At 72.6% G+C, this 55320-nt stretch carries 56 protein-coding genes (1 of these 56 only partly in view); 30 read left to right on the forward strand and 26 right to left on the reverse strand.

The genetic code is table 11. The annotated features are described in order from the left end of the window. Window positions 1-250: 250 nt before the first annotated feature. Window positions 251-985, forward strand: a complete 735-nt coding sequence (locus ACWEFJ_RS07930; protein WP_449713268.1) for a GntR family transcriptional regulator — start codon at window positions 251-253, stop codon at window positions 983-985. Between the two features lie 229 nt (window positions 986-1214). Here the strand turns inward: ACWEFJ_RS07930 and ACWEFJ_RS07935 are convergent, their stop codons facing one another. The 8 genes from ACWEFJ_RS07935 to ACWEFJ_RS07970 form a co-directional block, all read right to left on the reverse strand. Then, a complete protein-coding gene (locus ACWEFJ_RS07935) occupies window positions 1215-2153 on the reverse strand; it encodes a pectate lyase family protein (protein ID WP_378090706.1) in 939 nt (312 codons plus the stop codon). Between the two features lie 82 nt (window positions 2154-2235). Beyond that, complete coding sequence (locus tag ACWEFJ_RS07940) at window positions 2236-3387, reverse strand: enolase C-terminal domain-like protein (protein WP_378090705.1); 1152 nt, start codon at window positions 3385-3387, stop codon at window positions 2236-2238. After that, a complete protein-coding gene (locus ACWEFJ_RS07945; RefSeq protein ID WP_449713269.1) occupies window positions 3384-4670 on the reverse strand; it encodes an ABC transporter substrate-binding protein in 1287 nt (428 codons plus the stop codon). The genes ACWEFJ_RS07940 and ACWEFJ_RS07945 overlap by 4 nt, the downstream gene beginning before the upstream one ends. 7 nt (window positions 4671-4677) lie before the next feature. Beyond that, window positions 4678-5589: a carbohydrate ABC transporter permease gene (locus ACWEFJ_RS07950; RefSeq protein ID WP_378090703.1), complete on the reverse strand. Its 912-nt coding sequence runs from the start codon at window positions 5587-5589 to the stop codon at window positions 4678-4680. Beyond that, window positions 5586-6461 carry a carbohydrate ABC transporter permease gene (locus ACWEFJ_RS07955; RefSeq protein WP_449713270.1) on the reverse strand — a complete coding sequence of 292 codons (876 nt, stop codon included), beginning with the start codon at window positions 6459-6461 and terminating at the stop codon, window positions 5586-5588. The genes ACWEFJ_RS07950 and ACWEFJ_RS07955 overlap by 4 nt, the downstream gene beginning before the upstream one ends. Beyond that, window positions 6458-8614, reverse strand: a complete 2157-nt coding sequence (locus ACWEFJ_RS07960) for a pectinesterase family protein (protein WP_449713271.1) — start codon at window positions 8612-8614, stop codon at window positions 6458-6460. The genes ACWEFJ_RS07955 and ACWEFJ_RS07960 overlap by 4 nt, the downstream gene beginning before the upstream one ends. Before the next feature lie 293 nt (window positions 8615-8907). After that, a complete protein-coding gene (locus ACWEFJ_RS07965; protein ID WP_449713272.1) occupies window positions 8908-9855 on the reverse strand; it encodes a tetratricopeptide repeat protein in 948 nt (315 codons plus the stop codon). Window positions 9856-10036: 181 nt separating this feature from the next. Continuing rightward, on the reverse strand, window positions 10037-10738 hold the full coding sequence (locus tag ACWEFJ_RS07970) for an SDR family oxidoreductase (protein ID WP_378090699.1): 702 nt from the start codon (window positions 10736-10738) through the stop codon (window positions 10037-10039). A 91-nt stretch (window positions 10739-10829) separates the two neighbouring features. Here ACWEFJ_RS07970 and ACWEFJ_RS07975 point away from each other — a divergent pair, with 91 nt between their 5' ends. Then, window positions 10830-11378 carry a TetR/AcrR family transcriptional regulator gene (locus ACWEFJ_RS07975; protein ID WP_449713273.1) on the forward strand — a complete coding sequence of 183 codons (549 nt, stop codon included), beginning with the start codon at window positions 10830-10832 and terminating at the stop codon, window positions 11376-11378. A 72-nt stretch (window positions 11379-11450) separates the two neighbouring features. Here ACWEFJ_RS07975 and ACWEFJ_RS07980 read toward each other — a convergent pair whose 3' ends face one another. The 6 genes from ACWEFJ_RS07980 to ACWEFJ_RS08005 all read right to left on the reverse strand — a co-directional run bounded on the left by ACWEFJ_RS07980 (window position 11451) and on the right by ACWEFJ_RS08005 (window position 17788). After that, the gene (locus ACWEFJ_RS07980; RefSeq protein ID WP_378090697.1) at window positions 11451-11855 is read right to left on the reverse strand and encodes a DnaJ family domain-containing protein; all 405 of its coding nucleotides are present in this window, start codon (window positions 11853-11855) and stop codon (window positions 11451-11453) included. Continuing rightward, the gene (locus tag ACWEFJ_RS07985; RefSeq protein WP_378090696.1) at window positions 11852-13093 is read right to left on the reverse strand and encodes an RNA polymerase sigma factor; all 1242 of its coding nucleotides are present in this window, start codon (window positions 13091-13093) and stop codon (window positions 11852-11854) included. The genes ACWEFJ_RS07980 and ACWEFJ_RS07985 overlap by 4 nt, the downstream gene beginning before the upstream one ends. Beyond that, window positions 13090-13494, reverse strand: coding sequence for a YciI family protein (locus ACWEFJ_RS07990; protein WP_378090695.1), 405 nt, complete (start codon window positions 13492-13494; stop codon window positions 13090-13092). Before ACWEFJ_RS07990 ends, ACWEFJ_RS07985 begins: the two co-directional genes overlap by 4 nt. Before the next feature lie 156 nt (window positions 13495-13650). Then, entirely contained in the window at window positions 13651-14748 is a 1098-nt protein-coding gene (locus ACWEFJ_RS07995; RefSeq protein ID WP_449713274.1) for a cellulose binding domain-containing protein, read from the reverse strand. A 9-nt stretch (window positions 14749-14757) separates the two neighbouring features. Beyond that, window positions 14758-16386: a cellulase family glycosylhydrolase gene (locus tag ACWEFJ_RS08000; protein WP_449713275.1), complete on the reverse strand. Its 1629-nt coding sequence runs from the start codon at window positions 16384-16386 to the stop codon at window positions 14758-14760. Window positions 16387-16768: 382 nt separating this feature from the next. Continuing rightward, complete coding sequence (locus ACWEFJ_RS08005; RefSeq protein WP_378090692.1) at window positions 16769-17788, reverse strand: LacI family DNA-binding transcriptional regulator; 1020 nt, start codon at window positions 17786-17788, stop codon at window positions 16769-16771. A gap of 104 nt (window positions 17789-17892) precedes the next feature. Here ACWEFJ_RS08005 and ACWEFJ_RS08010 point away from each other — a divergent pair, with 104 nt between their 5' ends. Further along, the gene (locus ACWEFJ_RS08010) at window positions 17893-18861 is read left to right on the forward strand and encodes an acetylxylan esterase (RefSeq protein WP_378090691.1); all 969 of its coding nucleotides are present in this window, start codon (window positions 17893-17895) and stop codon (window positions 18859-18861) included. A gap of 231 nt (window positions 18862-19092) precedes the next feature. Here ACWEFJ_RS08010 and ACWEFJ_RS08015 read toward each other — a convergent pair whose 3' ends face one another. After that, window positions 19093-21426, reverse strand: a complete 2334-nt coding sequence (locus tag ACWEFJ_RS08015; RefSeq protein ID WP_378090690.1) for a beta-xylosidase/alpha-l-arabinosidase — start codon at window positions 21424-21426, stop codon at window positions 19093-19095. Further along, the gene (locus tag ACWEFJ_RS08020; RefSeq protein WP_378090689.1) at window positions 21420-22409 is read right to left on the reverse strand and encodes a LacI family DNA-binding transcriptional regulator; all 990 of its coding nucleotides are present in this window, start codon (window positions 22407-22409) and stop codon (window positions 21420-21422) included. Before ACWEFJ_RS08020 ends, ACWEFJ_RS08015 begins: the two co-directional genes overlap by 7 nt. Before the next feature lie 193 nt (window positions 22410-22602). Here ACWEFJ_RS08020 and ACWEFJ_RS08025 point away from each other — a divergent pair, with 193 nt between their 5' ends. The 5 genes from ACWEFJ_RS08025 (at window position 22603) to ACWEFJ_RS08045 (ending at window position 28159) form a co-directional block, all read left to right on the forward strand. After that, window positions 22603-23898, forward strand: coding sequence for an extracellular solute-binding protein (locus tag ACWEFJ_RS08025; protein ID WP_378090688.1), 1296 nt, complete (start codon window positions 22603-22605; stop codon window positions 23896-23898). Continuing rightward, window positions 23898-24752: a carbohydrate ABC transporter permease gene (locus ACWEFJ_RS08030; protein ID WP_378090686.1), complete on the forward strand. Its 855-nt coding sequence runs from the start codon at window positions 23898-23900 to the stop codon at window positions 24750-24752. The genes ACWEFJ_RS08025 and ACWEFJ_RS08030 overlap by 1 nt, the downstream gene beginning before the upstream one ends. Then, window positions 24749-25567 (forward strand): carbohydrate ABC transporter permease, encoded by an 819-nt coding sequence (locus ACWEFJ_RS08035; protein WP_378090684.1) that lies wholly within the window; start codon window positions 24749-24751, stop codon window positions 25565-25567. The genes ACWEFJ_RS08030 and ACWEFJ_RS08035 overlap by 4 nt, the downstream gene beginning before the upstream one ends. A 44-nt stretch (window positions 25568-25611) precedes the next feature. Then, window positions 25612-26730: an endo-1,4-beta-xylanase gene (locus ACWEFJ_RS08040; RefSeq protein ID WP_449713276.1), complete on the forward strand. Its 1119-nt coding sequence runs from the start codon at window positions 25612-25614 to the stop codon at window positions 26728-26730. Window positions 26731-27115: 385 nt separating this feature from the next. Further along, entirely contained in the window at window positions 27116-28159 is a 1044-nt protein-coding gene (locus tag ACWEFJ_RS08045) for a LacI family DNA-binding transcriptional regulator (RefSeq protein WP_378090681.1), read from the forward strand. Window positions 28160-28169: 10 nt separating this feature from the next. Here the strand turns inward: ACWEFJ_RS08045 and ACWEFJ_RS08050 are convergent, their stop codons facing one another. Together ACWEFJ_RS08050 and ACWEFJ_RS08055 are read right to left on the reverse strand one after the other, a co-directional pair. Continuing rightward, window positions 28170-28730 carry a hypothetical protein gene (locus ACWEFJ_RS08050; RefSeq protein ID WP_449713277.1) on the reverse strand — a complete coding sequence of 187 codons (561 nt, stop codon included), beginning with the start codon at window positions 28728-28730 and terminating at the stop codon, window positions 28170-28172. Continuing rightward, window positions 28715-30007 (reverse strand): lytic polysaccharide monooxygenase, encoded by a 1293-nt coding sequence (locus ACWEFJ_RS08055; RefSeq protein ID WP_378090679.1) that lies wholly within the window; start codon window positions 30005-30007, stop codon window positions 28715-28717. Before ACWEFJ_RS08055 ends, ACWEFJ_RS08050 begins: the two co-directional genes overlap by 16 nt. Before the next feature lie 109 nt (window positions 30008-30116). On the opposite strand from ACWEFJ_RS08055, the gene ACWEFJ_RS08060 reads away from it, so the two are divergent. Then, window positions 30117-31031 (forward strand): PfkB family carbohydrate kinase, encoded by a 915-nt coding sequence (locus ACWEFJ_RS08060; protein WP_449713278.1) that lies wholly within the window; start codon window positions 30117-30119, stop codon window positions 31029-31031. Here ACWEFJ_RS08060 and ACWEFJ_RS08065 read toward each other — a convergent pair. Next, window positions 31011-31550 (reverse strand): Scr1 family TA system antitoxin-like transcriptional regulator, encoded by a 540-nt coding sequence (locus ACWEFJ_RS08065; RefSeq protein WP_378090677.1) that lies wholly within the window; start codon window positions 31548-31550, stop codon window positions 31011-31013. The genes ACWEFJ_RS08060 and ACWEFJ_RS08065 overlap by 21 nt on opposite strands. A gap of 180 nt (window positions 31551-31730) precedes the next feature. On the opposite strand from ACWEFJ_RS08065, the gene ACWEFJ_RS08070 reads away from it, so the two are divergent. The 6 genes from ACWEFJ_RS08070 to ACWEFJ_RS08095 all read left to right on the forward strand — a co-directional run bounded on the left by ACWEFJ_RS08070 (window position 31731) and on the right by ACWEFJ_RS08095 (window position 34953). After that, window positions 31731-32606 (forward strand): helix-turn-helix domain-containing protein, encoded by an 876-nt coding sequence (locus ACWEFJ_RS08070; RefSeq protein ID WP_449713279.1) that lies wholly within the window; start codon window positions 31731-31733, stop codon window positions 32604-32606. Next, on the forward strand, window positions 32606-32806 hold the full coding sequence (locus tag ACWEFJ_RS08075) for a DUF397 domain-containing protein (RefSeq protein WP_378090675.1): 201 nt from the start codon (window positions 32606-32608) through the stop codon (window positions 32804-32806). The genes ACWEFJ_RS08070 and ACWEFJ_RS08075 overlap by 1 nt, the downstream gene beginning before the upstream one ends. A 120-nt stretch (window positions 32807-32926) precedes the next feature. Then, complete coding sequence (locus tag ACWEFJ_RS08080; RefSeq protein WP_378090674.1) at window positions 32927-33931, forward strand: C40 family peptidase; 1005 nt, start codon at window positions 32927-32929, stop codon at window positions 33929-33931. 45 nt (window positions 33932-33976) lie between these two features. Beyond that, a complete protein-coding gene (locus tag ACWEFJ_RS08085; protein ID WP_449713280.1) occupies window positions 33977-34213 on the forward strand; it encodes a hemerythrin domain-containing protein in 237 nt (78 codons plus the stop codon). A gap of 44 nt (window positions 34214-34257) precedes the next feature. Beyond that, window positions 34258-34521, forward strand: coding sequence for a hypothetical protein (locus ACWEFJ_RS08090; RefSeq protein ID WP_449713281.1), 264 nt, complete (start codon window positions 34258-34260; stop codon window positions 34519-34521). A 39-nt stretch (window positions 34522-34560) separates the two neighbouring features. Further along, complete coding sequence (locus tag ACWEFJ_RS08095; RefSeq protein WP_378090672.1) at window positions 34561-34953, forward strand: STAS domain-containing protein; 393 nt, start codon at window positions 34561-34563, stop codon at window positions 34951-34953. 3 nt (window positions 34954-34956) lie between these two features. Here ACWEFJ_RS08095 and ACWEFJ_RS08100 read toward each other — a convergent pair whose 3' ends face one another. The 3 genes from ACWEFJ_RS08100 to ACWEFJ_RS08110 form a co-directional block, all read right to left on the reverse strand. Further along, on the reverse strand, window positions 34957-35685 hold the full coding sequence (locus ACWEFJ_RS08100; RefSeq protein WP_449713282.1) for an ATP-binding protein: 729 nt from the start codon (window positions 35683-35685) through the stop codon (window positions 34957-34959). A 104-nt stretch (window positions 35686-35789) separates the two neighbouring features. Further along, window positions 35790-36710: a sunset domain-containing protein gene (locus tag ACWEFJ_RS08105; RefSeq protein ID WP_449713283.1), complete on the reverse strand. Its 921-nt coding sequence runs from the start codon at window positions 36708-36710 to the stop codon at window positions 35790-35792. 168 nt (window positions 36711-36878) lie between these two features. Continuing rightward, window positions 36879-37526, reverse strand: a complete 648-nt coding sequence (locus ACWEFJ_RS08110) for a hypothetical protein (RefSeq protein WP_233823514.1) — start codon at window positions 37524-37526, stop codon at window positions 36879-36881. Window positions 37527-37642: 116 nt separating this feature from the next. On the opposite strand from ACWEFJ_RS08110, the gene ACWEFJ_RS08115 reads away from it, so the two are divergent. The 3 genes from ACWEFJ_RS08115 (at window position 37643) to ACWEFJ_RS08125 (ending at window position 39014) form a co-directional block, all read left to right on the forward strand. Then, window positions 37643-37987 (forward strand): ArsR/SmtB family transcription factor, encoded by a 345-nt coding sequence (locus tag ACWEFJ_RS08115; RefSeq protein ID WP_378090669.1) that lies wholly within the window; start codon window positions 37643-37645, stop codon window positions 37985-37987. After that, the gene (locus ACWEFJ_RS08120; RefSeq protein WP_449713284.1) at window positions 37984-38601 is read left to right on the forward strand and encodes an SRPBCC domain-containing protein; all 618 of its coding nucleotides are present in this window, start codon (window positions 37984-37986) and stop codon (window positions 38599-38601) included. The genes ACWEFJ_RS08115 and ACWEFJ_RS08120 overlap by 4 nt, the downstream gene beginning before the upstream one ends. Before the next feature lie 92 nt (window positions 38602-38693). Then, complete coding sequence (locus ACWEFJ_RS08125) at window positions 38694-39014, forward strand: DUF3140 domain-containing protein (RefSeq protein ID WP_378090667.1); 321 nt, start codon at window positions 38694-38696, stop codon at window positions 39012-39014. Between the two features lie 166 nt (window positions 39015-39180). Here ACWEFJ_RS08125 and ACWEFJ_RS08130 read toward each other — a convergent pair whose 3' ends face one another. Further along, window positions 39181-40488 carry an NAD(P)/FAD-dependent oxidoreductase gene (locus tag ACWEFJ_RS08130; protein ID WP_378090666.1) on the reverse strand — a complete coding sequence of 436 codons (1308 nt, stop codon included), beginning with the start codon at window positions 40486-40488 and terminating at the stop codon, window positions 39181-39183. Window positions 40489-40559: 71 nt separating this feature from the next. Between ACWEFJ_RS08130 and ACWEFJ_RS08135 the strand changes: the two genes are divergently transcribed. The 5 genes from ACWEFJ_RS08135 to ACWEFJ_RS08155 all read left to right on the forward strand — a co-directional run bounded on the left by ACWEFJ_RS08135 (window position 40560) and on the right by ACWEFJ_RS08155 (window position 46327). Continuing rightward, entirely contained in the window at window positions 40560-41276 is a 717-nt protein-coding gene (locus tag ACWEFJ_RS08135; protein ID WP_378090665.1) for an HAD family hydrolase, read from the forward strand. Window positions 41277-41299: 23 nt separating this feature from the next. After that, window positions 41300-43633 carry a glycoside hydrolase family 65 protein gene (locus ACWEFJ_RS08140; protein ID WP_449713375.1) on the forward strand — a complete coding sequence of 778 codons (2334 nt, stop codon included), beginning with the start codon at window positions 41300-41302 and terminating at the stop codon, window positions 43631-43633. Window positions 43634-44095: 462 nt separating this feature from the next. Next, complete coding sequence (locus ACWEFJ_RS08145) at window positions 44096-44251, forward strand: hypothetical protein (RefSeq protein WP_378096097.1); 156 nt, start codon at window positions 44096-44098, stop codon at window positions 44249-44251. Window positions 44252-44462: 211 nt separating this feature from the next. Further along, window positions 44463-45560 (forward strand): ABC transporter substrate-binding protein, encoded by a 1098-nt coding sequence (locus tag ACWEFJ_RS08150; protein ID WP_378096095.1) that lies wholly within the window; start codon window positions 44463-44465, stop codon window positions 45558-45560. Between the two features lie 362 nt (window positions 45561-45922). After that, complete coding sequence (locus tag ACWEFJ_RS08155) at window positions 45923-46327, forward strand: hypothetical protein (RefSeq protein WP_378096092.1); 405 nt, start codon at window positions 45923-45925, stop codon at window positions 46325-46327. Here ACWEFJ_RS08155 and ACWEFJ_RS08160 read toward each other — a convergent pair. After that, window positions 46213-46995: a hypothetical protein gene (locus tag ACWEFJ_RS08160; protein WP_378096089.1), complete on the reverse strand. Its 783-nt coding sequence runs from the start codon at window positions 46993-46995 to the stop codon at window positions 46213-46215. The two genes, ACWEFJ_RS08155 and ACWEFJ_RS08160, sit on opposite strands and share 115 nt — an antisense overlap. A gap of 62 nt (window positions 46996-47057) precedes the next feature. On the opposite strand from ACWEFJ_RS08160, the gene ACWEFJ_RS08165 reads away from it, so the two are divergent. Then, the gene (locus tag ACWEFJ_RS08165) at window positions 47058-47567 is read left to right on the forward strand and encodes a DUF2087 domain-containing protein (protein WP_378096086.1); all 510 of its coding nucleotides are present in this window, start codon (window positions 47058-47060) and stop codon (window positions 47565-47567) included. 37 nt (window positions 47568-47604) lie between these two features. Here the strand turns inward: ACWEFJ_RS08165 and ACWEFJ_RS08170 are convergent, their stop codons facing one another. Then, the gene (locus tag ACWEFJ_RS08170) at window positions 47605-48429 is read right to left on the reverse strand and encodes an aldo/keto reductase (RefSeq protein ID WP_378096083.1); all 825 of its coding nucleotides are present in this window, start codon (window positions 48427-48429) and stop codon (window positions 47605-47607) included. 74 nt (window positions 48430-48503) lie between these two features. Between ACWEFJ_RS08170 and ACWEFJ_RS08175 the strand changes: the two genes are divergently transcribed. Next, entirely contained in the window at window positions 48504-49031 is a 528-nt protein-coding gene (locus ACWEFJ_RS08175; protein ID WP_449713285.1) for a winged helix-turn-helix domain-containing protein, read from the forward strand. A gap of 21 nt (window positions 49032-49052) precedes the next feature. Here the strand turns inward: ACWEFJ_RS08175 and ACWEFJ_RS08180 are convergent, their stop codons facing one another. After that, complete coding sequence (locus ACWEFJ_RS08180; RefSeq protein ID WP_449713286.1) at window positions 49053-49904, reverse strand: glycosyltransferase family 2 protein; 852 nt, start codon at window positions 49902-49904, stop codon at window positions 49053-49055. A gap of 57 nt (window positions 49905-49961) precedes the next feature. On the opposite strand from ACWEFJ_RS08180, the gene ACWEFJ_RS08185 reads away from it, so the two are divergent. The 5 genes from ACWEFJ_RS08185 to ACWEFJ_RS08205 all read left to right on the forward strand — a co-directional run. Further along, on the forward strand, window positions 49962-50888 hold the full coding sequence (locus ACWEFJ_RS08185; protein ID WP_449713287.1) for a UDP-glucuronic acid decarboxylase family protein: 927 nt from the start codon (window positions 49962-49964) through the stop codon (window positions 50886-50888). A 78-nt stretch (window positions 50889-50966) separates the two neighbouring features. After that, entirely contained in the window at window positions 50967-52586 is a 1620-nt protein-coding gene (locus ACWEFJ_RS08190) for a carbamoyltransferase family protein (protein ID WP_449713288.1), read from the forward strand. Then, window positions 52583-53845, forward strand: a complete 1263-nt coding sequence (locus tag ACWEFJ_RS08195) for a glycosyltransferase family 2 protein (RefSeq protein WP_449713289.1) — start codon at window positions 52583-52585, stop codon at window positions 53843-53845. The genes ACWEFJ_RS08190 and ACWEFJ_RS08195 overlap by 4 nt, the downstream gene beginning before the upstream one ends. Then, window positions 53842-54732: a glycosyltransferase family 9 protein gene (locus ACWEFJ_RS08200; protein WP_449713290.1), complete on the forward strand. Its 891-nt coding sequence runs from the start codon at window positions 53842-53844 to the stop codon at window positions 54730-54732. The genes ACWEFJ_RS08195 and ACWEFJ_RS08200 overlap by 4 nt, the downstream gene beginning before the upstream one ends. Further along, a protein-coding gene (locus ACWEFJ_RS08205; protein WP_449713291.1) for a UDP-glucose dehydrogenase family protein crosses the window boundary here: on the forward strand, window positions 54690-55320 show its 5' portion. The gene runs 650 nt beyond the window's last position; the window shows 631 of its 1281 coding nt (coding positions 1-631); it begins with the start codon at window positions 54690-54692; its stop codon lies beyond the right edge, outside the window. Before ACWEFJ_RS08200 ends, ACWEFJ_RS08205 begins: the two co-directional genes overlap by 43 nt.

Raw genomic sequence — 55320 nt, forward strand, 5'->3', positions numbered from 1 at the left:
GGTTCGAGTGCCTTAGGCTGGTCGGAGCCGGCAGGCTTGGCGGGACGCTTTTCCCCGCCGGGCCTGCCGGCTACGGCCTGCCCCGGGTACTCGTAAGGGCCCCATGTCAAATCGGGCCGGCCCGCACCACCCAACCACCACCCCACCCAACCCGACCCCCACCCGACCCGATCCCCACCTGACCCGACCCGATCCCCACCCCATCCCACCCCCACCACCCCCACCTGACCCGACCGCTCAGGAGGTGCCCATGCCCGCGCGCCCCCTGGACCGCTCCACCGGCACCCCGCTCTGGCGACAACTCCAGGACGACCTGATCACCCGCCTGCACTCCGGCGACTTCGAGACCGGCTTCCCCGGCGAACTGGCCCTGGTCAACGACTACCGCGTGAGCCGCCACACCGTCCGCCAAGCCCTGCACCAACTCCGCGCCGACGGCCTGGTCGTCGCCGAACGCGGCCGCCAACCGCGGGTCGGCCCGGCCGCCGACGTGGAACAGCCGCTGGACACCCTCCAGAGCCTCTTCGCCTCCGTCGAGGCCGCCGGCCTGGAACAACGCAGCATCGTCCGCGTCCTCGACATCCGCGCGGACGGCGTGATCGCCGACCAGCTCGCCCTGGAGGGCTCCACCCCGCTCCTCCACCTGGAACGCCTCCGCCTGGCCGGCGGCAGCCCCCTCGCCATCGACCGCGTCTGGCTGCCGGCCGCCGTGGCGTCACCCCTGCTGGACGCCGACTTCACCCGCACCAGCCTCTACACCGTGCTGGCCGAGCGCACCGGCCTCAAGGTCGACCAGAGCCGCGAGACCATCAAAGCCGTCGTGCCGACCCCCGCCGAACGGGCGCTGCTGGACTGCGGACCGGACGTGGCGTGCCTGTCCCTCCACCGCCTGGGCCGCGCCCGGGGCCGCCCCGTGGAGTGGCGGCACACGATGGTGCGCGGCGACCGCTACGCCGTCACCACCGAATCCCGCCCCCGCCGTTGAACCCCGGCCGCTGAACCCCGGCCGCTCAACCCCACCGCTCAACCCCACCGCTCAACCCCGCCGCTCAACCCCCGCCGCTCAACCCCCGCCACCAGCACCCGCCGAAGAAGCCCGCCGAAGAACCCCGCCGCACAAGCCCTGACGAACCACCCACCAACCGGCACGCCGGACGGCCCCTGGCCGGGAGAGTGGCCAGGGGCCGCCGATCAGGCGTCGGGCGGGGACGGCGTCAGCCGACCTTGCCCACGCCCGCGCCGCTCTGCACGACCGACTTCACGCCGGAGCAGGAGTCGAGCACGTACGAGTACGGGATCGACTTGACGCTGCCACCCTGGTCGCCCGAACCCGAGCCGACCATGTGGTTGTTGCGCGCCACGAGGCTGCCCGCCGGCGACGAGCCCTCGCCCCGGTGGAACGGGTCCCTGGTGTTCTCGAAGTAGTTGCACTCCACGAGCACGCCGGCCTCCATCGTGGAAGCCACACCGTACGACGTCACGCCGCCGTAGTAGTTGTTGTAGACGTGCACGGGGTTGCCGAAGCGGACCCGCGGGTGGCGCTGGTTGGTGCCGTCGAACCAGTTGTGGTGGTAGCTGACCCGCAGCTTGCCGCGGTCCTCGCCGCCGTTGCCGTCGTCGTGGCCGAGCAGCATGGTCTTGTCGTGGCTGCTGATCTTGTTCCACGACACGGTCACGCAGTCGGACGCGCGCTTGATGTCGATCGCGCCGTCGTAACCGTTGCGCAGGCTGTTGTGGTCGATCCAGACCCGGGTGGAGTACTGGACGTTGATGGCGTCGTCCGCCCAGTCCCTGAAGTTCAGGTTCCGGATGATGACGTTGGACGCGTTGGCGACGTTCAGGCCGTGCCCGGCGATGGTCGAGCCGGTGCCGATGCCGATGATCGTCTTGTTCGACGCGACCTTCGTCATGCTGGACAGCGTGATGGTGCCCGAGACCCGGATGGTCTGCGTGGTGGTCGACTTGGCGGCGTTGGCGAACGCCGTGGCGTCGCTGACGGTCACCGTGCCCCCACCGGCTCCGCCGGTGGTGCCGCCGCACTGCGTGCCCCAACCCTCGAGGTTGAAGTGCGCCGCGTCGGCGGTGGGCGCCATGACCACGGACGCGGCTAACGCCGTCGCCGCGACCAGCGCGCGGGAGATCTTGCGAGACATGCGGTTTCCTCCATACGACTGTGGATGAAAAGGGAACCGGCGGCGGTCCGAACGTGGCGGCGGCCTGGGCCTTACACCGGGATCACCACCTCTCGACGGTGTGCGCGCGGATGTGCTCGACGTCGAACTCGTCACCCAGACCGGGAGAGGAGGTCATGGTGACGTGGCCGTCCGCGTCGAGCGGGTCGGCGATCGCGAGCCGGTGCGGCGGCACGCGGTCGAAGTCGTGCAGCGGGTGCAGCAACCCCCGCTCGTACCAGCGGCCGTTGTCGGTGCCGCCGAGCACGGCGAGGCTCGCCGAGCCGTCGCCGTGGATCTCGCAGTCCATGTTGAACGACTCGGCCAGGTGCAGGGCCTTGACCGTCGGCGAGATGCCGCCGACGTCGGTCGGCCCGGCGCGCAGGATGTCGCACGCCCCGGAGGTGATCCACTCGGCGCGGCTCAGGTGCTTGCCCCAGGCCACCTCCGGCCCGATGACCGGGATGGAGAGCTGCTCGGACAGCCACCGGTAGGAGCTGATCGACGCCTCCTCCATCGGCTCCTCGAACCAGTAGAAGTCCAGCGCCTCCAGCGCCCGGCCCAGCTCCAGCGCCTCGGTGCGCGAGTACCAGTGGTTCGCGTCGAGCATCAACGCCACCTCCGGCCCGACCGCCTCGCGCACCGCCTCGCACGCCGCGATGTCCGCCCGCACGCTGGGCGCGCCGGGCACCGGCGGCATCCACGTGTGCAGCTTGATCGCCCGGTAGCCGCGCTCCACGAGCTGCTTGGCGAACGCCGCGTAGTCCCCGGGCGTGCTCAGCCCGCCCGGGATCTCGTCGCCGCACATCGTGCTGGCGTAGGCCGGGATGCGGGACCGGGCGCCGCCGAGCAGCTTCCACACCGGCTGCCCGGCGCGCTTGCCCACCAGGTCCCACAACGCGGTGTCGACGTAGCCGAGGGCCCGGTCGGTGAACCGGCCGTGCGAGCCGCGCTGCTTGCGGGCCATCGCCCGCCACAGCCGCTCGCGGTCCCACGGGTCCGCGCCGATCAGCACGGGCTTCACGATCGAGTCGAGCACGGCGGGCCGCAGCTGGTCGGGGTGCACCTGCACGCGCCCCACCACGCCGTCGGAGTCGGTGATCTCCAGCAGCGCCTCGCGGACCTCGTGCTCGGCGCTCGGGTGCCGGTGCCCGTGCGGGTCCACCGCGGTCCACGCGGTGGTCGTGAACACCGACACCTCGACGCGCTCGATCATTTGCGGTCCTCCCACTCCTTCTGCGCCTCGGTGAGCTTCTTCGCCACGTCGTCCAGGAACTGCTGCGCGCTCAGCTCGCCGAGGAGCACCTTCTGGTACTGCGGCTCGCTGTCGGCCTTGGTGATGGACGAGTACTGCGGCAGGTACACCGGCGCGGGCACGAGGACCGTGGCCGGGTCCTCCAGCACGTCGAGCGCCATCTTCACGTGGGCGGCCTTGTCGATCCACGCGGCGCTGCGCACGTCGGTGTTGGCCGGGATCTGGCCGACCTTCTCGTTCCAGTAGCTGTTGGACTCGGCGGAGGTGAGGAACTCGGCGAACTTCCACGCCGCGTCCTGGTTCTCGCTGTTCTTGAACACCGCGAAGCCGTCGGTCGGGTTGGGCACGACGGTGCGCTTGCCGCTGGGGCCGACCGGCAGCGGGATCGCGGCGACCTTGTCGCCGAGCGCCTTGGTGACGTCGCTGTAGGAGCCGAGGTTGTGGTGCATCATCGCGACCGAGCCGCCGGTGAACTGGGCGATCATCTGGGTGAAGCTGTTGTTCACGTCGGCCTCGGGGGTGGCCTTCTTGTAGAGCTCGGCGACCTTGTCGACCAGTTCGGCGTTGGCCGGGTCGTTGAGCGTGCTCTTGCCGTCCTTGAAGAAGTTGTCCACCCCGGAGTACGCGTACGCCTCGGTGATGAGCTGGAACACCGAGCCCGCGCCGCCGCGGATGGTGTAGCCGTACTTGTTCGCGGCCGTGTCGGTCAGCTTCGTCGCCGCGGTGATGAACTCGTCCCAGGTCTTCGGCGGCTCGATCCCCGCGTCCTTGAACCAGTCCGTGCGGTACCAGATGATGTCCATGTTGGCCGAGGACGGCACGATGTAGAGCTTGCCGTCGGGCGCGGTCTGGCGGACGGTCTCCACCAGCGAGGGCAGCAGCTTGTCCTTCAGCGGGCCGCCGTTGACGCGGTCGTCGAGCGGCGCGAGCGCCTCCTGGCCGACCAGGTGCGCGAGGTACGAGGTGGTCACGCCGCCGACGTCCGGCGTCTCGCCGCCGGCGATGGCGGTGTCGTACTTCTGCTGCACCGAGGCGCTGGGGATGCCGACGTACTCGACCTTGATGGTGGGGTTCGCCGCCTCGAAGCGGGAGATCAGCTCCTTGTAGATCGGCTCGCGGGCGGGCCCGCCGTTGTTGTCCCAGAACGTGATGGTCACGTTCCCGTCGCCGCCCGCACCTCCCCCGGACGAGCAGGCGGACAGCGCCAGCGCGGCGGCGGCCACGGCGACCAGCAGTTTTCTCATGATGCTCCTATCCCTTCACAGCCCCGGCGCTGAGCCCCTGCACCAGGAACCGCTGCACGACGGCGAAAACCAGGACCACCGGCACGGCCGCGACCACGCCACCGGCGGCGAGTGCTCCGAAGTCGGTGTTGAACTCACCCAACGTGTAGCTCAGGCCGACCGGCAGGGTGAACTTGTCCTGCCTCGTGGCGAACATGAGCGCGAACAGGAACTGGTTCCACGCGCCGATGAACGCGAACGACCCGACCGCCACCAGGGCGGGTTTGAGCTGCGGCAGGACGACCGCGAAGAACGCGCGCAGGCGCGAGCAGCCGTCCACCATCGCGGCCTCTTCCAGCTCCACGGAGATGTTGCGGATGAACCCGCTCATCAGGATCAGCGACAGCGGCAGCTGGAACGCCACCTCCGCGATGACCAGGCCGGTGATGCTGTTGAGCAGGCCGAGCCCCTTGAAGATCACGAACAGCGGGATCAGCATCATCGCGCCGGGGATGAACTGGCTGCACAGCATCGCCAGCAGGAAAACCTTCTGGCCGCGGAACTTGAACCGCGCCAGCGCGTACCCGCCCATCACCGACAGGATGGTGACGAACACGAGCACGCCCAGGCCCATGATGACGCTGTTGTAGAAGAAGATGCCGAACCCGATGTCGTTCCACACCGTGTCGAAGTGCTCCAGCGAGATCGGCCACGGCACGAGCTGCGTCGAGCCGGCCGGCCGGACCGCGAACACCAGCATCCAGTAGAACGGGATGAGCGTGAACAGCAGGTACAGCACCAGCGGCACGTGGATCATCCACGGCTTGCCCGGCTCCTCGGCCACGGCCCGGCGGCGTCGCCTGGTCCGCGGCGGCGGCGCGTGCGTCGTGCCCGCGACCTCCCGCACCAGGGTGTCGGTCTTGCCCAGGGTCTCGGTCATGCTCGGCTCCCGAACTTCGACAACCGCAGGTACGCGATAGAGAAGAACAACAGGATCAGGAACCCGGCGACGGTGAGCGCCGAGCCGTACCCGAAGTTGTGCGAGTCGACGGCCTGCCGGGCCACGTAGAGCGGCAGCGTGGTGGTCTGGTTCGCGGGACCGCCGCCGGTCAGCGTGTAGATGAGGTCGACGTTGTTGAACTCCCACACCGCGCGCAGCAGCGTCGACAGGATGATCGCGTCCTTCAGGTGCGGCAGGGTGACGCTGGTGAAGCGCTTCCACCGGCTCGCGCCGTCCACGGACGCCGCCTCGTAGAGGTCCTTGGGGATGCTCTGGAGGTCGGCCAGCAGCAGGATCGCGAAGAACGGCACGCCGCGCCACAGCTCGGTCACCACGAGGGCGTCGAACACCGTGTCGGGGTTGCCGAGCACCGAGGTGCCCGGCGAGCCGACGCCCCACTCGGAGAGGGCCTGGAAGATGCCCGTGGACGGGTTGAGCAGCAGGATCCAGATGCCCGTGGTGAGCACGCCGGACACCGCCCACGGCGAGAACACCAGCGCGCGGGCCAGGCCGCGGCCGATGAAGGTCTCGTTCACGATCAGCGCCAAGACCAGGCCGAGCAGCAGTTGCAGGCCGACCTCGACGAACACCCACTTGGCGCTGAACGCGAGGCTCTGCCAGAACAGCGGGTCGTCGAACAGCATCTGCTTGAAGTTGTCCAGCCCCGCGAAGCCGTTCTTCCACGGCTGCGTGACGTTGTACCGCTGGAGGCTGTAGTAGACGACGCTGCCGATCGGGTAGACCAGGAAGACCGCCATCAGCACCAGCGTCGGTGCGATCAGGGCGTAGGGCGCCCAGGTGCGCGTCCTCATGCGGGGTTCCAGTCGCCGAGGTAGGCGCGCCGGGTGTGCTGGGCGGCCTGGTCCGCGGTGAGCTGCGGCCGGTCCGCGCCCGCGGTCGCGCCGGGGCCGGAGTTGCGGAACTCGGCGAACCGGGCGTCGCGCCAGGAGAAGCCCGACATGTCGGTCCACGGCGCGGCCTTCACCGCGGCGGGCAGCTTGGTGTCACGGACGACGACCGAGGCGATCGCGTCCGGGTCGCCGCCGGGGTGCCACGGCCGGCCGAGGTAGTAGGTGCCGGCGGGCGCGTCGCTGACGACCGTCGAGTTCATGATCAGGAAGCCGTGCGGGTTGTCGCGGCGGGTGCTGGCGGCGGTGATGTAACCGTTGGGATCGCCGCCCCGGTTCAGCGCGCGGATGGTGACCTGGTCGAACACGGCGGTGGCGCGGCCGAAGATGAAGTCGACGTCGCCGACGATCTCGCCGCCCCGGTAGTACTGGCGGGCCCGCGTGCCGACCGCGCGCGTGTCGGCGTAGAGGGTGTCCTGGTGGCCGAGGAAGCGGACGCGGTCGTAGTACTGCCGGTCGCCGGTGGCCTTCACCGCGACGGCCTGCGTGGCGGTGATCTCGGGGTGCGCGGCCCGGTCGAACGAGTTGCTGAACGTCAGGTCGCGGGCGGTGAAGCCGTCGGCCTCGATCGTCGCGGTGGCCGAGCCGGTGGTGCCGTGAGTGGTGCCGTCGGGCTTCTTGGTGCCGCCGGCGTTGTCGTAGTCGATGACGACGTCGCGCGCGGTGCCGGTGGAGCCCTTGAGCGTCAGGTCGGGCTTGGTCGCGGGCACCCGGACCACCTCGCGGTACACGCCCTTGCCGATGGTGATGGTGGTGCCGGGCGGTGCGGCGTCGATGGCCGCCTGCACGGTGTCGAAGTCCGTGCCCTTGGCCACGTGGTAGCGCTCGCGCTGCTGAGCGCCCGCCTTGAGGTTCTTCACCCGGGTGGTCGGCTCCAGGCCGCGGGTGAACTGGGGCGTCCAGCCCGCGTCGCCGGCGAGCTGCGCGGTCGGGTGGGCCGCGTTGAACGCGTCGAGCGCGTCCACCGGCTTGCCGTCGACCAACGTGCCGACCTCGGTGATGGCCGTGCCGCCCCAGTTGTAGATCAGGTTCTCGACCGCGCCGCCGTTGCCCAGCTTGACGTAGTTGTTCTCGACGTACAGCTTCGACTGCACGCCGACGCCCCAGGCGTAGACGAACGTCGGTCCGGGCTCGTAGAGGTTGTTGTAGACGTGCACCTGGCCGAACCGGACGCGCGGCAGGCGCTCCTCGACGTTGCGGAACACGTTGTGGTGCACCGAGACCCGCAGCTTGCCGGGGTCGGTGGTCGAGGTGTTGGACGAGCCGATGAGCATCGTCTTGCCGTGGTCCTCGAACAGGTTGTACGACGCGGTGACCAGGTCGGTGCCGCTGGTCATGTCGAGCGAGCCGTCGTGCTGCTGGTAGGGGCGACCGAAGTAGCTCGGCGCGGCGCTGTCCGGGAACGGCTGGTCGGTGAACGTGTTGTGGTCGACCCACACGTTCGTGGCGCGCTGGAGGGACACCGCGTCGTAGGCGGAGTTCCAGTTGCCCGTCGCGCCGTCGGTCGGGTCCCACTGCGGGAAGCAGTCGCGGGTGTCGCGGAACGTGAGGTTGCGGATGATCACGTTCGACGCGCCGTGCACCCGCAGGGACGCGCCGGTGATGCCCGCGCCCCGGCCGTCGCCCACGATCGTGGTGTCGGAGCCGACGGCGAACGAGATCGCCGCGGCCTGGCGCGCGGCCGACGCGGCGCGGGCGTCCTCCAGCGGGCCGCTGGGCTCGGTGTCGCGCCCCCAAACGGCGGGGTCGTATGCGGCCAGATAGCCCGCGAGCGTGTAGCCGTCCGTGGCATATGTTGCGCAATCAGCCCTGACGTCGATGACGCCGCGCACTTTGATGAGGCGTGGCGCGGGCGCGGCCAGGGCCGCCCGCAACTCCGCCGCCGTGCGCACGACGTGTTCGGTCGTGGCGGCCGACCCACCGGTGGTGCCCGTGCCGCTCGACGCCCAGCCGTCACCGGGCTGGAGAACCTGTCTTCCCAGGTCATGGCCTGCGTGCGCGGGTGCTGCCGCGATCACGCCGAGGGCGCAGGAAAGCACGAGCGCAGTACTGATCATCCGCATGACGAGGGGCCTTCCCCGGCAAGATTGTTCATAAATGTGAACACTATCCAGAAGTGCGAACAGAGTATTGCGAAAGTGTCCGGCACACGTCAACGACGTAACTTCGTTCGACTGCCGTTCGACCCGGTGATTCGATCAAGAGTCGAATTCGACTCGAATTCGACGGTCCGAGGGCGGCTTCCCGGCGGTCCCGGGCGCGGCGGAACGGCCCGGCACGCACGGGAAACCGCCCCCGACCCGCGGCGGGTCGGGGGCGGTCCGGTGGCCCGCGAACGGCGTCGCGGACGTCAGGCGGGCACGCCGAAGGCGGCGATGCGGTCGGACAGGATCCGGGCGTGCGGCTCGCGCGGGTGGCGGTCCGCGAGGCGGCGCAGGGGCCGCAGGCGGTCGGCGACCCGCGTGGAGTCGAGCGACCCGGCGGCGGCCAGGGCGCGCTCCCCCACCTCCGCCGCCTGGTCGAAGTCCCGGTCCACCAGGTGGTTCGTGGCCAGCGCCACCAGGCTGAAGGTCCGGCTGCGGCTCATCCGCTCGGAGTAGCCCGCCACGGCCGCGGTCAGCGAGTCGATCGCGGCCGAGGTCTGCGCCGGGTCCACCGTCCGGGCCAGCTCCGTCAGCACCACGCCGGTCAACCCGCACAGGTCCGGCTCGTCGAAGAAGCGCACCCACCCGGGCACCGGGCCGGACGGCGCGCGGGAGAACTCGTCGTGCGCCAGGTGCAGCAACCGCAGCGCGCCGCTCCGGTCGCCCAGGCCCGCGCGCGCCCACGCCTGGTTGGCGTGCAGCACCGCGACGGCCCGCGCCGACCCCGCCCGTCGCGCCGCGACGAGCCCGAGCGCGAACTCCCGCGACGCCTCGCAGCGCCTGCCGCGGTGCAGCCGCATCCGGCCGACGCGGTAGTGGATGTTGGCCTGCAGGTCCTCGTGGCCCGCCTCGACCGCGAGGTCCAGCGCCCGGTCCCAGTGCCGCGCGGCGAGCGCTTCGCGGCCGGTGTCGAAGCAGGTCCACCCGGCCACGTTGTGCAGGTCGGCCAGCGCGACCAGCAGCCGCACCCGCAGCGGGCCGGCGGTCACGGCGTCCGGGAGCCGGTCGTGCCGGGCCGCGTGGGCGATCGCGGCGTCCCGGCACGCGCCGCCGCCCTCGCGGTAGTCCACCTCGCGCAGCCGCTCGGTCTCGGCTTCCAAGCGCTCGACGTCCTCGACTCCGACGTGAGCCGGCACGCGCTGGGGTTCTGCCATGGCCGCACCTCGCAATTCCACTAGAGCGGTGGAGGAAAATCCCTCGGGCAGGTGGCAGCGGGGTACCCAGGGTGACACCGGCCGCACCTTCCGCGGGACCGCCGTCAAGGGCACGCGCCGCCCCGTTCCCGCGGTGCAGGTGCAGGTGCAGGTGCAGCGACCGTCTACTGTGGACCTCCGGTCAGCCCGCCAGCGCCGGGTACTGGACCGCGATGTCCTGCGCCAGGGCGGCTTTCACGCGACGCGACAGGTCGTCGGCCAGCACCTCGAACGCGTCGGACTCGATGCCGTCGACCGCGAGTTCCGCCACGTGCCGGGGATCGCTCTTGGGCGCGGTCACGCCGGCGGCCAGGTCGGTGTCCACGTACCCGACGTGCAGGCCGGTGACGGTGATGCCGCGCGGCCGCAGCTCCAGGCGCAGGGAGTTGGTCTGCGACCACAGGGCGGCCTTCGACGCGCTGTAGGAACCGTTGAGCGCGAACCAGGACAGCACGGAGGCGACGTTGAGCAGGTGGCCGCCGCCGTTGCGCTCGACCACGGGCACGAACGCGCGCGTCACGTGCAGCGGCCCGTAGAAGTTGGTCTCGAACTCGCGCCGGACGTCCTCCACCGGCGAGTCCAGGAACGACGCGCCCACCAGCCCGCCCGCGTTGTTGACCACGATGGTGACGTCGTCGGCGCGGGCCGCGGCGGCCGCCACCGAGGCGGGATCGGTGACCTCCAGCGCGAGCGGGACGGCATCCGGGTGCGTGACGGTGCGCGGGTCGCGCGCGGTGGCGTAGACCTTCGCCGCGCCCCGGTCGTACAGGGCCTCGACCAGGGCCTTGCCCAGGCCCCGGTTGCCGCCCGTGACCAGTGCGGTCGCCCCGTTGATCGTCGTCATGGCACTCCTCCAGAGGTGGAAACCGATCGGTTTCCGCCGACTGTAGACCGATCGGTTTCCCCCTGTCGACCCGGGCCGGTACCCTGCCGGGGTGACCACTCCACGGGACCGCCTGCTGGACGCGGCGGGCGAGCTGTTCTACCGGGAGGGCGTCGGCGTCGGCGTCGACGCGCTGTGCAAGGCGGCCGGCGTCTCCAAGCGGTCGATGTACCTGCTGTTCGACGGCAAGGACGAGCTGATCGCGGCGAGCCTCGACCGCCGCGCCCCGGCCTACGACGCCCTGCTGCTCCCCCCGGACGGCGGCACGCCGCGCGAACGGGTCCTGCACGTGTTCCGCGCGCAGGACGAGCTGTCCGACCGGCCGGACTACCGCGGCTGCCCGCTGGTCGCCACCGCGACCGAGCTGAAGGACGCCGCGCACCCGGCCAACGCCGTGGCGCGCCGGCACAAGCAGGACCTGACCGACTTCTTCGCCGCCGAGGCCCGCGCGGCGGGCGTGGCGGACCCCGACACCCTCGCCGCGCAGCTCACCGTGGTGTTCGACGGCGCGAGCGCCCGTGCCGTGGTCCGCGCCGAGCCGCTGGGCGGTCTCGGCGTCGCCACCGCGACCGCGCTGCTGGACGCGGCCGGGCTCGGCTGAGCGCCCCCTCCGCGGGCGGGGCCGGCGTCGTGACGTGCCGCAGGCCGGGTCCGGGAACGGGTGGGACGGGCGTCAGCGCCCGGCCCGGTCGGCCCGCCACCGCGCCACGACGTGCTCGACGTCGAACGGCATCAGGTTCAGCGGCGGACCCGACAGGGGCTTGCGGATCGCGTCCTCGATCCTGGCGTTGATCGCCGCCAGGATCGACCGCACCTCGGCCTCGGTGCGCGCCCGCCCGGCGGCCTCGCGCGCGGCCTCGGCCTCCTTGCGCAGCAGCAGCGTGGGCGGGAGCGCGGTGCCCTCCTCGCGGCGCAGCTTCTCCTTCACCCACCACAGCTCGTCGTGGGGCTGATCCAGGCCCGACAGCGGCTTGCCCGCGCCCGGCAGGTCGTCGAACTCGCCGCGGTCCTGGGCCTCCCGGATCTGCCGCTCGATCCAGGTCTCGAAGCCCACCCCGGCCGGTTTGCGCTCGGTCACGGCTCACCTCCCCCGGTCGAGGGTACCGACGCCAGCCGGGCCGCCTTGTCCACGAGGTAGCGCTGCTCGGGGGTGCTCGTGGTGCGCGCGGCGGCCGCCCGGTAGTGCGCCACGGCCCGCGGCACGTCACCGGCCATCTCGTGCAGGTGGCCGCGCACGGCGTCGAGCCGGTGGTGGCCGGCCAGCCGCCCGTCCAGCGCGTCGAGCGCCTCCAGCCCGGCGGCGGGCCCGTGCACCATCGCGAGCGCGACCGCCCGGTTGAGCGACACCACCGGGTTGCCGGTCATCCGCTCCAGCAGCCCGTACATGCCCAGGATCTGCGGCCAGTCGGTCTCCTCGGCGCGCAGCGCGTCGTCGTGGAGCGCCGCGATCGACGCCTGGAGCTGGTACTCGCCGATCGCGCCGCGCTCCACCGCCGCCATGATCAGCTCGACGCCCTCGACGATCAGGTCCCGGTCCCACCGCGACCGGTCCTGCTCGGCCAGGGGGATCAGCGCGCCGTCCGGGCCGGTGCGCGCGGGCCGGCGGGCGTCGGTGAGCAGCATCAGCGCGAGCAGGCCCGCCACCTCCGGGTCGGCCGGCAGCCGGGCGTGCACGGCCCTGGCCAGCCGGATCGCCTCGCCGGACAGCTCCGTCCGGTGCAGGGCGCCGCCGACGCTGCTGGTGTAGCCCTCGTTGAAGATCAGGTACAGGGTGTGCAGCACGGACCTCAGCCGGGCCGCGAACTCGTCCGGGCCGGGCAGGGCGAAGCTCGCGCCGCGCAGCTTCTGCTTGGCGCGGCTGATCCGCTGGGCCATGGTCGCCTCGGGCACCAGGAACGCGTTCGCGATCTCCGCCGTGGTGAGGCCGCCGACCGCGCGCAGGGTCAGCGCGATGGCCGACGCGGGCGTCAGCTCCGGGTGGCAGCACAGGAACAGCACGACCAGCGTGTCGTCCCGGTCCACCGCCTCGCCGGGCGGCGGCTCGCGGAACACCTCCTCCTCGCGGCGGCGGCGGGCGGCCTCGCTGCGGATCAGGTCCGTCATCTTCCGCACGGCGGTCTGCACGAGCCAGCCGCGCGGGTTGTCCGGCAGGCCGTCCACGGGCCAGTGCCGGGCCGCCGCCAGCAGCGCCTCCTGCACCGCGTCCTCGGCCTGCGCGAAGTCGCCGAACCGGCGCGCGACCACGCCGAGGACCTGCGGCGCGCACTCGCGCAGCAGGTCCTCGACGGCCTTGCCGGACGTGGCCGGCCCCGTCACAGGTCGGACGACGCGGGCGCGGACATCAGCTCGCGCACCTCGATCGGCTGGCCGAGCGGCACGCCGTTCGGGCCGGGCGCGGCCGACGCCTTCGCCGCGATCTCCAGCGCGCGCTCCAGCGTCGTGTCGACCATCCAGTAACCCGCCAGCAACTCCTTCGACTCCGGGAACGGGCCGTCGGTGATCACGGGCGCGCCCTCGCCGGTGAACGTCACCGTCTTGGCCAGCTCGGGGCCCGCCAGGCCCTGCGCGTCGACCAGCTCGCCGTTGTCGGTCAGCTCCTTCCCGAGGTCCTGCTGGAACCGGATGTGCGCGGCGATGTCCTCGCGCGCCCAGCGGTCGATCGGCACGTCGCAGGTGGCGGTGGGGCCGTAGTTCATGAGGAGCAGGAACTTCGCCATGTCGGACTCCTGGGTCGTCGTTCGCGCCCATCTTGGCGCTCGCACCCTCTGGACGGAGCCGTCACGGCGCTCTCTACACCGTGCAATGTGACGTGCATCACATGCGAAAGGGCTCGCGGTTGTGCCCCGTCGCCAGGGCACAACCGCGAGGTCCGGTCAGGTCAGCGCGCAGGTCGGAACCGGGTTCCACCCCGTCGCGTCACCCGTGCCGGTGAACCCGACCTTGGTCGTCCCGGCCGGCGGCAGCGCGCCGTTCCAGGACGCGTTGGTCACCGTCACCGACGTGCCGCTCTGGGTGAAGGTCCCGTTCCAGCCCTGGGCGAGGGACATGCCCGAGCGGAACGCGAACCCGACCCGCCAGCCGCGGCTCGTGGCGCCGCCGCCGTTGCGGACCGTGATCTCCACCTGGAACCCGCCCTGCCACTGGTTGACGACCTTGATCTCCACGTCGCACGACCCGTTCGGGACCGTGGTCGTGGTGGTCGTGGTGGTGGTCGTCGTCGTCGTTGTAGTGGTGGTGGTGGTGGTGGACGTGGGCGTGGTGCCGTTGAGCGCCGACACCACGGCCGGGATCCACCGGTCGGCGATCTTGCGGTCGCCCGACGCGTTGGGGTGCACGCCGTCGTAGGTGTCGGTGGCGGTGTTGAAGCCGGTCCACTGGTCGACCACGGTGACCGGCGACTGCGCGGTGGACTTGGCCGCCGCCCAGCCGGGGATGGCCGCGTTCAGGTCGATCACGCGTTGCGGGCACTCGGCGCAGGCGCTCGCCGCCATGGGGATGATCTTGGCGACGAGCACCTTCATGCTCGCGTTGTTCGCGCGCATCTGGTCCACCAGCTTGCCGTAGGCGGCCAGGATGGTCGCGGTCGACCGGTTGCTCCACACGTCGTTGGTCCCGAAGTGCATGAGCACCACGTTCGGGTTGGTGGCGCCGAGCCAGCCGACGAGCTGGTTCTGGTCGGCCACGGTGGTGACCAGCGCGCCGCCGTGCCCCTCGTTCTCGCCGTCGTAGGGGAACCCGCAGCCGTCGCCGGCGCGGGTGCCCACGAAGTCGATGTCGGTGTGCCCGGCCGCGCGCAGGTCGCGGTCGAGCAGCGCGCGCCAGCAGCCCGGCGACCCGGTGATCGAGTCGCCCAGCGCCATGATGCGCGTCGGCGCGGCGGCCTCGACCGCCTGACCCGGTGCGGCCACCAGGAGCCCGACCAGCGTGGCCAGCGCGCCTAACAGCGCCGCGACCGCAGTCTTCCTCGTCATCGCGATCTCCTAGGCCGTCGTGCAGGTGGCGCCGTTGAGGGTGAACGCGGTGGGCACGGAGTTCGTGCCGTTCCACGACCCGATGAAGCCGAAGCTGACCGAGCCGTTCACCGGGATGGAGGCGGTGTAGGACACGTTGGTCGCGCTCAGCACGGCACCCGACTGGGTCGTGGTGGCGCCCCAGGACTGGCTCACCGTCTGGCCGTTGGCCCAGGTCCAGCGCAGCGTCCAGCCGTTGACCGGCGCGGTGCCGGTGTTGGCGATCTTCACGTCGCCCTGGAAGCCGCCCTGCCACTGGCCCGCGACCTTGTAGGTGACCGCGCAGGAACCGCCGCCGCCACCGGGCAGGGTGGTCACGGTGACGGTGTTGGAGCGGGTGGAGCGGTTGCCCGCCGCGTCGCGCGCGTAGACGGCGAAGGTGTAGGCGGTGTTGGCCGACAGGCCGGTGACGGTCGCCGTGGTGGTGGCGGAGCTGACCGCGGCGGTCTCCGTGGCGCCGTTGACCCGGACCACGTCGTAGCCGGTCACGCCGACGTTGTCGGTGGACGCGGCCCAGGACAGGGTGGCGCTGCTCGACGTGACGCCGGACGCGGTCGGGGTGCCGGGGGTGGACGGCGGGGTGGTGTCCGGCCCCGTGCCGCTGTCGTAGACGCTGGCCTGGCGCGAGGTGGCCTTGATGCCGTTGGCGCCGTTGATCGCGCGCTGGCCCCAGCTGGTGAGCTGGGCGGCGTTGAAGCCGGTCACCATGTCGAGGTACTCGACGCCGCCGCCGTTGCCCGACCACGACCACGCGAGGTAGCCCAGCTTGAGCGACTGGGTGGTGGCGAAGATCGTGTCCTCGTCGGGGTTGCCGTCGGAGTGGTCGTGGCCGAACTCGCCGACCACGATCGGCAGCTTCGCGGTGACGAACCGGTTCAGGTAGTCGTTGATCTCGGCGGCCGTGTCGAAGACGCCGTACATGTGGATGGAGAACACCGTGTTCTTCTGCGGGTCGGCGGCGAAGACCGAGGCCGCGTTGTCGCGCATCGTGAAGGCCCAGTCCTGGCCCCAGTTCGGCGCGTCCACCATGATCGTGTGCTCGAAGCCCGCCGCGCGCAGCGAGGTGATGGCGTCCTTGGTGGCCTGCGTCCACCCGGTGTAGCCGGTGTTGCCCCACGGCTCGTTGCCGATGTTCAGGATGACGTACTTCTCCTGGCCGGCCAGGGCGCTCTGGACGCTCTTCCAGTACTCGACGGCGCGGGCGAGGCTGACCGCGCCGCTCTGCTCCTGGTAGCCGGTGGTGTCGTGCACCTCCAGCACGCAGATGAGCTTGTTGGCCTTGCACTGGCCGATGACGTTGGCGACGTCGGCGGCGTTGTTGAGGGTCCACCGGTCGCCGGAGCTGAGGACGACGCGGACGGTGTTCGCGCCCGTGGCCTTGATGTCCTTGAGGGCCTGGGTGGTGCGGTCGGTGTACCAGGTGTGCGCGTGGTTGACGCCACGCATCACGAAGTCGTTGCCGTTGGCGTCGAGGAGGCGGCCGTTGCTGACGGTGAACCCGGCCGCGGCGTGCGCCGGCGCCACCGTGAGCAGTGACAGGACCAGGGCGCCGACGGCGGCCGTTATGAGGGCACCGACCGAGCCGAATCGCTTGCGCATGGATGTACCTCGCGTAGTTGTCGACACTGACGTAGCGAGCGCAGGGCAGCGCGCCTGCCTGCGGCAGGCCCCCACACCAAATCAATTAACCGCTTAAGTGTCAACGCCCACAATCCCCGACCCACCCGCTCTGGGACCGCTCCCAATCCTCCAGTCTCCTACACCACCCCAACCCCTGACCACCCCCGCGCGAGTCGAACCCCCAGCGCCCGCGTGTCCTACGTCCAGAACGCGCGTGTCCTACGTTCAGAACCCCCGAGTTCAACGTTCGGAACAAGCGACCTGCGTTTTCCCGCCACGAACGCGAACGTGCAACACGGGTGTTCCGAACGTAGGACACGGTTGACCTGAACGTAGGACACGCGGGGTTTGGAGGTTCGACTCACGCGGGGGGATGGGTGGTGCTGGAGCGGGGGACCAGTTCCGGGTCGGAGGTCTTGACCTGTTCGGGCGGGGCGCCGTTGATCACGTCCAGCAGCAGGCGCACGGCGGCCGCGCCGCGTTCGGCGATCGGGCGGCGCACCGCCGACAGGGCCGGGCGCACCAGCCGGCACAGCGCCGAGTCGTCCCACGCGACCAGCGAGAGCTGGTCCGGCACGCCCAGCCCCAGCTCGTGCGCCACGCCCAGCGCGGACACCGCCATCACGTCGTTGTCGAACACGAGCGCGGTCGGCGGCGTGCCGCCGGTCAGCACCCGCCGCGTCACGCGGGCCGCCGCCTCGTCGGAGTAGTCCGCGTGCACCACGCGGGCGTCGGGCAGCCCGAGCCGCGCGGCGGCCGCCGTGAACGCCCGCGACCGCGCCTGCGTGTGCACGAACTTCGTCGGCCCCGCGACGCGCACGATCCGGCGGTGCCCGAGCGCCACCAGGTACTCCAGCACCTCCACCACGGCCGTCTCGTCGTCGGTCCACACGCACGGCAGGTCCGGCACGACCGGCTCGCCCAGCACCACGGCCGGCAGCCGCAGCTCCCGCACCAGCTCCACCCGCGGGTCGTGCTGGACCAGGTCGACCAGCAGCACGCCGTCCACCCGCCGCTCGCCCCACCACCGCCGGTACGCCGCCAGCTCGGCCGCCGAGTTGTCCGTCACCTGGAGCAGCAACGACGTCGGCCCGCCCGCCAACGCGTCCTGGATGCCCGAGATCAACTGCATGAAGTACGGCTCGACGCCGATCACCCGCGCGGGCCGGTCCACCACGAGCCCGATCGCGTTCGCCCGCCCGTCGCTCAACGACCGCGCGGCGCTGCTGGGCACCCAGCCGAGGCGGTCCGCGATGTCCATGATCCGGCGACGGGTGGGCTCCGAGACGCCCGGCCGGTTGTTGAGCGCGTACGACACCGCGCCGGTGGACACCCCCGCGGCCTTGGCGATGTCCGAGATGGTCGGACGCTTCCCTGCCACCCGCGCCTCCTCGGTCGGTGATCATCAAGTCTAGACGGCCGCAGACCCCGTCTTACCCGGTAGGGTAATTAAGCGCTTAACGGATTACCTGAAAGGGGACCGCCGTGCCCTGGTTCGACCTCTCCGAGCGGGAACTGGCGCAGTACCGGACCGACACCGTCGAACCGGACAACCTCGACCTGTGGTGGAAGTCCCGGCTGGAGGAGGCCCGCGCCGCCGCGCTGCCGCCGGTGCTCACCCCGTACGCCGCCGACGCGTACGGGCCGCTCTCGGTCTGGGACGTCGAGTTCTCCGGCTACGGCGGCGACCGGGTCCGCGGCTGGTACATCCGCCCCGCCGGTTCCGGCGTCGAGTCGCTGCCCACCGTCGTCTGCTACATCGGGTACGGCGGCGGGCGCGGCCTGCCGTCGGAGCACGCGCTGCTGCCGTCGGTCGGGTACGCGGTGTTCGTGATGGACACCCGCGGCCAGGGCGGCCGGTGGACCACCGGCGCGACACCGGACTCCGGGCTCGTCGGCCCCGAGCACCCCGGCGTGATGACCCGCGGCATCGCGAGCCCCGAGACCTACTACGTCACGCGCCTGATGGTGGACGCGGCACGGGCCGTGGAGGTGGCCGCCTCGCTGGACGGCGTGGACGAGACCCGGATCGCGGTGTCCGGCGGCAGCCAGGGCGGCGGGCTGGCGCTCGCGGCGGCCGCGCTCAACGGCGAGGCCGTGAAGGTGTGCCACGCGGACGTGCCGTTCCTGTGCGACTTCCAGCGGGCCATCACCCTGACCGACGCCGAGCCCTACGCGGAGATCGCGAAGTTCCTCGCCAACCACGTCGACCTGATCCCCGCGGCCCTCGACACGCTGCGGTACGTGGACGGCGCGTTGCTGGCCAAGCGGATCACGGCCACCTCGCTGCTGAGCGTGGGCCTGATGGACGAGGTGTGCCCACCGTCCACTGTGTACGCCGCGTACAACGAGATCACCGCGCCGAAGGAGATGGCGGTGTTCCCGTTCACCGGCCACACCACCCCGCGCGTGCACGACGAGCGCAAGCTGCGCCACCTGCGCACCCACCTGTGACGGAAGGCGGGCCGTGAGGGGACCACCGCCATAGCCCCCTCACGGCCCAGCCCGGTCAGTGGACTCGGCTGCTCCCCGGGGGTCCCGGGTAGCTCGGCCCGGGACCTCCTGCGTCCACGACCAGCTCGCGCACCACCGCCATCGGGTCGACCGGCCGGAACCCGGGCGTGCCCGCGTCCGGCCGGAACCCGGTGGCGGTCCCGGTGACGCACCGCCGACTCGTCGGTCGCCTCACCGCGAGGCGGTCGTCACCGGGGTGACCAGCACGCGGTCGTGGCCGACCACGCGCGGTTCACCGGTCAGCCGCACCGACTGCCGCCAGCGGATGTCCTCGCTCGAGCAGCCGACCTGGAGCACGACCTCGCCGGTCTCCACGACGCGCCTGCCGTCGCGGCCGGTGAACGAGGTGCGGTCGGCGTGCAGCCGGAACGTCACCTCGGTCGTCGCGCCCGCGTCCAGCTCGACCCGGGCGAAGCCGACGAGCTGGCGCACCGGGCGGGTGACGCTCGCGACCGGGTCGTGCAGGTACAGCTGCACGACCTCGGCGCCGGCCCGGTCGCCGGTGTTGCGCACCAGGCACGACACCTCGACCTCGCCGTCGGAGGGCAGCTCCTGCGCCGCCGCGAAGTCGGACAGCTCGAACGACGTGTAGGACAGGCCGTGCCCGAACGGGAAGGCGGGCGACGGGTCGACCGAGCTGACACCGCCCGGACCGCCCAGCGGCGGGTGCAGGTAGGTGGTCGGCTGGCCGCCGGAGCCGCGCGGCACCTGCACCGGCAGCTTGCCGGACGGGTTGACGCGCCCGCTGAGCACGCCGGCCACCGCGCCCGCGCCCTCCTCGCCGGGGAAGAATGCCTGGACCACCGCGGCGGGCCGCGAGGAGGACCCGGAGGCGGGCTCCAGGTACTTCCCCAGCGCGTACGGGCGGCCGGTCAGCAGCACCAGCACCACCGGCACGTCCAGCGCCAGCAGCTCCGCCAGCAGCTCGCCCTGCACGCCGGGCAGGTTCAGGTCCTCGGCGTCGCAGCCCTCGCCGGAGGTGCCGCGGCCGAACAGCCCGGCCCGGTCGCCCAGCACGGCCAGCACCACGTCGGCCTCGCGGGCGGTCGCGACGGCGTCCCCGATGCCCGACCGGTCGTCGCCGTCGACCTCGCAGCCCTTGGCGGTGGTGACCGACGCGCCGGGGAACTCCTTGCGCACGGCTTCGAGCATGGTGTCCATCTCGACGCCCAGCGCCACCTCGGGGTGCTGCACGCCGACGTGGTTGGGGAACGCGTAGCAGCCCATCAGCGACAGCAGGTCGTCCGCGCACGGCCCGACCACGGCGAGCTTGCCCGGGTCGCGCAGCGGCAGCACGTCGGCGGTGTTGTCCAGCAGGACCACGGACCGCTCGGCCATGGTGCGGGCCAGGTCGCGCAGGGCGGGCGGGTCGAGGTCGACCGGCTCGCCGCGCAGCACCGCGGGCGACTCCGGCTGCCAGCCGTCGTCCAGCAGGCCCAGCTCGCACTTCTGGGTCAGCACGCGGGTCACCGCGCGGTCCACCAGCTCCTCGTCCACCTGCCCGGACCGCACCAGCTCGGCCAGCGGCTCGCCGTAGCAGCGCACGCTGGGCAGCTCGACGTCGATGCCGGCGGCCAGCGCCAGCGCGGCGGCCTCGCCGGGCGAGCCCGCGATCGCGTGCGCGGTCTCCAGGAACGACACCGCGAAGTAGTCGGCGACCACCACGCCGGTGAAGCCCCACTGGTCGCGCAGCAGGTCGGTGAGCAGGGTCCGGTCCGAGGCGGCCGGCACGCCGTCCACCTCGGCGTAGGAGTTCATCACCGACCGCGCGCCGCCGAGCCGCAACGCCATCTCGAACGGCGGCAGCACCACGTCGGCGAACTCGCGCGGCCCCATGTGGACCGGCGCGTGGTTGCGCCCGCCGCGCGAGGCCGAGTAGCCCGCGAAGTGCTTGAGCGTGGCCACGATGCCGCTGGACTCCAGGCCCCTGGTGTAGGCGGCACCGAGGAGACCGACGAGGTACGGATCCTCGCCGATGGTCTCCTCGGTGCGTCCCCACCGCGGGTCGCGCGACACGTCCAGCACCGGCGCCAATCCCTGGTGGACGCCGACGTCGCGCATCACGAGACCCACCTCGCGTGCCATCCGCTCGACCGTCTCCGGGTCGAACGAGGCGCCCCACGCGAGCGGGGTCGGGAAGACGGTGGCCTGCCACGCGGTGAAGCCGGACAGGCACTCCTCGTGCGCCATGGCCGGGATGCCGAAGCGGGTGTTCGCGACCAGCTTGCGCTGCGTCTCGGCCAGCACCTTCGCCCCGACCAGCGGGTCGACCGGCCCGGTGCCGAAGACGCGGGTGAGCTGGCCGAGGCCGGGCTTGGTCAGCTCGTCCCACGGCGGCAGCGGCTCGGCGAACTCGTGCTGCGCGGGCGCGACCTCCTCGCCCTCGGAGATGCCCACCCACACGCCCACCAGCTGGGCCAGCTTCTCCTCCAGGGTCAGCTCGGCCAGCAAGGCGGCGACCCGCTCACCGGTCGGCTTTCCGGGATCGGCCCAGGGGTTCAGCACGGCGGCTCCTTCGTTGACGATCGGACGACGAGTTCGGTGGCCAGTTCCACCCGTTCGGTCTCCACGGGGCGACCCGCGATCAGGTCGGCGAGCATGCGGCCCGCGTGGCGGCCCATCTCGGTGAGCGGCTGGCGCACGGTGGTGAGGGCGGGCGAGGACCACACCGCGACCGGCAGGTCGTCGAAACCGACCACGCTCAGGTCGTGCGGCACGGAGAGCCCGACCACGCGGGCGGCCTCGATCACGCCCAGCGCCTGTTCGTCGTTGCCGGCGAAGATCGCCGTCGGCCGGTCCGGCAGCGCCAGCAGCTCGGCCGCGCGGCGGAACCCGCCCTCGTGCTTGAAGTCGCCGTGCTTGACCAGTTCGGGGTTGAACGGGATGCCCGCGCGGTCGAGCGCGGCGCGGTAGCCGTCCACCCGCGCCCGGCTGCACAGCATGCCGGCCGGCCCGCCGATGACGCCGACCCGGCGGTGGCCGAGGCGCAGGAGGTGTTCGGTGGCGGCCAGGCCGCCCGCCCAGTTCGTCGCGCCGACGCTCGGCACGTTCGGCTGCGGCAGGTCGACCGGGTCGATGACCACGACGGGGATGCGGGAGTTGGCCAGCACGCGCCGGTCGGCCGCGGTCAGCTGGGAGGTGACCAGGAGCGCTCCCGCGCGCCTGGCCTCGACCAGCGACGCCGCCCAGGACGTGTGCTGACGGGGTTTGTCGGTGGACGACACCACGACGTGCAGCCCGGTGTCGACGACGCCACGGATGATCTCCACCGCCCAGGGGCTGTCGAGGGCGGTGAACACGAGGTCCACCAGCAGGTGCCCGGAGGCCCTGCGGGACCCCACCGGCACGTAGTCATACTCGGCGAGCAACTGCCGCACGCGAGCCCTGGTTTCCGCGCCGACGTCGTCCTTCCCGTTCAGGACTTTGGACACCGTCGGGAGCGACACCCCCGCTGCTGCGGCAATCGTGGCCAACGTGGCTCGACGCATGGGCCGATAGTATCGAAACTCGATCGAAACACAAGGGTGACCTCCTGACGTGCAGAAACGCTACTTACACACGCCGGATGGTGATGCTTGACACCGCTTGGGCGCGGGCCTAAGGTCTGCGCAAGTCGTGGATGTTTCGAAATGTTTCGATGCCACGAACAAATCCGCAGCGTGGCAGAAGGGTGGCGGTCGCATGTCCCGCCGTTCATGGGTGCGTCCCCTCATCGCGATGGGGCTGGTCGCCGTGACCGCAGTGGTGTCCGCGTGTGGCACCTCCGGTCCGGGCGAGTCGAGCACCGGCGAACTGAAGATCTGGGCACTCGAGGACCCGGTGCTCAACAAGATCGAGCAGCAGTCGATCGACGCCTTCAAGTCGGGTGGCGGCAACGCCTCTCTGGAGACGTTCGGCAACGACCCGTACAAGCAGCGCCTCCGGGTCGCCATCGGCTCGCCGCAGGCCCCTGACCTGTTCTTCAACTGGGGCGGCGGCAACCTCAAGGAGTACGTCGACGCCGGCAAGGTGGCCGACCTGACGTCGGTGCTCAACGAGAACAAGGCCGTCAAGGACGCGTTCATCCCGAGCGTGCTCGACGGCGCGAAGCTCGGCGACAAGTACTACGGTGTGCCGATGCGCGGCATGCAGCCGGTGCTGCTGTTCTTCAACAAGAAGGTCTTCACCGAGGCCGGCGCGAAGCCGCCGACGACGTGGGACGAGCTGCTCGCGGCCGTGGACACCTTCAAGGCCAAGGGCATCACGCCGATCGCCCTGGCGGGCACCCAGGCGTGGACCGAGCTGATGTGGGCCGAGTACGTGCTCGACCGCGTCGCGGGCCCCGAGGTGTTCAAGAACATCCGGGACAACGGCCCCGCGGGCTGGAAGGACCCGGCCGTCGTCGAGTCGATGACCAAGCTCAAGGACCTCATCGACCGCGGCGCGTTCGGCACCAACTTCGCCTCCGTCGGCTACGACGCCGGCGGCGCGTCGACCATCCTGGCGCAGGGCAAGGCCGCGATGCACCTCATGGGCTCGTGGGAGTACACCAACCAGCTCGACCAGAGCCCGGACTTCGTGAAGAACGGCGACCTGGGCTGGGTGGCGTTCCCGTCGATCCCCGGTGGCAAGGGCGACCCGGGCAACCTGGTCGGCAACGTGAGCAACTTCTACTCCGCGACCGCGGACTCCAAGAGCCTCGACGCGGCGAAGAAGTTCGTCACGAGCGAGCTGCACAAGGACTCCTACGTCGAGGCCCTGATCGCCGCCGGTGACGTCCCGCCGGTCGTGGGCGCCGAGGAGAAGCTCAAGAAGTCGCCGAGCCCCGAGTACTCGACGTTCATCTACGAGCTGGTGCTGGACTCGAAGAACTTCCAGCTCTCCTGGGACCAGGACCTGCCCGCCGACGACGCCACGTTCATGCTGACCCAGCTCCAGGAGTTCTTCCTGGGCAAGGTCTCGCCGCAGCAGTTCGTCGACGCGGTGGCCGCGCGCTGATGTCGTCTCAACGGCCTTCGGCCTGGTACGCCGTGCCGGCGTTCGCGTTCTTCGCCCTGTTCGCCGCGTTGCCCATGCTGCTCGTGATCTACCTGAGCTTCACCGCTTGGGACGGCCTGGGCACGCCGGCGGTCAACGGGGGCGAGAACTGGGCCCGGCTGCTCGAGGACAGCGAGGCGCGTGCCTCGGTGTGGCGGACCCTGGTGCTGATGGTCGTGTCGTGGCTCGTCCAGACCCCGATCGCATTGCTGATCGGGGTCTGGGCGGCCGGCAAGCAGCGGTCCCGGGCGGTGCTCAGCTCGATCTTCTTCCTCCCGCTGCTGCTGTCCACGGCCGCCATCGCGCTGTTGTGGCAGGCGCTGCTCGAGCCGAACTTCGGCGCGTTCGTCGGCGGTCCGCTGTTCCTGGGCGACCCCGACATCGCGCTCTACACGGTGGTGCTGGTGATCTCCTGGCAGTTCATCCCGTTCCACACCCTGCTCTACCAGGGTGCGGCGCGGGCGGTGCCGCAGTCGCTGTACGAGGCGGCGACCATCGACGGCGCCTCGCGGGTGAGCAAGTTCCGGCACATCACGCTGCCGCAGCTGCGGTACACCGTGGTCACGTCGTCGGTGCTGATGCTGGTCGGCTCGCTGACCACGTTCGACACCGTGCTCATCCTGACCAACGGCGGACCGGGCACCGCGACCCGCATCCTGCCCCTGCACATGTACATCACCGGCTTCAGCGGGTTCGAGATGGGCTACGCGAGCACGATCGCGGTCGTGCTGGTGGTCCTCGGCACCGCGCTGTCGCTCGCGGTCATGCGCTGGAGCGGGTTCCGCCAGATGAGCAGCCAGCAGGAGGGGTCGTGAAGTCTCGTCCCAACTGGCCCGCCGGGCTGTTCGCCCTGGTGTGGCTGGTCATCGTGGTCGGACCGCTGCTCTACCTGGTCACGGTGTCGCTGCGCACGCGCGCCGAGTACCTCGGCAAGAGCGTGTGGGAGATGCCGGACGCGCTGACGCTGGACAACTACGTCACCGTGCTGACCGGCGGCTTCGGCCAGTACCTGCTGAACAACGTGATCGTGACCGTGGCGACGGTGGCGATCGTGGTGCTCGTGACCGTGCCCGCCGCGTACGCGGTGGTGCGCAACACCAGCCAGTTCGTGCAGCGCGGGTTCACCCTGCTGCTGATGGGGCTGGCGATCCCCGCGCAGGCCACGATCATCCCGGTGTACCTGATGATCACCCGGATGAAGCTGTACGACACGCTCACCGCGATCATCCTGCCGACGGCGGCGTTCGCGCTGCCGGTGGCGATGCTGGTGCTGGTCAACAGCCTGCGCGACGTGCCGCGCGAGCTGTACGAGGCGCAGGCGATCGACGGCGCGGGCCCCATGCGGGTGCTGGTGTCGCTGGTCCTGCCGCTGGCGCGGCCGGCGATCATGACCGTGGTCGTCTACACGGCGCTCAACGCGTGGAACGGGTTCCTCTTCCCCCTGGTGCTCACCCAGTCGGAGTCGTCGCGGGTGCTCACCCTCGGGTTGTGGGACTTCCAGGGCCAGTTCGGCACGAACGTGCCCGCGCTCCTCGCCGCCGTGACGCTGTCCGTGCTGCCGATCTTCGTGGTGTACCTGATCGGGCGGCGGTTCCTGCTCAGCGGCCTCACGGCCGGTTTCGGCAAGTAAGTCCCGGTTCGCGCGTCGGCCCCGTCGGTGGAGGAAGGACGGTCATGCCCGATCTCGTTCCCCCGCCCACGGGGCCGTCGCCCGAACGGCCGCACGCGGACATCCCCACCACGCGAGCTGCGGCCGCCCCCGCGGCGGCAGCGGCTCCGACCCGGACCCCGGCTCCCACTCCGACCCGGACCCCGACTTCGGCTCCGGAGCCGTCCCTGCGGCAGCTCGCCGCGCGGCACGGCCTCGGGTTCGGCACGGCGGTCAACCTGACCGCGCTGGCCGGCGACGAGGTGTACCGGGAGTGGGTGGCGACGCAGTTCGACACCCTCACCGCCGAGAACGCGATGAAGTGGGACGCGCTCGAACCCGTCCGCGGGCGGCACGAGTGGGGTCCGGCGGACGCGCTGGTCGCGTTCGCCGAGGCCAACGGCCAGCGCGTGCGCGGCCACACGCTCGTCTGGCACAACCAGAACCCGGCGTGGCTCGCGGACGTGCCGCCCGACGAGCTGGGCGCGGTGCTGAAGGCCCACGTCCAGACCACCGTGCGGCGCTTCCGGGGCCGGGTCTGGCAATGGGACGTCGTGAACGAGGTGTTCGAGGACGACGGGTCCCTGCGCGACACGGTCTGGCTGCGCGCGCTCGGCCCCGGCTACATCGCGGACGCGTTCCGGTGGGCGCACGAGGCCGACCCGGACGCGCTGCTGTTCTACAACGACTACGAGGTCGAGGAGGTCAACGCCAAGAGCGACGGCGTGTACGACCTCGTGCGCGAATTGCTGCGACAGGACGTGCCGATCCACGGCGTCGGCCTGCAGGCCCACCTCAGGGCGGACCACGCGCCGCTGACCATGCGGGAGAACCTGGGGCGGTTCGACGCCCTGGGCCTGCGCACGGCGGTGACGGAGGCCGACGTGCGGGTGGTGCTGCCCGCCGACCCGGTGAAGCTGCAGGCCCAGGCGAACGTGTACCGCACCGCGCTGCGGGCCTGCCTGCTGACGCCGCGCTGCCTGTCGTTCACGGTCTGGGGGTACACGGACAAGTACTCCTGGGTGCCCGGGTGGTTCGAGGGTGAAGGTGCGGCCGACATCCTCGACGAGAACTACGCCGCCAAGCCCGCTCACCGGGCCCTGCGCGACGACCTCTCGTTCGGCGGCTCGGACCGCCGGGACTGACCCGACCCGGCTCGGGCCCGCCAACCTCTCCCACGGGCCCGAGCCCCCACCCCCGCGCGTGTCCTACCTCCAGAACGCGCGTGTCCTACGTTCGGAACGCGTGAGTCCTACGTTCGGAACGCGTGAGTCCAACGTCCGGGACCCCTGAATTCAACGCTCGGAACGCCACCCGTCCGTTCCCCGCGCCCCCGATTCAGGCCAATCGAGACGTACGCTGCGCTAACCTCGGAACGCGTCCGAGTGGGAGCAACCGGACATTCGACAGTTTCGATCACAGAGTCGATTGTTTCGAACTGGTTACCGGCACTCCGAGTGACGAACAACCCACCACCGCTCCTCCACGTCCACGGGCCGGAACTGGGCTGGGCTGCCGTAGACTGCCCCCATGCCGACCAAAGCCGACCCGTCACCCTCGGATGGCACAGCCTCGGGCAAAGTCACCATTGCCGCCATTGCGGCAGAAGCCGGGGTCTCGGTTCCGACTGTTTCGAAGGTAATGAACGGTCGCGCCGACGTCGCGCCGCACACCCGGGAACGGGTCGAGGCGATCATCCGACGACACGGCTACCAGAGGCGGGCGGACGAGCGGTCGAGGCGGTCCAACCTGGTGGAACTGATGTTCCACGAGCTGGAGAGCGCCTGGGCGCTGGAGATCATCCGCGGTGCCGAGCAGGTCGCCGCGGAGCAGGGCCTGGCGCTGGTGCTGTCGGAGTCGCAGGGCAGGCTCACCCCCGGCCACGGCTGGCTGGAGGGCGTGATCGCGCGCAAGCCGCTCGCGGTGATCTCCGTCTTCTCCGACCTCACATCGTCGCAGCTGGCCAAGCTGCGCGCGCGGGACATCCCGGTCGTCGTGGTCGACCCCATCGGCGAGCCCCAGCTGGAGACGCCGTCCATAGGAGCCACCAACTGGAACGGCGGCCTCACCGCCACCCGGCACCTGATCGAGCTGGGCCACCGCCGCATCGCCATGATCGGCGGCCCGGAACGCGTGCTGTGCAGCCGCGCCCGCGTGGACGGCTACCGCGCCGCGCTGGAGACCGCGGGCCTCGCGTTCGACCCGGCCCTGGTCCGCTACGGCGACTTCCACGTCGAGTCCGGCCGCGCGCAGTTCGCGCCGCTGCTCGACCTCCCGGACCCGCCGACCGCCGTGTTCGCCGGGTCGGACCTCCAGGCCCTCGGCGTCTACGAGGCGGCACGCGCCGCCGGCCTCCGCATCCCGGAGGACCTCAGCGTCATCGGCTTCGACGACCTCCCGGTCGCGCAGTGGGTGGGCCCGCCGCTGACCACGGTCCGGCAGCCGCTGCAGGACATGGCCGCGGCGGGCACCCGTCTCGCCATCACGCTGGCACGTGGTGAAGAGCCCGAACACCGCCGAATCGAGCTTGCCACCACGCTGGTGGTGCGTCAGAGCACCGCCGCGCCGCGCTGACGAGCCGCCTCTAGTGGTGGTGGCCCGGCTTCTGGACGTAGGTGCACCCTTCCGCCTCCGCGGGGAGGGTGTGCTCCACGACCTCGTCGGGCCCCACCGGTGTGCAACGCAGGTCGTGCAGGCCCAGCAGCTCCAGGCCGAGCGTGCCGCTGAGGGCGAAGCCGTTGCCGAACCCGAAGTCCGGGTTGTCCGACACCTCGCCGGCAGCCATCGCGCCCTGCCACGCCTGCTGGAAGTCCTTCAGCTTCTCCCGCTGGAAGACGACCAGCCCCAGCCGCTCGTACGGACCCGCCGAGCACGTGCCCCACTCCGCCACGTACGGCGCGTAGAGCTTGGCCCGCAGCGGCCCGACGAAGTCGGCGAACTCCTCCATCGACCGCGGCACGACCTCGTCGCACTGGCCGGTCTTCTCCCGCACCCACTGCCCGACCTCCGCCGGGGTGCCCAGCGGCGGGCCGAGGGCGTTGGAGCCCAGGCCGGTGGAGCCGGTCGCCGCCGAGGAGCAGGCGACCGACCCCACCAGGAGCGCGGCCAGGGCCGCGCAGCGCCAGAACATCAGCCCGCGGCGCACAGGGCGCCGTTGAGGGTGAACGACGTCGGGTTCGCGGGCGTCCCCTGCGACGAGCCGTTGAACCCGAAGCTCACCGACTGACCCGGCTGGATGTTCTGGTTCCAGCTCGCACCCTTCGCGGTGGCCTTGCCCGACGCGACGGCGACCTCGGCCGACCACGCCTGGGTGATGCCCTGGCCGCTCGGGACGTCCCACACGAGCTGCCACGCGTTGACCGCGCTGGTGCCCGTGTTCTTCACCGACACGTTCGCGGTGAAGCCGCCGGACCACGAGCTGGGCACGCTGTACGTCACCGCGCACGCGCCGGGCGTGGTGCCGCCGCCCGTCGTCGTCCGCACCGACACGACGGCCGACGGCGTCGAGGTGTTGCCCGCCGCGTCCCGCGCCACCACGTAGAACTGGTACGCCGTGTCCGCGGTCAGGCCGGTGACCGTGGCGGTGGTGCCCGAGGTCGTCGCGACCGCGACGTCCGTCGCGCCCGCCTCGCGGTACACCGTGTAGCCGGTCACGCCGACGTTGTCGGTGGCCGCGGCCCAGCTCAACGCCACCGAGGTGGACGAGGCCGTGGCCGTGGGGGCGCCCGGCGCGGCCGGGGCCTGGGTGTCGCCGCCGCCGGAGCCGCCGGTGAAGTTCACGTCCGAGCAGCTGTAGAACGCCTCGGGGCTGTCACTGCGCTGCCAGATCGAGTAGATGATGTGGCGGCCGGTCTTGTTGGGCAGGGTGCCGTTCCACGAGTACTCGCCGTTGCCCAGCGGCGGGTTGGTGATGCTGTCGAACGGCGCGGGCTCCAGGTCGGACCACTTCAGCGGCTGCGTGACGTCGAAGCCGTCCTTGGTGACGTACTGGTCCCACCGGCCCGGGTGCGGGGCCCACGCGTTGTACTTGAAGGTGATCGGCGCGCCCGCCCGCAGGGTGGTCACCGGCCAGTCGCTGCGGGCCAGGTTGTAGGCGTCGTACTTGGTGGTCGGCCCGCACAGGTCGCCGTCGGCGATGATCTCGCGGTGCCGGCCGCCGGCCAGGCTGATGAGGTTGCCGTACCAGTCCCACAGCGGTTGCTTGCCACCGATCTGCACCGCGGCGACGCACGCGGGGTTCGTCGGGTTCAGGTCACCGCCGCCGCCACCGATCCTGCCGTCCTCGTAGCAGGCGTAGGTGCGGCTCGGGGGGAAGGTCATCGAACCGTGCGCCAGCGCCACGCCGCTCTGGGCGAACACGCTGGTCACACCGACGATACCGAGCGCGGCCACGGCCAACGCCCCAAAGCGCTTGAGTCGCAAGGACATTCTCCTTCAGATCGACGGTGATCTGCGAACCACGGGACTGGGAGCGCTCCCAGAATTACGATCGCATTACCGGTGACGCCACGTCAACGCTCCGTTTCAACTGGTGGCCACCGGGTACCGCACCGACATGCGGATCGCGGTGGTCGGTCAGATAGCCCGTGACCTGGTGTTGGTGGTCTCCGAGGTGCCCGCGCGGGGCGGTCGGGCGGGGGTGCTGGAACGTCGTGAAATGCTCGGCGGCAAGGGCGCGAACATCGCCCGGGGCACCAGGCAGCTGGGCGCAACGGCCGCCCTGGTGGGCGTCGTCGGGGACGACCGGGAGGGCCGCCTGCTGGTCGAGCGGCTGGACGCGGACGGCGTAGCCACGGCCGGGGTGGTGCGCCGGGAGGGCGTCCGAACGGCCCTGATCGTGGACGTCGTCTGCGACGGCGGCTACCGCTACCTGGAGGACGTCCCCGCCGCGACGCTCGTCACCGCGGCGGACGTCCGGGCGGCGTCGGCGCTGCTGGCCGGCGCGGACGCGGTGGTCGTGCAGTTGCAGCAACCGGCCGACGCGGCGCTGGCGGCGGTGCGCGCGGCGGGCGGGCTGGTCGTGCTGGACGGCGCGCCGGACGGGCGGGAGGCCGAGCTGCTGGCGGCGGCCGACGTGGTGCGCGCCGACCACCGGGAGGCGGAGCTGCTGACCGGGCGGGCGATCACCGGCGTGGACGCGGCCCTGCGGGCGGGGCGCGAGCTGCTGGGCCGGGGGCCGTCGGTGGTGGCGCTGGAGGCGCCGGGCGAGGCGAACGTGCTGGTGTGGGACGGCGGGTCGGCGGCGGTCCCGCTGACCGACGAGGACGTCGTGGACACGACCGGCGGCGGTGACGCGTTCGTGGCCGCGCTGACCGTGGGCCTGGCGCGCGGCGACGGCCCGGAGCAGGCGGGCCGGCTGGCCACCGCCGCCTCGGGCCGCGCGGTCCGCCACCCCGGCGGCCGGACGGACCTCACCGGCCTGTCGCTAGTCGGTGATCTCGGCTAGGTGGGCGAAGAGGGCGTTCGCCAGCTCGACGTGCCGGGGGTCCTCGGTGAACATCGCCCGGTGCACGCACGGGTAGAACACCACCGCCGGGCCGTCGGCGAGGGTGAACCGGGTCAACGGGTGGTTCACCACGCCGGGGTAGGCGCCCGCGCTGTACGGGATCACGCGGACCACGACGTCGGTTCGGTCCACCGCAGTGCCCTCCAGCACGTAGGCCGTGCAGCGGTCGGCGTCGAGCCGGTCCAGCGCCGGGTGGATGCCCAGCGGCGCGAGCAGGTCGATCCGCTCGGCGGTGCGGCACAACACGTTGAGCACGCTGGACGACTCCGCCCCCCAGGCGCACCACGTGGTCTGGTCGGCGGCCGGCGAGGACGCGATGCCGTCCTCCAGCCGGCGGATCCAGTCCGGTGACTGCCGGGTGCGCGCGGCGAGTTCGGCCACGGTCAACCCCGAGTCCTCGCGGGCCCGGCGGAGTTCCCGGCCGAGCAGGCGGCCACGCAGCGTGGGCTTGATGTCCATCGTGGTCACTACCTCACTGCCGGAGACCGTTCGGGCACCTCGCGTGTCACTCCGAAGCTATATTGATACTTATCTTCCTGTCGATTCATCGGACGAGTGCGCTTGTCGCTACCCTGTGTGGCGCTCCGCATACAGGATCGAGCCAGCGGTCTCGATGATCAGGCGCGACAGGATGAGGGCATGGGCGACGACGCCCCGATCTCCAGCACGGTTCAGGCGTGGGAACTCGGGTTGAGGCTGCGCGAGCACCGGGAGCGGCTCGGGCTCACCGCGGCGGCGGTCGGCAAGACGACGGGCATCGGCGGCACGAACCTGTCCGCGATCGAGTCCGGCAAGCGCCGGCTGACCCCCGCCAAGCTCGGCGACCTCGCCGACGCCTACGGGCTGTCGGCCGGCGAGCGCGCCGAGCTGGAGGCGCTGCGCGCGCAGACCGAGCGGCGCGAGTGGTGGCACGAGTACGGCCGGCTCTACTCGGACGAGTTCCTGCGGCTGCTGGGGTTGGAGGCGGGCGCGGACAAGGTCTTCGAGTACGCGCCGGACATCATCCCGGGGCTGTTGCAGACCGCCGACTACGCGCGGGCCGTGATGGTCGCCGGCACGCCCTACATCCGGCCGGTCGACATCGGCCCGCGGCTGCGCACGCGGCTCGCGCGGCAGGTCCGGCTGGACGGCCCGGACCCGCTCAAGCTGGACGTGGTGCTCGGCGAGGCCGCGTTGCGGCAGTGGGTCGGGGACCCGGGCGTCGTGCGCGGGCAGCTCGCCCACCTGCTCGACGTCCTCGACCGCAAGGGGGACCACGTCCGCATCCGCGTGATCCCGTTCATGGCGGGCGCGCACCCGCTGCTCGGCTCCGCGCTGAAGATCCTCTCCTTCCGCTCCGCCAAGCTCGGCGACCTGCTGTACCAGGAGACGGCGATCAGCGGTGTCCTCGTGGACAAGCGCCAGGTGATAGTCGAGTCGGTGGCGAGCTTCGCGGAGACGTTCGACCGGGCCCTCGGCGACCACGACTCGCGCGACTTCATCCGCGCGGTCTACCACGAGATGGAGCGCTTCTGATGCCCCACAGCCCCTCCGCCACCGCGCGCGGCTGGTTCAAGAGCAGCTTCAGCACCGCGTCCGGCGACTGCGTCGAGGTCCGGTTCGACGGCGACGTGGTGCGGGTGCGCGACTCGAAGGACCGAGGGCTCGGCCCGGTGCTCTGCGTGGGTTCCGACCGGTGGCGGCGGTTCACCCGCGCCGTGCGGGCGGACCGGTGACACGCCCCGGTGGGGCCGTTGGTGGACGAGCCGCGACCGGTTCCGTAACCTGACCGCGACCTGGGCGGGTGTAACCCGTTCGAGGGCAGCCCACCCGGTGTGAAGGAGGACCGCGCGACCGTGGCGTCGACAACCGCTCAGCGCACCGTCCGCGCGGCCCTGACGGCGACGGCCGTCTCCGTGCTGATCGGGGCCGTCCCGCCCCTCCCCCACGCCGCGGCGGACCCCGAGGCGCCGTCGAACGCCTCGGAGGCGTTGCGGAAGTACAACGAGCTGTCCACCCAGGCCGAGGCGCTGAACGAGGAGCACCTGCGGGCGCAGGAGGCCCTGACGAACGCGCAGGGAGCGCTCGACCAGGCCAACCGCGACCTCACCGCGGCGCAGCAGGCGCAGGAGTCGCTGCGCGGCCAGGTGGACCTGCTCACCGAGGCGTCCTTCGAGGGCGCGCGGTTCAACCAGCTCTCCGCGCTGCTCGTCAGCGACTCGCAACAGGACTTCCTCAACCGCATGTCCGCGCTCGGCGTGCTGGCGGGCGACAGCGCGGAGGCGTTGCAGGGCCTCGGCGAGGCCGTCGACCGCGCCAACGACGCCGCCCGCCGCGCCACCGAGGCCGCCGGGGCCGCGAACCAGGCGATCGCGGACATCGACCAGCGCAAGGCCGCGCTCGACGGGCAGATCGCCGAGGCCCGCGACGCGTACCGCTCGTTGAGCCCGGCCGAACGGGCGGCGTTGAACAACGCGGGCGACATGAGCGAGATCCCGGTGCCGTCGGGCACGGCGGGCCGGGCGCTGGCGTTCGCGCTGGCGCAACGCGGCAAGGACTACGTGTACGGCTCGAACGGTCCGGACACGTGGGACTGCTCCAGCCTGATGCAGGCGGCGTACCGGTCGGCGGGCATCGCCATCCCGCGCACCACCTACGGCCAGGCCACCATCGGCCGGTCGGTGTCGCGCAACGACGTGAAGGCCGGCGACCTGATCATCTACTACTCGGGGCGGACGCACGTGGCGATGGCGATCGACGGCCTGCGCGCGGTGCACGCGTCCACCGAGGGCGTGCCCGTGAAGATCCAGGACATCGAGTCCATCGGGCCCGTCGACGTGATCCGACGCGTGGTCGGCTGATCTCCGGGTACTACTCCTGCGCCACATCACGTGACGGAGGACGACATGCCCGACGTAGTCGATCTGATCATGCAGGACCACCGCGAGGTGGAGCGGCTGTTCGCCGAGCTGAAGGACCACCCGGAGAAGCGGCCGCTGCTGGTGCCCGTGCTGACCGCCGTGCTCACCGCGCACAGCCGCGCCGAGGAGGCCGAGGTCTACCCGGTCGCCAAGACGAGGCGGGCGAGACCGAGGAGGTCGAGCACAGCCAGGAGGAGCACGCCGAGGCCGAGCGGCTGCTGATCAAGCTGTCCGGGACGGATCCGACGTCGGCCGCGTTCGACGACGTGCTGCGGGAGCTGGTCGAGTCCGTGACGCACCACGTCGAGGAAGAGGAGTCGACGGTCCTGCCGGGCATGCGCGAGCGGTTGGACGACGCGCGGCGCCAGGAGCTGGGGCGGGCGTTCGCCGAGAGCCGGGCCCGGCACCTGGGCGACCGGCCGGGTGAGGAAACGCGCGAGGAACTGCTCGCGCAGGCGCGCAACGCGGGCCTGTCGGGGGCGTCGGGGATGAGCAAGTCGGAGCTGGCGAAGGAGTTGCACCGGTCCTGACGGGGGCTCACAGTTTGCGTGGGCCTAGGCTGAGCGCGGTTGAGCAGACAGCCGCACACTGCCGACCACACCCTGGAGTGGGACATGGACGACTTCACCGACGCCGTCACGTTCACGACGCGCGAGGTGTCCGCGGGTGTGGTGGTCGTCGCCGTGGCGGGTGAACTCGACATGGCGACGACACCGGCGGTGGAGGGCCACGTCCGCGCCGTGCTCGGCCGCCCGGTCCGGGTGCTGGTGCTCGACCTGTCCGGGGTGACGTTCCTCGGGTCGACCGGGATCAACATGCTGATCGCGCTGCGCGCGGCGTGCGTGGCGGAGGACACGGCGTTGCGGCTGGTGGTGACGACGAAGGTCGTGCGGCAGCCGTTGCAGCTGACCGGGCTGGTGGACCGGTTCACGATCGTGGCGGCCGTGGACGAGGCGAGCTGACGGTCACCCGTCCAGGACCGCCCACACGATCTTGCCGCCCCGCGGTCGCCGGTAGCAGCCCCACGTCCGGCTCAACGACGACACGATCATGATGCCCCGCCCGCCCGGCCGCAGCGGCTCGACCGCCGGCGTGGCGGGCGGGTCGGGGTCGTCGTCGCACACCGCGATGGTCAGGGCGCGGCCGTTCAGCCGCAGGCGCAGCACCGGGGCGGAACGCGCGTGGCGGACGGCGTTCTCGACCAGTTCGGTGGCCACCGTGGCGGCGCTGGGGACGAGGTGGGCGACGACCCAGCGCTCGCAGGCGTCCCGGACGAAGCACCGGGCGAGCCGGCCGCCGGCGAGGGAGGCGGGCAGGCGGATCTCGGCGCGGTGGTCGGGCGGGTGGTCGGGCGGGCGTTCGGCGGCGGCCAGGGCGGCGGTGAGAGTGGTGAACCGGGGCACCGCGGCGGCCGCCCGGGAGCGCCGGTGGCCGGGCGTCTCGGCGACCAGCAGCACCGGCACGCCCGGCCACTCGGCCACGCGTTGGCATACCGTCGTGAAGACCGACATGAACGCGGGCGTGGCGCACTCGAAGCCGTCGTCCAGCCGGACGACGAGCGCGGTCGGCTCGTCGGCGGCGCACTCCAGCAGCCCGTCGCGCAGGTCGCGATAGGTGGTCAGGTCGAGCGTGCCGGCCGGGCGCAGCACCGCGACGCCGGCGACGTCGGTGCGGTGGAGCGCCAGCGCGGTCACGTCGGGCCTCGCGTCGGCATCAGGTCACCCCGACCGGGGCGTACCCGGGCGGTGCGGGCCTATGCGTTCGGTTGTGCGCTGGTTCGGCGGGTTCGGGGGTTGGGTCAGCGGGCGGGTGAGGCGACCTTCGGCTTCGGGGTCCACTGGGTGTAGCCGGCGCGCTCGGCTTCGGCGACGGAGGCGAAGGTGACGTCGCCCTTCATGCGCTTGTAGTACGGCGAGTCCGGGGTGTGGAAGATCATCGACTTGGAGTTCGCCTTGACCGCCAGGCCCTCCGGGTTCCCGGTCGCGGCGGTCGCGGCGGGCTGCGCCTCCGGCTCTGCGGCGACGTGCTCCGCGGCAACCGGCTCCGCCTCAACCGGCACGGCGGCAACCGGGTCTGCGGCGACCGGCTCGGCAGGGGCGGCGGGCGCGGCGGGCTGGGCGGCAACCGGCTCGGCGGCGGCAACCGGCTCGGTGGGCGCGGACTCGGCAGGCGCGGACTCGGCGGGCTCCACGGCGGCCGGCTCGGCAGGCGCGGACTTGGCGGGCGCGGCGGCAGGGGTCGGCTCGGCGGCGATCGGCTCGGCCGTCGTGGTCGGCTCGGCGGCGGCAGCCGGTGCGGGCTCGGGTTCGGCGACGGCCGGCTCGGGGGCGGCTTCGGCGGCGGTCGGCTCGGCGGTGGTGGAGTCCGCGACAGCAGGCTTGGCGGCGGGCTCGGCGGCAACCGGCTCGGCGGTGGTTTCGGCGCGGACCGGCTCGGTGGCGGCCGGCGTGGCGGCGGTCGGGGCGGCAGGGGCCGAGTCCGTGGTGGCCGCGGCGGGCGCGGGTGCCGGGGTCGTCGGCGCGGAGGTGGTGGGCTCGGCGGCGGCCTCGTCGGTGGCGGTGGCCTTCGGGGTGGTCGGTGCGGTGGTGGCGTTCGGGGTGGTCGGCTGGTCGAGGCGGGCGCGCAGGTCGCGGATGGTGGGGTTAAGGCGCGACCAGACCAGGGCCGCGCCCGCCAGGAACGCCGCCACGCACAGGACGAGGGTGAACAACCAGGACACTGCCAACTCCTACGGCCACAGCTTGCGGAACAGGACGTCGACCGGTCGCGTCACGGCGGGCCGCGCACGGCTCGGGCGGCAGGGGCCACCGGCGGGCGTCGCTGCCCGGAAGCGCACGAACCCGCCGGCCGAGAATCACCGTGTCGGGAACCACAGACTAAGGACGTGTCAAGCGGCGTTCGGCAGCACCCCCTGCCGACACCCGCACCGGCTGCACACCGGGTGCGCGGGCAGCCGCACGTCGGCCAGCAGCTTCCGGGCGTCGTCGAACGTCGGCACCCGCTGCCCCGGCACCAGCAGGCTGTCCAGCACCTCCTGCCGCCGCCGCGCCAACTCGCGCGACCGCTCCACCGGGTCCTTCACCCTGGCCCGCACCCGCTCCCGCGACTGCTCGCGCGCGAGGCTGCCCGCCGCGCTCAGCGGCCGCCGGGGCCGCGGCTCGGTCAGCCGGGCGTTGCGGCGGTTGATCCGCCACCACGCGCCCAGCGTCATGCCCGCCACCGGGGGGCGCGCTCGCCGCGCGCCCCCCTGCCACCACGACCGCAGCCGCGCACGGAGGAAGTCGTGCGCCACCTGGTCGCGGTTGCGCGGGCTGCCCTGCCTCGTGCCGTCCGGCCTGCGGTCGACCGCCGCCAGCAGGGCATCGACGCTCCACCCCTCGCCGAACCACGGCTCGACGACCCGGCGCACGGCGGCGCGGTGGGCGTCGGGCCAGGTGGCGCGCAGGCAGAGCGCCTCGACCGCCGTGTCGATCTCGGCGTCGGTCTCGGGGATGACACGGCCGGGCCACTGACGGGGATCGAGTCGAACACGCATCGCATGGCTCCCTTCGAACGCGTACCGAACATCCGTTCGAGATAGTGCCACCGACCACCGACAATTCCGGAGCCTTAGATTTGACTTATATAAGCCGAGCCTGAAAGATGCAGGTCGTGCACGCGTTCGACGTACTCGGCGATCCCGTCCGTCGCCGCATCCTGGAGCTGTTGGCCGACGGTGAGCAGACCTCCGGGGCGGTCACGGAGGTGGTCCGCCGGGAGTTCGGCATCTCGCAGCCCGCCGTCTCCCAGCACCTGCGGGTGCTGCGCGAGAACGGCTTCGCCCGCGTCCGCGCGGAAGGCACCCGACGCCTCTACGCGGTGGACGACCAGGGGCTGCGGGAGGTGGACGAGTGGCTCGACCGGTTCCGCCGGTTCTGGAGCGGGCACCTCGACGCGCTGGCCACCGAACTCGCGCGCGGCAAGCGCGAGAGGCGACTCAAGGAGGAACGACAGTGATCGACATCGCCGCCCAGCTCAAGGCCATCCACCGCGAGGTGAACGCGGGCTCGGACGAGACCGTGGGCGTGCTGCTGCGCCGCACGTACGACGCGGCGGCCGAGGACGTGTGGGACGCGGTGACCGACCCCGACCGGCTCCGGCGCTGGTTCATGCCGATCAGCGGCGACCTGCGCGAGGGCGGCGACTTCCAGCTGGAGGGCAACGCGGGCGGCCGGATCCTGACGTGCTCGCCGCCGAAGCTTCTGCGGGTCACGTTCGGCGGCGAGACCAGCATCGTGGAGCTGCGCCTGGTCGCGGACGAGGACGAGCGGACGACGGTCGAGCTGGAGCACACCGTGCCCAAGGCGATGGCCGGCAGCGGCGCGGGCGCGCTCTACGTCGGCCCCGGCTGGGACGGCGCGCTGCTCGGCCTCGCCCTCTGGCTGGCGGGCCAGGTCGCGGAGGGCGACGACCCGACCGCCGCCGCCAACTCGCCCGAGACGCAGCGGTTGAACCTGGGGTCGATCGAGGCGTGGACGGCGGCCGTCGCGGCGTCCGGCAGCGCCACCGAGGAGGAGGTCCAGGCGGCCGTCGCGGCGGCGAAGGCGCAGTACGCGCCGGACCTGATCTGACCCCGGCGGGACCCCGGCCCCCGCGTCGTCGGGGCCGGGTTCGCCCCGCCGTGGCCGTTTCGACCGGTCCCGCGGCGGCAAACCTCATCCCCATGACCGACACCTTGTGGGACGAGTTCCACCGCGTGGTGAACATGACCTCGCACGAGCTGGAGGAGTGGTTGCGGACCCGCTCGGCGGACGAGGACAGCGAGACCGTGCCGGACCAGGCGGGGACGCCGACCGGCCAGGAGGTCCTCCGGGTCCTGCGCAAGCGCCGCACGGACCTGACCACCGAGGACGTCAGGGTGATGCGCAAGGTCGTGGACCGGGTGCACGAGCAGCGCCGGGCCGACCTGGAGCCGACCGCGGGCGAGGCGCACTGGCGGCACCGCCTCATGTCGATCGGCCACGACCCGCTGAAGCCCGCCTGACCCGAAGCCCGGTGACGGCCCCGCACGGCCGGCCCGCACGGCGCGCCCCTCGACCGGGCACGCCGTCGGGCCTCACCGGCCGGTCTTCACCGACGCCGGCCGGTCGCGGCCTCTTCCGGCCTCACCGGCTCCAGCCTCACCGGCTCCAGCCTCACCGGCTCCGACCTCACCGGCGCTGGCCGGTGGCGGCCTTCTCGACGTCGCCCAGCCGCACGCCCGCCTCCGGGACCAGCCCGAACTGCACCACCTGGCGACGGGCGAGCAGGTCGGTCAGCCAGTCGACCGCCACCCGCAGCCGGTTGCCCGGCATCGCGAGCAGGTGGTACCCGCGGGCGACCGCCTTCGCCGGCACGCCGGTCATCGGCACCCGCAGCGGGTTGGCGACGGCCTGCGAGCCCGCCAGGTCGACCACGAAACCGAGGTCGCGGTGCCGGTAGGCGCCCACGTCGCCATGCCCGAGCGACGCCGCGACGTTGCGCCCGGCGAGCTTGCCCTGCCGCTGCGCGTGCTGCGCGGTCATCGGGGTCGGCTCGCCGTCGTGGTACACGTCGGGCACGGCGGCCACGTCGCCGGCCGCGAACACGTGCGGGTGCGTCGGCACGGCCAGCGTCGGGTCCACCACGACCCGCCCCTTCACCGTGGACAACGCCACCGACTCCACCAGCGGGTCGGGCCGCACGCCCACGCACCACACCAGGGTCCGGGTGGGGATGCGGCTACCGTCGGTCAGCACGGCGCAGTCCGGGGTGACCTCCTTGACGCTGGTCTCCAGCCGGAGGTCCACGCCTCGGGCGCGCAGCACCCGCGCGGCCGGTCCGGACAGCCGGTCGTCCAGGCCGGGCAGCACGCGCGGCGCCATGTCCACGAGCACCCACTTGATCTCGGACTCCGCGAGCCCGGTGCGCCCGCGCAACGCCGACCGGGTGAGCTGCTGGCCCTGCGCCACCAGCTCCGTGCCCGTGTACCCGGCCCCGACCACGACGAACGTCGCCCGCGCCGCCCGCTCGGCCGGGTCGGTCGCCTGCTCGGCCAGCTCGACCTGCCGCAGCACGTGGTCGCGCAGGAACACCGCCTCGGCGACCGACTTGAACCCGAACGCGTGCTCCGCCACGCCCGGGATCGACAGCAGCCGGGTGACCGAGCCCGCGGTCAGCACGAGCCGGTCCCACTCCAGCACGTGCTCGCGCCCCTCCACGTCCACCGCGGTGCACGTGCGGGTGGCCAGGTCGATCCCGGTGACGTTCGCCTGCACCAACCGCGTGCGGGGCAGCTTCGGCCGCAGCGGCACGGCGACCCGGCGCGGGTCCAGCGAGCCGCCCGCCACCTCCGGCAGCAGCGGCACGTACAGCATGTAGTCGGTGGGGTTGACCGCCACCAGTTCGGCGGCGTCGGCCGGGAGCACGCGTTCCAGCGTGCGCAGGCAGTGGTAGCCCGCGAAGCCCGTTCCGACGACCAGCACGCGCGGCTTGCCCATGGTCAGATCCCTCCGCCGTTGTGCGTCCGACCAGCGGGTACCCCGGACCGGGAACGGGTAGACAACTGACCATGGCCCTCGGACTGCCTGACGCGATCACCGCCTGCCTCTTCGACCTGGACGGCGTGCTCACGAGCACGGCCGTGCTGCACCGCCGCGCCTGGCGGCGCACGTTCGACGACTTCCTGCGCCCGCTCGGCCAACCTCCGTTCGCCGAATCGGACTACCTGAAGTACGTGGACGGGCGGCCCCGGTACGACGGCGTGCGGGAGTTCCTGGCCTCGCGCGGCATCACGCTGCCCGAGGGCGCGCCGGACGACCCGCCGGACCGCGACACGGTGCACGGCGTCGGCAACCGCAAGAACGACCTGTTGGAGGCCATCATCCGACACGAAGGTGTGACGCCCTACGCGGGCACGGTCCCCTACCTGAGCGCGGTGCGCGACGAAGGGCTCGCCATCGGCGTGGTGACGTCGTCGGCGAACGCGCGCAAGGTGCTCGACGCGGCGGGCCTCAGCCCGTTCGTGCAGGCCCTGGTGGACGGCGTGGTGATCGTCCACGACGGGCTCAAGGGCAAGCCCGCGCCCGACTCGTTCCTGGCGGGCGCGAAGCTGCTCGGCACGGGCCCGGAGCACGCGGCCGTGTTCGAGGACGCGCTGGCGGGCGTGCAGGCGGGCCGCGCGGGCGGGTTCGGGCACGTGGTCGGCGTGGACCGGACCGGCCAGCGGGACGCGCTGCTGGCGCACGGCGCGGACGTCGTGGTCGAGGACCTGGCGGAGCTGCTGTGAGCGGCTGGGAGATCCACCCCTGGATGGTGCGCTGGGACGGCCTCGCGGTCGACCAGCTGCGCCGGACCGAGTCGGTGTTCGCGCTGTCCAACGGGCACATCGGCCTGCGCGGCACGCTGGACGAGGGCGAGCCGCGCGGCCTGCCCGGCACCTACCTCAACGGGTTCTACGAGGAGCACGCGCTGCCGTACGGCGAAGGCGGCTACGGCTACCCCGAGGCGGGCCAGACGGTCGTCAACGTCACCGACGGCAAGGTGATCCGCCTGCTGGTCGAGGACGAGCCGCTGGACATGCGCTACGGCCGCGCCCACGCCCACCGGCGCGAACTCGACTTCCGCACCGGCACGCTGCGCCGGAGCACGGAGTGGGAGTCGCCGACCGGCCGCCGGGTCACCGTGCGGTCGGAACGGCTCGTGTCGCTGACCCAGCGGGCCGTGGCGGCGATCCTCTACGAGGTCGAGCCGAGCGAGGACGTGCAGCTCGTCGTGCAGTCCGACCTGCTGGCCAACGAGCCGGTGGAGAACGAGGGCGACGACCCGCGCGTCGCCGCGGCCCTGAACGAGCCGCTGGTGTCGGACTTCGCGCACGCCGAGGACTACCGGGCCGTGCTGGCGCACCACGCGCGCAACTCCGGGCTGCGGATGGCCGCGGCCATGGACCACGAGCTGGAGGTCCACGACGGGTTGCGCACGGAGATCCGCGCCGAGGGCGACCTGGCCCGGTTCACCGCGGCCGTGGACGTGCCCGCGGGCGGCAGGCTGCGGCTGGTCAAGTACCTGGGGTACGGCTGGTCGGCGCAGCGGTCCGTGCCCGCGCTGCGGGCGCAGGTCGAGGCCGCGCTGGCGGGCGCGCGGCAGACCGGCTGGGAGGGCCTGCTGGCCGAGCAGCGGCGGTTCCTGGACGACTTCTGGGAGGTCGCCGACATCGAGCTGCACGGCGACGACGAGCTGCAGCAGGCGCTGCGGTTCGCGTTGTTCCACATCATGCAGGCGGCGGTGCGCGGCGAGACGCGGGCGATCCCGGGCAAGGGGCTGACCGGGCCCGGCTACGACGGGCACGCGTTCTGGGACACCGAGATGTTCGTGCTGCCCGTGCTGGCCTACACCGTGCCCGAGGCGGCGCGGGACGCGCTGCGGTGGCGGCACTCGACGCTGGACAAGGCGCGCGAGCGGGCCGAGGTGCTCGGGCAGCGCGGCGCGGCGTTCCCGTGGCGCTCGATCAGCGGCGCGGAGTGCTCGGCCTACTGGCCCGCGAGCACGGCGGCGTTCCACGTCAACGGCGACGTCTCGCACGCCGTGGCGCAGTACGTCAACGCCACCGGCGACCACGGGTTCGAGCGCGAGTGCGGCGCGGAGATCCTGGTGGAGACCGCGCGGCTGTGGATGTCGCTGGGCCACCACGACCAGCACGGCGGGTTCCGCATCGACGGCGTGACCGGGCCGGACGAGTACTCGGCGGTGGTCGACAACAACGTCTACACCAACCTCATCGCGCAGGAGAACCTGCGCAACGCGGCGGCGGCGTGCGAGCGGCACCCCGACGTGGCCGAGCGGCTCGACGCGACCACCGAGGAGGTGGGGTCCTGGCGGAAGGCGGCCGACGGGATGCTGATCCCCTACGACGAGCTGCTGGACGTGCACCAGCAGTCGGAGGGGTTCACCTCGCACGCCGAGTGGGACTTCGAGGGCACCGACCCCGACGAGTACCCCCTGCTGCTCAACCGGCCGTACTTCGACCTGTACCGCAAGCAGGTGGTCAAGCAGGCCGACCTGGTGCTGGCCATGCACGTGCGCGGCGACGCGTTCACGGCGGCGCAGAAGGCGCGCAACTTCGCCTACTACGAGCAGCGGACGGTGCGCGACTCGTCGCTGTCCGCCGGCACGCAGGCGGTGCTGGCGGCCGAGGTCGGCGCGGCGCAGCTCGCCTACGACTACCTGGCCGAGGCCGCGTTCACCGACCTGCACGACCTGCACCGCAACGTCCACAACGGACTGCACATGGCGTCGCTCGCGGGCGCGTGGATCGCGCTCGTGGCCGGGTTCGGCGGGATGCGCGACCACGGCGGCGAGCTGTCGTTCGCGCCGCGCCTGCCGCCCGGGTTGAGCCGGATGGCGTTCCGCATGTCGTTCCGCGGCACCCGCCTCGCGGTGGAGGTCGAGCCGGGCTCGGCCACGTACCGGATCGTGTCGGGCGAGGCGTTGGCCACCCGCCACCACGGCGAGCCGATCGTGGTCGAACCGGGCCGGCCCGTCACGGTGTCCACACCGGACGCGCCGGAGCCGCCGGTGCTGCGCCAGCCGCCGAACCGCGCGCCCGCGCGGAGGGTGCCGCCGGGGGCGACCGAAACGGCGTCGTGAATCCGGGGGCGGGGTGAGGCCCCGCCCCCGGAGGGGCGTCCACGCCTTGTCCCGCAACGGGGTGGTCCGGCCGTTCCGGGGTGCACCCGGAACGGCCGGATCGCCGTGTTGGGGGAAGGGCGATGAGGTGCCCGGCCGGACTCTTGGGGGGAGGGGAGCCCGGCCGGGACTTGTCAGGCGGCCAGTTTGGGGGGCGGTGGCCGCCTAAGCCCTCATCGCAGGCACGGGTACCCCTGTTACCGCCGTTCAATCAGGTACTCCGATAACGGCTGGGTGACGGGGGTGGAGGCCGGTCTCGGACGATCAGGTCGAGGACTGTCCACATCGGTCCGGCCGGCGCTCCCACCAGCGGGAATGATCTCCGCACTTGTGCGGAGACCGGCCGGCGGAGGACGGCGAAAGGTAACCCACAGGAGTGAGAGGGGCAGCGCCGCGGCCCGGGGCCGGACAGGATGCGGAAACGTGAGTTCAACACCGATCTACGACGAGTTGGCGGCCACCTACCTCGCCGACCTCATCCCCGACCCCGGCGACCCCGCCGAGCCGGACCACCCGGTCGCGGACGGGACGCCCACCACCACACCGTCGCCGCCGCCCCGAGGACGGCCGGAGGTCTGAACCACCTCCGATCTTGACACCGCCTCGCGCACCGGAGTAGGACCGATCACAGTCCGTTGAGGTCGCCTACCCCGAAGGGTGGAGCGGGATGCGTGGACGAGCGCTGCTCCTGGCAGCGGTCCTGGTCGTGACCGGCGCGTGCAACGCAGAGCAGACCGAAATCCCAGACCAGGTGACACTGACCTGGTGGGATCACTTCACCCACTCCCCCATGGCCGACCAGGCGGTGGACAGCCTCCTCGCCCGCTACGGGCAGGAACACCCCGGTGTGCGGATCGAGCGCACCTCCCTGTCCCGCCCCGAGTTCCGGGCCAAGCTCGCCGAGGCGGTCGCGTCCGGCGTCTTCCCCGACATCGCCGCCGTGGACGCCACCGACCTGCCCCGGCTGGCCGAGGCCGACGCCGTGGCCGACCTCACCGACCGGTTCGAGCGGTGGGGCCTCGCCGGCGACTTCCTCCCGGCGGTGCGCGAGAGCGTGACCCACGACGGCCGGGTCCGCGGCGTGCCGCTGCGCAGCACCACCACCGCGCTCGTCTACAACCGCGAGCACTTCCAGGCCGCCGGGATCGCGTCGCCGCCGACCACGTGGGAGGGCTTGCGGACCACCGCCAAGGCCCTGACCTCCACCGACCGGGCGGGCCTGTGCTTCGGCGGGAAGGACGACGACCTCACCACGACGTTCCTGCCCCTGCTGTGGCAGGCGGGCGGTGACGTGACCGGCATCGACGAGCAGCCGTCCCTCGACGCCCTCGCGCACCTGGACGCGCTGGTGAACACCGACCGCAGCGCCCCGGCGGAGGTCCTGGGCTGGACCGACGCCGACGCGCGGCAGCGGTTCGCGGAGGGGCGCTGCGCGATGGTGGTCACCGGGCCGGACGCGGTCCCGCAGCTCAACCAGGCGGGGCTGGACTGGGCCGCGGCGGCCCTGCCCGACGGCGCGGCGGGTCCGGCGGGGCAGCTCGGCGGCGAGACCTGGGTGGTCGGCCGCGCGGGGCAGGTCGACCGGGCGTGGGACGTGCTGACGTGGCTGGCCGAGCACCCGGACAACGCCACCGAGTTCGGCGGCGGCCTCGGCGCGCTGCCCAACCGCACCGGCACGGTGGACGCCCTGGCCTGGCAGTGGGACCCGAACGTGCCGGGCTTCACCGCCCAACTGCGGTCCGCCCGGACGCCCACCGCCTACGGCGCGCAGTACCCGGACGTCTCCCGCGCCCTCGCCACCATGGCTTCGCGGGTGCTCACCGGTGAGCGAACACCCGACCGGGCGGCCGCGGACGCCCGCGCGGAGATCGACCGGCTGCTGCGCTGACCCCGGGCACGTCGGCACGCGGGAACGGGCAAGGCCGCCGCGCCGACAGGAGCCCGGGCCGCACGCCGGCCCCGCCGCCAGGGAAGGTCGGGCACTGCACGAGACCGGGCGCACTCGCACCAGGCAGGCCCGCGCCACACGCGCACACCCGGCGGAACCTGCCGCCGGACGACGGCCACGACCCGATCGGCCCAACGCGACACACCCGTCCGGCCCAACGCGACCCGACACGCCCACCGGGCGTGGCACGGGCACGACTCGCCGGGTGGGCCGTAATGCCGGACCGTGTCGGGCGATGTGCCCTATAGGGCGAAGCCCGCGGCGTCGCGGGTGAGCCGAAAGGGGCCGGGTAACCAGCAGCCATGCGGATCGAGGCGGTCGTGAAGGCGCGACGGACCCGGAAGGACACCGACCGGCGGGCAGAGCCCGGAGCCGGCGAGCGGTCGTTCAGCCGGGCCCAGGCACTCGCGCTCGTCGTCGGCGTGCTCCAGGTCGTGCTCGCCTCCGTCCCGTTCCTGCCCATGGGCGACGGCGTCAACCACACCCTCTACGTGTGCACCGGCGTGGCCGGTGTCCTGCTCTCGTGGCGACACCGGCACGCGCGGCTCTACGGCGTCCTGCTGCTGGTGCTCTACGGCCAACTGTTCATCACCTACGCCGACGACACCGGCACCATGGGTCTGCCCACGTGGGAGACCCTGGCGTACGGCCGGGCCGCCCTCGCGGGCGTGGTGATCGCGCTGATCCCGGCGTTCAAGCGGCGGTAGTCGCCCGCGGTCATCGTGCCGTCCGGGTGGAAGCGCAGCTTGGGGTCCCCGCTGCGGGCGATCGACTCGAACATCGCGCGGTCGGACCGGGTGGTGGGCCGCCAGTACATGTGGGCCCCGTGCGTGACGCCCATGTCCATCGACATCATGGTGGCCACCGCGCGGTCGTACCGGCGCCTGCTCAGGCCCGCGCCGCCGGAGGCGCGGATGTCGAACACGTCGTGGTCGCCGGTCAGGGGCCGCAGCCGGCCGTCCCGGTCGAAACCGTGCACGACGCCGTCGCGCACCACGTACTCGCCGCGCCGGTCGAACCGGGCCATCTTCTCGCGCAACGCCTCGAACTCGACGCGCCGCTGGTCGTACCGGCGCAGCAGCCGGTCGTCGAGGTCGACGAGCGGTAACCGGGGCCGGAAGTAGCCGACGAGGCCCCGGTGGCGGGGCGCCGCGCCCAGCCGGACGTCGTCGTCGTCGATGGTCTTGGCCTTCACGGCCTCGGGTTTGGGCAGCGCGCCCCGGCGCAACCACGCCACCGCGTGCGGGTTCGTCGCCCGCACGTCGATGATGAGGTCCTGCTCGGCCGCCACCTGCTGGAACTTGCGGGCGTTCTCGGTCGGCATGCCGAAAACCGGCTCCACCGACGCCAGGGGGAAGAGGTGATCAGTGCGCACGGCTACTAAAGGTCCGCCGAAATGGGCGTGCACCGGGCCGCCGGGTTCGGTTAGCTCGAAGAGTGACCCCTGATTCACTGATCGGACTGCTGGCCGAACCGGAGCGGTTGCGCGTGGCCGCCGCGCTGGTCCTGGGTGCGCGCACGACCGCCGACATCGTCGAGGCGACCGGGTTGGACGCTCGGCGGGTCGAGAACTCGTTGGGCCGGTTGCGGTCGGCCGGTCTCGTCGTGACCGACGGTTCCGGCTTGCGGCTGCGCGAGGAGCTGTTCAAGGAGGCCACCCGGGTCGAACAGGCGAACCGGGTCCCCGAGGACCCGTTCGTGCGAGATGGGCGGCTGGTGAAGCTGCCCGCGCAGCGCGGGCGCAGGCGGGCGGTGCTCGAACAGGTGAGCACCGCGTTCGAGCCGGGTAGACGGTACCCCGAGCGGGACGTGGTGGAGGTGCTGAGGCGGTGGTGCGACGGCGGCGAGGTGGACCACGTGACGGTGCGCCGCTACCTGGTGGACGAAGGGCTGCTCACCCGGGACGCCGGCGTGTACTGGCGGACCGGCGGCCCGGTGAGCGTCTGACCCCGGGGGTGGTCGGGTCGTCGGGTGGTCGGGCGGCCTAGCCGAACGTGTCGGGATCCGGACCGGTGCGCTCGCCCCGGTCCAGCCCGGCGATGCGGCCCAGGTCCTCGTCGTCCAGCTCGAAGTCGAACAGGGCGAAGTTCTCCGCGATCCGGCTGGGCGTCACCGACTTGGGGATCACGACGTTGCCGAGCTGGAGGTGCCAGCGCAGCACGACCTGCGCCGGGGTGCGCCCGTGCTTGGCCGCGACGTCGGTGATGACCGGGTCGGACAGCAACGCGCCCTGCGCCAGCGGGCTCCACGCCTCCGTCACGATGCCGTGCCGGGCGTGGAAGGCCCGCAGCTCGGCCTGCTGGAGCCGCGGGTGCAGCTCGACCTGGTTCACCGCGGGCACCGCGCCGGTGGCGTCGATGATCCGCTCCAGGTGCGCGGGCTGGAAGTTGGACACGCCGATCGCGCGGACCCGGCCGTCGGCGTGCAGCTTGCCCAGCGCGCGCCACGTGTCGACGTACCGGTCCTGCTTGGGCGCGGGCCAGTGCACCAGGTACAGGTCGACCCGGTCCAGGCCGAGCCGCTCGGCGCTCGCGTCGAACGCCCGCAGCGCCTCGTCGTAGCCCTGGTCGGAGTTCCAGAGCTTGGTCGTCACGAACACGTCGTCGCGCGGCAGCCCGGAGTCGGCGACCGCGCGGCCGACCGGCTCCTCGTTGCGGTAGGCGGCGGCGGTGTCGATGCTGCGGTAGCCGACCCGCAGCGCCTCCGCCACCGCGTCGTAGGTGTCCTCAATGGACACCTGGAAGACACCGAAACCGAGCCGCGGCATGGTCACGCCGTTGTTCAGGGTGATGGTCCTCATGGGTTTCATGATGCCCCTTGTCAACGCCTCCCACGGGTTGGAACGCGTTGACGTGCGTCGGGCCGCACTGGTCCGATCACACCGTGACGGCATTGCCCGAGGTGACCGGTGTCGGCCGGACGGACGTCGAGGTGACGGTCGTCATCCGCGTGTCCGCCCCGGGCACGCGGGTGGTGGACACGGCGGGGCGGCTGGCCGCGGCGCTGCGCTCGGCGCTGGACCTGCGCGACGCCGACGTGGTGGTGGACCTGCGGGACGCGGACGTGGTGGTCGACCTGCCCGCGCCGCGGGCCGAGCCGGTGCTGCGGATCCTGGTCGACTCGCGGCGCGTGCTGCACCGGGGCGTGCCGGTGCAGCTCACCAGGCTGGAGTTCGACCTGCTGCACCACCTGTGCACGCACCCGCACCGGGTGCACCGGCGGGCCTCGCTGATGTCGACCGTGTGGGGCACGCGGACCGTCGTGGACACCCGGACGGTGGACGTGCACGTGCGCCGCATCCGGCACAAGCTGGGCGACGCGGCGTCGATCATCACCACCGTGCGGGGCGTCGGCTACCGGCTGGACCACGCGGGCGAGGTCGTCGTGGAGCGGGACGCGCCGGCCTCCTGAACGCCGGTCTCCTGGACGGGGTCAGCCGACCAGGGCGACCCGGCGCTCCACGTCGGCCGGCAGCCTGCGCCGGTGGCGCAGCACGGCGGGCAGCCTGCGGACGGCCGCGCCCAGCGCCGCGCCCGCGTCCCGGTCGCCCACCGCCTGCCGGAGCAGCGCCGCCGTCTGCCCGAGCACCACGCCGACCGGACGGCGCAGCCAGGTCGTCAGCAGCTCGTTGCGCATCTCCACCCGCCGCCGCCACGCCGACGGCGGCCGGAACGACGACGGCTGGTGGTGGGCCACGACGTCGTCCACGTAGCAGCACGCCCAGCCCGCGGCGGCCAGGTCCCAGGAGAACAGCCGCTCCTCCCCCGGCCAGAACAGCACCGGGTGGAACCCGCCCGCGGCGAGGAACGCCGACCGCCGCACGATCGCCCCGCAGCACACGAAACCCAGCACGGACGGTCCGGGCAGGTCGTCGTCGCGCCCCAGCGCCGAGCGGGCCATCTCCTCGCACACCGGGTCCAACCGGCCGAACGGCTCCACGATCGTGCGGGCCGCGACCAGGCCCAGCCGCGGGTGCCGCGCGAACAGCTCCTCGGCCCGCGGCAGCGACCCCGGCGCCCACCACGAGTCGTCGTCGCTGAACGCGACGTACGGGGTGGTCGCGCGCCGAACGCCGTGGTTGCGCGCCAACGCGCCCTCGTTGTGCCCCAGGGCCAGCACCTCGACCCCGGCGAACTCCCGCCGCACGCGCGCCACCGTGTCGTCGGACGACCCGTTGTCCACCACGATGACCGGCACGTCCAGCTCCCGGAGCCGGGTGAGCGTCCGCGCGAGGTCGTCCGCGCGGTCACGGGTCGCTATCACCACGGTCGTCCGGGACACCACGGGGTACTACCCCGGGAACCGGCGGTTACTCCTCGGCTCCACGGGTAGGCCACCCCCATGGGATTCGAACGGGTGGTGGTGACGGGCGGCGCCGGGTTCCTCGGCTCGCACGTGTGCGAGGCGCTGCTCAGGCGCGGCGCGCGGGTGGTCTGCGTGGACGACTTCCGCACCGGGTCGCCGGACAACCTGCCGGACGACCCCCGGTTGGGCGTGGTGGTGGACGACGTCTCCAAGCCGATCGACCTCTTGGGCGACGTGGACCTGGTGATGCACCTGGCCTGCCCCGCGTCCCCGGTCGACTACCTGCGGATGCCCGTCGACACGCTCAAGACCGGCGGCTTCGGCACGCTGCACGCGTTGGAGCTGGCGCTGCGCAAGGGCGCGCGGATCGTCATCGCGTCGACCAGCGAGGTGTACGGCGACCCGTTGGAGCACCCTCAGCGCGAGACCTACTGGGGCAACGTCAACCCGATCGGCCCGCGCAGCGTCTACGACGAGGCCAAGCGCTTCGGCGAGGCGATGACCTGCGCGTTCCGCCGCGAGTACGGCGTCGACACGGGCATCGTGCGGATCTTCAACACCTACGGCGCGCGGATGCGCCCGCACGACGGCCGGATGATCCCCACGTTCCTCCGGCAGGCCCGCGCCGGCGAACCGCTGACCGTGCACGGCGACGGCTCCCAGACCCGTTCGCTGTGCCACGTGGACGACCTGGTGCGCGGGCTGCTGTCGATGGCGGAGAGCGACCACCCCGGTCCGGTGAACCTCGGCAACCCGGAGGAGATCACCGTGCTGGAGGTGGCCCGGAAGGTCATCGAGTTCACCGGCAGCGACTCCCCCGTCGAGCACGTCGACGCGATGACCGACGACCCGCGTCGTCGCCGCCCGGACATCTCGCTGGCGCGCGAGGTGCTGGGCTGGCAGCCGGAGATCGGCTTGGCCGAGGGGCTGCGGCGCTCGTTTGACCGGGAACTCGTCGGGTAGTCGGACCACGTCGGTCCGTCCGCGACCGTCCACTCGGGAGGGCGGTCCACTCAGGAGCAGGAGCGAAAGGGGAACGCCGTGCGCGTGCTCGGAATCAACGCGGTCTTCCACGACCCCGCCGCCGCCCTCGTGGTGGACGGCCGGGTGGTGGCCGCCGCGGAGGAGGAACGCTTCTCCCGCCGCAAGCACGGCAAGCGGCCGGTGCCGTTCTCCGCGTGGGAACAGCCCGAGCAGGCCGCGCGCTGGTGCCTGGAGCACGCCGGGCTGACGCCCGCCGACCTGGACGCCGTGGCCTACTCCTACGACCCGGACCTGGTCGAGCCCAACGACGTGCCGTGGGAGGACCTGCGCACCGAGTACGCCCGCCGCGCGCCGTACTTCCTGGCCACCGCGCTGCCGGGGCTGGACCCGGCCATCGTGCGGTTCGTGCCGCACCACGTCGCGCACGCCGCGTCGACCGGCCTGGCCGCGCCGTTCGGCGGCGACTGCGCCGTGCTGGTCAACGACGGCCGCGGCGAGTGCCGGTCGCACCTGGCGGGCAGCTACCGCGACCACAGGCTGGAGACGCTGGCCGCGCAGCACCTGCCGCACTCCCTGGGCCTGCTCTACGAGGACCTGACCGAGCACCTGGGCTTCCTGCGCTCCAGCGACGAGTACAAGGTGATGGCGCTGGCCTCCTACGCCGAGCCCAAGCACCTGGACCTGTTGCGCGAGCACGTCCGCGCGACCGAGGACGGCGGGTTCCACATCACGCCGCTGGACTGGGCGACGCTGGCCAAGCGCCGCGGCCCGGACGACGAGGTGACGCGCGAGCACGCCGAGCTGGCGGCCAGCGTGCAGGTCCGGGTCGAGGAGGTGCTGCTGGACCTGGTGCGGTGGCTGCACGAGCGGACCGGGCAGAAGCGGCTGACCATGGCGGGCGGCGTGGCGCTCAACTGCGTGGCGAACACCCGGATCTTCGCCGAGGGGCCGTTCGAGGAGGTGTGGGTGCAGCCGGCCGCCGGTGACGCGGGGACCGCGCTGGGCGCGGCGTTGCAGGTGGTGGCGGACGCCGGCGAACCGGCCGCCGCGATGCCGGGCGCGGATTTGGGCCGGTCCTGGACGGACGCGGAGATCGAGGACCACCTGCGCACCGCGAAGGTGCCGTACGAGGAGCCGGACGACGTGGCCGTCGCGGTGGCCGAGGCGTTGGCCGACGACCAGGTGGTGGCCTGGTTCCAGGGTCGCAGCGAGTACGGGCCGCGGGCGCTGGGCCGCCGGTCGCTGCTCGCGCACCCCGGCCGGGCGGAGAACCTGGCCCGGCTCAACGAGGTGAAGGGGCGCGAGCAGTTCCGGCCGATCGCGCCGATGGTGCTGGCCGACCGCGCGGCCGAGCTGTTCGAGCGGGGACCGCTGCCCAGCCCCTACATGCTCTTCGTGCACGACGTGCGGCCGGAGTGGCGCGACCGCATCCCGGCGGTCGTGCACGTGGACGGCACGGCGCGCGTGCAGACCGTGGACGCGGCCACCGAGCCGCTGATGGCGCGGGTGATCCGCGAGTTCGACCGGCGCACCGGCGTGCCCGTGGTGGTGAACACGAGCCTCAACACGGCCGGGCGGCCGATGGTGGACGACCCGCGCGACGCGCTGGAGTGCTTCGGCTCGGCGCCGGTGGACCTGCTGGCCATCGGCCGGTTCGTGGTGCGGCGGCCGCGATGAGCGTCGACTACGCGGTCGTGATCCCCACCGTCGGGCGGGACAGCCTGCGCATCGTGCTCGACGCGCTGGAGCACGGCGACGGCCCGCCGCCGCGCGAGGTGATCGTGGTGGACGACCGGCCCGACCCGGGCCCGCTGCCGCCGACGCACTCGGCGCGCGTGCTGCGCACCGGCGGTCGCGGCCCCGCCGCCGCGCGCAACGCCGGGTGGCGTGCGGCGTGCTGCGAGTGGATCGCGTTCCTGGACGACGACGTGGTGCCGCCGCGCGACTGGAAGCAGCGGCTGACCGCCGACCTGGCCCGGCTGGGGCTGGACGTGGGCGCGTCGCAGGGCCGGATCACCGTGCCGCTGCCCGCCGACCGCCGGCCGACCGACTGGGAGCGCGGCACGGCCGGGTTGGCGGACGCGCGGTGGATCACCGCGGACATGGCCTACCGGCGGGCGGCGCTCGTGCACGCGGGCGGGTTCGACGAGCGGTTCCCGCGCGCGTACCGGGAGGACGCCGAGCTGGCGCTGCGCGTGCAGGCCCGCGGGTACCGGATCGTCAGGGGCGACCGCGTGACCACGCACCCGGTGCGCGAGGCGGGGTTCTTCGCGAGCCTGCGACAGCAGCGCGGCAACGCCGACGACGCGTTGGCGCGGCGGCTGCTCGGGCCGCGGTGGCGTGAGCTGATGGGCGGCGCGCCCGGTCGGCTGCGGTGGCACGCGGCCACCACGGCGTCCGGGGCCGCCGCGGTCCTGTGCGGGTTCCTGGGGTGGCGGAAGGCGGCGTGGGCGTTCGGCGGCGCGTGGGCGGGGCTCACCGGGTGGTTCGCCGCGCAGCGCATCGCACCCGGACCGCGCACCCGCGACGAGGTGGCGAGGATGGTCGTCACCAGCGTCGCCATCCCGCCCGCCGCGTGCTGGCACCGGCTGCGGGGCGAGGTGCGGCACCGGGGCGTGCCGGTCGCGGGCCGGACCCGCCGGGTGGTGCCGGTGGCGGACGCACTGGACCGGCTGCGCACGACCGCGCGGGAGACCGGGAAGGCGTGGGAGGCGGCGAAGGCTCCGGCGGCCGGCGCGGCACGCCGGACCGGGGAGCCGCGCCAGGCCGAGCCGGCTCCCGGCGCCGGGAAGGCGCGCGGGACCGCGGGACAGCAGCGGGCGGGGAACGCCTCGGCGGCCGGGAAGGCGCGCGGGAACGGCAGGGCGCGGGAGGTCGGCCCCGGTTCCGGATCGGCGCGGGACACCGGGTCGGGCTCCGGGAGGGCGCAGCGGTGAGGATCCTCGTGCTGCGCGCGCTCGGCCTCGGCGACCTGCTGACGGCCGTGCCCGCGCTGCGCGGGTTGCGCCGGGCGCACCCCGACGCGGAGATCACCCTGGCCGCGCCCGGCTGGCTCGCCGACGCCGTGGACCGGATCGACGCGGTGGACCGGCTGCTGCCCACCGAGGGCCTCGTGCCGCTCGACTGCGACTCGCCGGACCTCGCGGTCAACCTGCACGGGAAGGGGCCGCAGAGCACGACCCTGCTGCGCGCCACCCGCCCGGCACGGCTGATCACCCACGGCGCGCACGTGCCGTGGCCCGCGCACCAGCACGAGGTGCTGCGGTGGTGCCGGCTGCTGGCGCAGTTCGGCATCGCCTGCGACCCGGACGACCTGCACCTGCCGCCCCGGCCCCGCAACGGCGCGATCGTCGTGCACCCCGGCGCGAGCCACGGCGCGCGGCGGTGGCCCGCGGACCGGTTCGCCGAGGTGGTGCGCGCGTTGGGCCCGGACGTCGTGGTGACCGGCAGCCCCGCCGAGGCGCCCCTGGTGCGCGAGGTCACCGACGGCCGCACGCGCACCGGCGACCTGGCCGGACTGCTGGACCTCGTGGCCGGCGCACGACTCGTCATCTGCGGTGACACCGGCGTGGCGCACGTCGCCACCGCCTACCGCACGCCGTCCGTGGTGTTGTTCGGCCCCGTGTCCCCCGCCGAGTGGGGACCGCGGTCGGGGCCGCACCGGGTGCTGTGGCGCGGCAGGACCGGCGACACGTTCGCCGACCGGCCCGACCCGGGGCTGCTCGACATCACCGCGGCCGAGGTGCTGGACGCCGCGCGAACACTACTGGGAGGTGGACCGTGGCCAGGATCGGCGTCATCGGAGCGGGCTATGTCGGTCTGACGACCGCGGCGTGCTTCGCCCGGCTCGGGCACACCGTGGTGTGCGCGGACGTGGACGAGGCGAAGGTCGCGGCGCTGGGCCGGGCCGAGATCGGCGCGCACGAACCGGGGTTGGGCGAGCTGGTCGCGGAGGGGTTGCGCGACGGGCGGCTGCGGTTCGTGCTCGGCAACGCGGAGGCGCTGTCCGATGTGGACTTCGTGTTCCTGTGCGTGCCGACGCCGACCGGCGAGGACGGGGCGGCCGACCTCGCCGCGGTGCACGCGGTGCTGCGCGAGGCGCGCGACGCGGTCCGGCCCGGCTGCGTGCTCGTGATCAAGTCGACCGTGCCCGCCGGCACCGCGGAGCGGGTGGCCGAGTTGGTGGGCCGGTCCGACGTGCGGGTCGTGTCCAACCCGGAGTTCCTGCGCGAGGGCCACGCCGTGGACGACTTCCTGCGGCCCCAACGGGTCGTGGTCGGCTCCGAGACCGAGGACGCCGCACGCCGGGTGGTCGCGCTGTACGCGGGGACGGGCGCGCCGGCGCTGGTCACCGGCAGCGCGAGCGCGGAGCTGGTGAAGTACGCCAGCAACTGCTTCCTGGCCATGAAGC

This window comes from Actinosynnema sp. NPDC004786 (genome assembly GCF_053601135.1).

What these genes read in the sequence shown, in the direction of transcription:
- ACWEFJ_RS08170 (WP_378096083.1), bottom strand. Translation starts at nt 48,429, where the DNA reads ATGAAACCCATGAGGACCATCACCCTGAACAACGGCGTGACCATGCCG.
- ACWEFJ_RS07990 (WP_378090695.1), bottom strand. Translation starts at nt 13,494, where the DNA reads ATGGCGAAGTTCCTGCTCCTCATGAACTACGGCCCCACCGCCACCTGC.
- ACWEFJ_RS07945 (WP_449713269.1), bottom strand. Translation starts at nt 4,670, where the DNA reads ATGAGAAAACTGCTGGTCGCCGTGGCCGCCGCCGCGCTGGCGCTGTCC.
- ACWEFJ_RS08155 (WP_378096092.1), top strand. Translation starts at nt 45,923, where the DNA reads ATGCGGATCGAGGCGGTCGTGAAGGCGCGACGGACCCGGAAGGACACC.
- ACWEFJ_RS07995 (WP_449713274.1), bottom strand. Translation starts at nt 14,748, where the DNA reads ATGACGAGGAAGACTGCGGTCGCGGCGCTGTTAGGCGCGCTGGCCACG.
- ACWEFJ_RS08185 (WP_449713287.1), top strand. Translation starts at nt 49,962, where the DNA reads ATGGGATTCGAACGGGTGGTGGTGACGGGCGGCGCCGGGTTCCTCGGC.
- ACWEFJ_RS07960 (WP_449713271.1), bottom strand. Translation starts at nt 8,614, where the DNA reads ATGATCAGTACTGCGCTCGTGCTTTCCTGCGCCCTCGGCGTGATCGCG.
- ACWEFJ_RS08070 (WP_449713279.1), top strand. Translation starts at nt 31,731, where the DNA reads ATGGGCGACGACGCCCCGATCTCCAGCACGGTTCAGGCGTGGGAACTC.
- ACWEFJ_RS07930 (WP_449713268.1), top strand. Translation starts at nt 251, where the DNA reads ATGCCCGCGCGCCCCCTGGACCGCTCCACCGGCACCCCGCTCTGGCGA.
- ACWEFJ_RS08075 (WP_378090675.1), top strand. Translation starts at nt 32,606, where the DNA reads ATGCCCCACAGCCCCTCCGCCACCGCGCGCGGCTGGTTCAAGAGCAGC.
- ACWEFJ_RS08040 (WP_449713276.1), top strand. Translation starts at nt 25,612, where the DNA reads ATGCCCGATCTCGTTCCCCCGCCCACGGGGCCGTCGCCCGAACGGCCG.
- ACWEFJ_RS07940 (WP_378090705.1), bottom strand. Translation starts at nt 3,387, where the DNA reads ATGATCGAGCGCGTCGAGGTGTCGGTGTTCACGACCACCGCGTGGACC.
- ACWEFJ_RS08195 (WP_449713289.1), top strand. Translation starts at nt 52,583, where the DNA reads ATGAGCGTCGACTACGCGGTCGTGATCCCCACCGTCGGGCGGGACAGC.
- ACWEFJ_RS08000 (WP_449713275.1), bottom strand. Translation starts at nt 16,386, where the DNA reads ATGCGCAAGCGATTCGGCTCGGTCGGTGCCCTCATAACGGCCGCCGTC.
- ACWEFJ_RS08130 (WP_378090666.1), bottom strand. Translation starts at nt 40,488, where the DNA reads ATGGGCAAGCCGCGCGTGCTGGTCGTCGGAACGGGCTTCGCGGGCTAC.
- ACWEFJ_RS07955 (WP_449713270.1), bottom strand. Translation starts at nt 6,461, where the DNA reads ATGAGGACGCGCACCTGGGCGCCCTACGCCCTGATCGCACCGACGCTG.
- ACWEFJ_RS08065 (WP_378090677.1), bottom strand. Translation starts at nt 31,550, where the DNA reads ATGGACATCAAGCCCACGCTGCGTGGCCGCCTGCTCGGCCGGGAACTC.
- ACWEFJ_RS08030 (WP_378090686.1), top strand. Translation starts at nt 23,898, where the DNA reads ATGTCGTCTCAACGGCCTTCGGCCTGGTACGCCGTGCCGGCGTTCGCG.
- ACWEFJ_RS08085 (WP_449713280.1), top strand. Translation starts at nt 33,977, where the DNA reads ATGCCCGACGTAGTCGATCTGATCATGCAGGACCACCGCGAGGTGGAG.
- ACWEFJ_RS08125 (WP_378090667.1), top strand. Translation starts at nt 38,694, where the DNA reads ATGACCGACACCTTGTGGGACGAGTTCCACCGCGTGGTGAACATGACC.
- ACWEFJ_RS08045 (WP_378090681.1), top strand. Translation starts at nt 27,116, where the DNA reads ATGCCGACCAAAGCCGACCCGTCACCCTCGGATGGCACAGCCTCGGGC.
- ACWEFJ_RS07965 (WP_449713272.1), bottom strand. Translation starts at nt 9,855, where the DNA reads ATGGCAGAACCCCAGCGCGTGCCGGCTCACGTCGGAGTCGAGGACGTC.
- ACWEFJ_RS07935 (WP_378090706.1), bottom strand. Translation starts at nt 2,153, where the DNA reads ATGTCTCGCAAGATCTCCCGCGCGCTGGTCGCGGCGACGGCGTTAGCC.
- ACWEFJ_RS08135 (WP_378090665.1), top strand. Translation starts at nt 40,560, where the DNA reads ATGGCCCTCGGACTGCCTGACGCGATCACCGCCTGCCTCTTCGACCTG.
- ACWEFJ_RS08140 (WP_449713375.1), top strand. Translation starts at nt 41,300, where the DNA reads ATGGTGCGCTGGGACGGCCTCGCGGTCGACCAGCTGCGCCGGACCGAG.
- ACWEFJ_RS08025 (WP_378090688.1), top strand. Translation starts at nt 22,603, where the DNA reads ATGTCCCGCCGTTCATGGGTGCGTCCCCTCATCGCGATGGGGCTGGTC.
- ACWEFJ_RS08020 (WP_378090689.1), bottom strand. Translation starts at nt 22,409, where the DNA reads ATGCGTCGAGCCACGTTGGCCACGATTGCCGCAGCAGCGGGGGTGTCG.
- ACWEFJ_RS08110 (WP_233823514.1), bottom strand. Translation starts at nt 37,526, where the DNA reads ATGCGTGTTCGACTCGATCCCCGTCAGTGGCCCGGCCGTGTCATCCCC.
- ACWEFJ_RS07970 (WP_378090699.1), bottom strand. Translation starts at nt 10,738, where the DNA reads ATGACGACGATCAACGGGGCGACCGCACTGGTCACGGGCGGCAACCGG.
- ACWEFJ_RS07950 (WP_378090703.1), bottom strand. Translation starts at nt 5,589, where the DNA reads ATGACCGAGACCCTGGGCAAGACCGACACCCTGGTGCGGGAGGTCGCG.
- ACWEFJ_RS08150 (WP_378096095.1), top strand. Translation starts at nt 44,463, where the DNA reads ATGGCCGACCAGGCGGTGGACAGCCTCCTCGCCCGCTACGGGCAGGAA.